This is a genomic window from Pseudomonas sp. GL_135, from assembly GCF_057834665.1.
In genome coordinates this window covers 5226714-5283849 of sequence record NZ_CM174408.1, presented here as the reverse complement: position 1 = coordinate 5283849, position 57136 = coordinate 5226714, and the positions used below count along the sequence as shown (strand labels likewise).

At 60.0% G+C, this 57136-nt stretch carries 51 protein-coding genes and 1 pseudogene (2 of these 52 only partly in view); 33 read left to right on the top strand and 19 right to left on the bottom strand.

Annotated features, from left to right (window positions below; all coding sequences use genetic code 11):
• Nucleotides 1-154 carry the start of a murein hydrolase activator EnvC family protein gene (locus AC3ISG_RS23300; protein ID WP_489298062.1) on the bottom strand. The gene continues 1169 nt to the left of window position 1, outside the view, so the window shows 154 of its 1323 coding nt (coding positions 1-154); the start codon lies at nt 152-154; the stop codon falls past the left edge of the window.
• A 138-nt stretch (nt 155-292) separates the two neighbouring features.
• Nucleotides 293-1828, bottom strand: a complete 1536-nt coding sequence (gene gpmI / locus AC3ISG_RS23295) for a 2,3-bisphosphoglycerate-independent phosphoglycerate mutase (RefSeq protein WP_489298061.1) — start codon at nt 1826-1828, stop codon at nt 293-295.
• 161 nt (nt 1829-1989) lie between these two features.
• Between gpmI and AC3ISG_RS23290 the strand changes: the two genes are divergently transcribed.
• From AC3ISG_RS23290 to secB, 3 genes are all read left to right on the top strand, one after another.
• Entirely contained in the window at nt 1990-2403 is a 414-nt protein-coding gene (locus AC3ISG_RS23290) for a rhodanese-like domain-containing protein (RefSeq protein ID WP_122534010.1), read from the top strand.
• Between the two features lies 1 nt (nt 2404).
• The gene (gene grxC, locus AC3ISG_RS23285) at nt 2405-2659 is read left to right on the top strand and encodes a glutaredoxin 3 (protein WP_122534009.1); all 255 of its coding nucleotides are present in this window, start codon (nt 2405-2407) and stop codon (nt 2657-2659) included.
• 76 nt (nt 2660-2735) lie between these two features.
• The gene (gene secB / locus AC3ISG_RS23280; RefSeq protein WP_065987376.1) at nt 2736-3230 is read left to right on the top strand and encodes a protein-export chaperone SecB; all 495 of its coding nucleotides are present in this window, start codon (nt 2736-2738) and stop codon (nt 3228-3230) included.
• Nucleotides 3231-3307: 77 nt separating this feature from the next.
• On the opposite strand, the gene trmL is transcribed toward secB, so the two are convergent.
• Nucleotides 3308-3763 carry a tRNA (uridine(34)/cytosine(34)/5-carboxymethylaminomethyluridine(34)-2'-O)-methyltransferase TrmL gene (trmL, locus tag AC3ISG_RS23275; RefSeq protein ID WP_122534008.1) on the bottom strand — a complete coding sequence of 152 codons (456 nt, stop codon included), beginning with the start codon at nt 3761-3763 and terminating at the stop codon, nt 3308-3310.
• On the opposite strand from trmL, the gene AC3ISG_RS23270 reads away from it, so the two are divergent.
• Nucleotides 3762-4202, top strand: coding sequence for a hypothetical protein (locus AC3ISG_RS23270; RefSeq protein ID WP_122534007.1), 441 nt, complete (start codon nt 3762-3764; stop codon nt 4200-4202). The genes trmL and AC3ISG_RS23270 overlap by 2 nt on opposite strands.
• A 619-nt stretch (nt 4203-4821) precedes the next feature.
• Here the strand turns inward: AC3ISG_RS23270 and tauD are convergent.
• The 4 genes and pseudogenes from tauD to tauA form a co-directional block, all read right to left on the bottom strand.
• Nucleotides 4822-5655: a taurine dioxygenase gene (gene tauD, locus AC3ISG_RS23265; RefSeq protein WP_489298060.1), complete on the bottom strand. Its 834-nt coding sequence runs from the start codon at nt 5653-5655 to the stop codon at nt 4822-4824.
• Nucleotides 5656-5710: 55 nt separating this feature from the next.
• Nucleotides 5711-6475, bottom strand: a pseudogene (gene tauC, locus AC3ISG_RS23260) (taurine ABC transporter permease TauC); the annotation flags it as partial.
• 77 nt (nt 6476-6552) lie between these two features.
• Nucleotides 6553-7344 carry a taurine ABC transporter ATP-binding subunit gene (gene tauB / locus AC3ISG_RS23255; RefSeq protein ID WP_489298059.1) on the bottom strand — a complete coding sequence of 264 codons (792 nt, stop codon included), beginning with the start codon at nt 7342-7344 and terminating at the stop codon, nt 6553-6555.
• Between the two features lie 81 nt (nt 7345-7425).
• Nucleotides 7426-8403 (bottom strand): taurine ABC transporter substrate-binding protein, encoded by a 978-nt coding sequence (gene tauA, locus AC3ISG_RS23250; protein WP_122622888.1) that lies wholly within the window; start codon nt 8401-8403, stop codon nt 7426-7428.
• Nucleotides 8404-9199: 796 nt separating this feature from the next.
• Between tauA and AC3ISG_RS23245 the strand changes: the two genes are divergently transcribed.
• From AC3ISG_RS23245 to AC3ISG_RS23220, 6 genes are all read left to right on the top strand, one after another.
• A complete protein-coding gene (locus AC3ISG_RS23245; RefSeq protein WP_122534002.1) occupies nt 9200-10576 on the top strand; it encodes an OprD family porin in 1377 nt (458 codons plus the stop codon).
• Nucleotides 10577-10718: 142 nt separating this feature from the next.
• Nucleotides 10719-11357 carry a peroxiredoxin gene (locus AC3ISG_RS23240; RefSeq protein ID WP_172610393.1) on the top strand — a complete coding sequence of 213 codons (639 nt, stop codon included), beginning with the start codon at nt 10719-10721 and terminating at the stop codon, nt 11355-11357.
• 388 nt (nt 11358-11745) lie between these two features.
• The gene (locus AC3ISG_RS23235; RefSeq protein WP_122534000.1) at nt 11746-12711 is read left to right on the top strand and encodes a sulfonate ABC transporter substrate-binding protein; all 966 of its coding nucleotides are present in this window, start codon (nt 11746-11748) and stop codon (nt 12709-12711) included.
• Between the two features lie 26 nt (nt 12712-12737).
• Nucleotides 12738-13526 carry an aliphatic sulfonate ABC transporter permease SsuC gene (gene ssuC, locus AC3ISG_RS23230; protein ID WP_122533999.1) on the top strand — a complete coding sequence of 263 codons (789 nt, stop codon included), beginning with the start codon at nt 12738-12740 and terminating at the stop codon, nt 13524-13526.
• Nucleotides 13523-14332 (top strand): aliphatic sulfonates ABC transporter ATP-binding protein, encoded by an 810-nt coding sequence (gene ssuB, locus AC3ISG_RS23225; RefSeq protein ID WP_489298058.1) that lies wholly within the window; start codon nt 13523-13525, stop codon nt 14330-14332. Before ssuC ends, ssuB begins: the two co-directional genes overlap by 4 nt.
• Nucleotides 14333-14382: 50 nt before the next feature.
• Nucleotides 14383-14598, top strand: coding sequence for a TOBE domain-containing protein (locus tag AC3ISG_RS23220; RefSeq protein WP_037016233.1), 216 nt, complete (start codon nt 14383-14385; stop codon nt 14596-14598).
• Between the two features lie 240 nt (nt 14599-14838).
• On the opposite strand, the gene AC3ISG_RS23215 is transcribed toward AC3ISG_RS23220, so the two are convergent.
• On the bottom strand, nt 14839-15477 hold the full coding sequence (locus AC3ISG_RS23215) for a TetR/AcrR family transcriptional regulator (protein WP_489298057.1): 639 nt from the start codon (nt 15475-15477) through the stop codon (nt 14839-14841).
• 158 nt (nt 15478-15635) lie between these two features.
• Entirely contained in the window at nt 15636-17012 is a 1377-nt protein-coding gene (locus AC3ISG_RS23210; protein WP_065987362.1) for a glutamine synthetase family protein, read from the bottom strand.
• A gap of 655 nt (nt 17013-17667) precedes the next feature.
• Here AC3ISG_RS23210 and AC3ISG_RS23205 point away from each other — a divergent pair.
• The 7 genes from AC3ISG_RS23205 to AC3ISG_RS23175 all read left to right on the top strand — a co-directional run bounded on the left by AC3ISG_RS23205 (nt 17668) and on the right by AC3ISG_RS23175 (nt 26005).
• Complete coding sequence (locus tag AC3ISG_RS23205; RefSeq protein WP_037016227.1) at nt 17668-19026, top strand: glutamine synthetase family protein; 1359 nt, start codon at nt 17668-17670, stop codon at nt 19024-19026.
• Between the two features lie 92 nt (nt 19027-19118).
• Nucleotides 19119-20483: an aspartate aminotransferase family protein gene (locus tag AC3ISG_RS23200; protein ID WP_122533997.1), complete on the top strand. Its 1365-nt coding sequence runs from the start codon at nt 19119-19121 to the stop codon at nt 20481-20483.
• A 72-nt stretch (nt 20484-20555) separates the two neighbouring features.
• Entirely contained in the window at nt 20556-21653 is a 1098-nt protein-coding gene (locus tag AC3ISG_RS23195; protein WP_122533996.1) for a polyamine ABC transporter substrate-binding protein, read from the top strand.
• A 254-nt stretch (nt 21654-21907) separates the two neighbouring features.
• Complete coding sequence (locus tag AC3ISG_RS23190) at nt 21908-23002, top strand: polyamine ABC transporter substrate-binding protein (protein ID WP_122533995.1); 1095 nt, start codon at nt 21908-21910, stop codon at nt 23000-23002.
• 56 nt (nt 23003-23058) lie between these two features.
• Entirely contained in the window at nt 23059-24201 is a 1143-nt protein-coding gene (potA, locus tag AC3ISG_RS23185; RefSeq protein WP_074889771.1) for a polyamine ABC transporter ATP-binding protein, read from the top strand.
• A complete protein-coding gene (locus AC3ISG_RS23180; protein WP_037016213.1) occupies nt 24198-25118 on the top strand; it encodes an ABC transporter permease subunit in 921 nt (306 codons plus the stop codon). Before potA ends, AC3ISG_RS23180 begins: the two co-directional genes overlap by 4 nt.
• Complete coding sequence (locus AC3ISG_RS23175) at nt 25115-26005, top strand: ABC transporter permease subunit (protein ID WP_122533994.1); 891 nt, start codon at nt 25115-25117, stop codon at nt 26003-26005. The genes AC3ISG_RS23180 and AC3ISG_RS23175 overlap by 4 nt, the downstream gene beginning before the upstream one ends.
• 270 nt (nt 26006-26275) lie before the next feature.
• On the opposite strand, the gene AC3ISG_RS23170 is transcribed toward AC3ISG_RS23175, so the two are convergent.
• A complete protein-coding gene (locus AC3ISG_RS23170; RefSeq protein ID WP_489298056.1) occupies nt 26276-28675 on the bottom strand; it encodes a penicillin acylase family protein in 2400 nt (799 codons plus the stop codon).
• A gap of 165 nt (nt 28676-28840) precedes the next feature.
• Between AC3ISG_RS23170 and bipL the strand changes: the two genes are divergently transcribed.
• Nucleotides 28841-29782 carry a phospholipase BipL gene (gene bipL / locus AC3ISG_RS23165; protein WP_122533992.1) on the top strand — a complete coding sequence of 314 codons (942 nt, stop codon included), beginning with the start codon at nt 28841-28843 and terminating at the stop codon, nt 29780-29782.
• A 120-nt stretch (nt 29783-29902) separates the two neighbouring features.
• Here the strand turns inward: bipL and AC3ISG_RS23160 are convergent, their stop codons facing one another.
• A complete protein-coding gene (locus AC3ISG_RS23160; RefSeq protein ID WP_122533991.1) occupies nt 29903-30643 on the bottom strand; it encodes a DUF2059 domain-containing protein in 741 nt (246 codons plus the stop codon).
• Between the two features lie 195 nt (nt 30644-30838).
• Here AC3ISG_RS23160 and AC3ISG_RS23155 point away from each other — a divergent pair, with 195 nt between their 5' ends.
• Entirely contained in the window at nt 30839-31477 is a 639-nt protein-coding gene (locus tag AC3ISG_RS23155) for a 2OG-Fe(II) oxygenase (RefSeq protein WP_272629912.1), read from the top strand.
• 336 nt (nt 31478-31813) lie between these two features.
• Complete coding sequence (locus tag AC3ISG_RS23150; RefSeq protein WP_122622878.1) at nt 31814-32251, top strand: DUF4399 domain-containing protein; 438 nt, start codon at nt 31814-31816, stop codon at nt 32249-32251.
• 112 nt (nt 32252-32363) lie between these two features.
• Here the strand turns inward: AC3ISG_RS23150 and serA are convergent, their stop codons facing one another.
• Nucleotides 32364-33593 carry a phosphoglycerate dehydrogenase gene (gene serA, locus AC3ISG_RS23145; RefSeq protein ID WP_489298055.1) on the bottom strand — a complete coding sequence of 410 codons (1230 nt, stop codon included), beginning with the start codon at nt 33591-33593 and terminating at the stop codon, nt 32364-32366.
• A gap of 170 nt (nt 33594-33763) precedes the next feature.
• Between serA and AC3ISG_RS23140 the strand changes: the two genes are divergently transcribed.
• From AC3ISG_RS23140 to AC3ISG_RS23125, 4 genes are all read left to right on the top strand, one after another.
• Nucleotides 33764-35158 carry an FAD-binding oxidoreductase gene (locus tag AC3ISG_RS23140; protein WP_122533987.1) on the top strand — a complete coding sequence of 465 codons (1395 nt, stop codon included), beginning with the start codon at nt 33764-33766 and terminating at the stop codon, nt 35156-35158.
• 37 nt (nt 35159-35195) lie between these two features.
• Nucleotides 35196-35864 (top strand): fumarylacetoacetate hydrolase family protein, encoded by a 669-nt coding sequence (locus tag AC3ISG_RS23135; protein WP_489298054.1) that lies wholly within the window; start codon nt 35196-35198, stop codon nt 35862-35864.
• A complete protein-coding gene (locus tag AC3ISG_RS23130; protein WP_122533985.1) occupies nt 35861-36760 on the top strand; it encodes an SdiA-regulated domain-containing protein in 900 nt (299 codons plus the stop codon). The genes AC3ISG_RS23135 and AC3ISG_RS23130 overlap by 4 nt, the downstream gene beginning before the upstream one ends.
• A gap of 139 nt (nt 36761-36899) precedes the next feature.
• Nucleotides 36900-37811, top strand: a complete 912-nt coding sequence (locus AC3ISG_RS23125) for an SdiA-regulated domain-containing protein (protein ID WP_172610403.1) — start codon at nt 36900-36902, stop codon at nt 37809-37811.
• A gap of 42 nt (nt 37812-37853) precedes the next feature.
• Here the strand turns inward: AC3ISG_RS23125 and rpiA are convergent, their stop codons facing one another.
• A complete protein-coding gene (gene rpiA, locus AC3ISG_RS23120; RefSeq protein ID WP_122533983.1) occupies nt 37854-38525 on the bottom strand; it encodes a ribose-5-phosphate isomerase RpiA in 672 nt (223 codons plus the stop codon).
• Nucleotides 38526-38679: 154 nt separating this feature from the next.
• Between rpiA and ilvA the strand changes: the two genes are divergently transcribed.
• From ilvA to AC3ISG_RS23105, 3 genes are all read left to right on the top strand, one after another.
• A complete protein-coding gene (gene ilvA, locus AC3ISG_RS23115) occupies nt 38680-40194 on the top strand; it encodes a threonine ammonia-lyase, biosynthetic (RefSeq protein WP_489298053.1) in 1515 nt (504 codons plus the stop codon).
• A gap of 63 nt (nt 40195-40257) precedes the next feature.
• Entirely contained in the window at nt 40258-40686 is a 429-nt protein-coding gene (locus AC3ISG_RS23110; protein ID WP_489298052.1) for a DUF2269 family protein, read from the top strand.
• Between the two features lie 375 nt (nt 40687-41061).
• Nucleotides 41062-42393, top strand: a complete 1332-nt coding sequence (locus AC3ISG_RS23105; RefSeq protein ID WP_489298051.1) for an IS110 family RNA-guided transposase — start codon at nt 41062-41064, stop codon at nt 42391-42393.
• A gap of 64 nt (nt 42394-42457) precedes the next feature.
• On the opposite strand, the gene AC3ISG_RS23100 is transcribed toward AC3ISG_RS23105, so the two are convergent.
• A complete protein-coding gene (locus tag AC3ISG_RS23100; protein ID WP_489298050.1) occupies nt 42458-43114 on the bottom strand; it encodes a histidinol-phosphatase in 657 nt (218 codons plus the stop codon).
• Nucleotides 43115-43280: 166 nt separating this feature from the next.
• Between AC3ISG_RS23100 and AC3ISG_RS23095 the strand changes: the two genes are divergently transcribed.
• The gene (locus AC3ISG_RS23095) at nt 43281-43760 is read left to right on the top strand and encodes an RNA pyrophosphohydrolase (RefSeq protein WP_062379340.1); all 480 of its coding nucleotides are present in this window, start codon (nt 43281-43283) and stop codon (nt 43758-43760) included.
• Nucleotides 43761-43781: 21 nt separating this feature from the next.
• Nucleotides 43782-46061, top strand: a complete 2280-nt coding sequence (ptsP, locus tag AC3ISG_RS23090) for a phosphoenolpyruvate--protein phosphotransferase (protein ID WP_122533979.1) — start codon at nt 43782-43784, stop codon at nt 46059-46061.
• Between the two features lie 133 nt (nt 46062-46194).
• On the opposite strand, the gene AC3ISG_RS23085 is transcribed toward ptsP, so the two are convergent.
• The gene (locus AC3ISG_RS23085; RefSeq protein ID WP_489298049.1) at nt 46195-46941 is read right to left on the bottom strand and encodes an NRDE family protein; all 747 of its coding nucleotides are present in this window, start codon (nt 46939-46941) and stop codon (nt 46195-46197) included.
• A gap of 266 nt (nt 46942-47207) precedes the next feature.
• Between AC3ISG_RS23085 and lgt the strand changes: the two genes are divergently transcribed.
• From lgt to AC3ISG_RS23070, 3 genes are all read left to right on the top strand, one after another.
• A complete protein-coding gene (gene lgt / locus AC3ISG_RS23080; RefSeq protein WP_272633310.1) occupies nt 47208-48020 on the top strand; it encodes a prolipoprotein diacylglyceryl transferase in 813 nt (270 codons plus the stop codon).
• A gap of 73 nt (nt 48021-48093) precedes the next feature.
• Nucleotides 48094-48927 carry a thymidylate synthase gene (locus tag AC3ISG_RS23075; RefSeq protein WP_074889717.1) on the top strand — a complete coding sequence of 278 codons (834 nt, stop codon included), beginning with the start codon at nt 48094-48096 and terminating at the stop codon, nt 48925-48927.
• A gap of 183 nt (nt 48928-49110) precedes the next feature.
• On the top strand, nt 49111-50559 hold the full coding sequence (locus AC3ISG_RS23070) for a catalase (RefSeq protein WP_489298048.1): 1449 nt from the start codon (nt 49111-49113) through the stop codon (nt 50557-50559).
• A gap of 275 nt (nt 50560-50834) precedes the next feature.
• On the opposite strand, the gene cadR is transcribed toward AC3ISG_RS23070, so the two are convergent.
• Nucleotides 50835-51293, bottom strand: coding sequence for a Cd(II)/Pb(II)-responsive transcriptional regulator (gene cadR / locus AC3ISG_RS23065; protein ID WP_489298047.1), 459 nt, complete (start codon nt 51291-51293; stop codon nt 50835-50837).
• Between the two features lie 83 nt (nt 51294-51376).
• Here cadR and AC3ISG_RS23060 point away from each other — a divergent pair, with 83 nt between their 5' ends.
• Nucleotides 51377-53716 (top strand): heavy metal translocating P-type ATPase, encoded by a 2340-nt coding sequence (locus AC3ISG_RS23060; protein ID WP_489298046.1) that lies wholly within the window; start codon nt 51377-51379, stop codon nt 53714-53716.
• A gap of 198 nt (nt 53717-53914) precedes the next feature.
• Here AC3ISG_RS23060 and hutG read toward each other — a convergent pair whose 3' ends face one another.
• The 3 genes from hutG to AC3ISG_RS23045 form a co-directional block, all read right to left on the bottom strand.
• Nucleotides 53915-54718, bottom strand: a complete 804-nt coding sequence (gene hutG, locus AC3ISG_RS23055) for an N-formylglutamate deformylase (protein WP_272633304.1) — start codon at nt 54716-54718, stop codon at nt 53915-53917.
• 13 nt (nt 54719-54731) lie between these two features.
• On the bottom strand, nt 54732-55937 hold the full coding sequence (gene hutI, locus AC3ISG_RS23050; protein ID WP_272633303.1) for an imidazolonepropionase: 1206 nt from the start codon (nt 55935-55937) through the stop codon (nt 54732-54734).
• A gap of 172 nt (nt 55938-56109) precedes the next feature.
• Nucleotides 56110-57136, bottom strand: partial view of an amino acid permease gene (locus tag AC3ISG_RS23045; RefSeq protein ID WP_489298045.1) — the 3' portion only. The gene runs 368 nt beyond the window's last position; only the last 1027 of its 1395 coding nucleotides appear in the window; its start codon lies beyond the right edge, outside the window; it ends in the stop codon at nt 56110-56112.

Genomic DNA, 57136 nt, shown 5'->3' with positions numbered 1-57136 from the left:
ATTTTTCTTCCTGCAACTGGCTTAGCGCTTTTTTCAGTTCGGTGATGTCCTGACGCGTGGCATCCAGCTGTTTCTGCGTTTGTGCGCGATCATCGTCGGCGAAGGCCGGATTGAGCAGACAAATCAAGGCGAGGGTGATCAGGGCGCGAAGCATGAGGTTGGGCGACACCAGGAGTAAAGACCGGCCTAGTATGCCCGGCGGTGGCTGCAAAAAAAACGCTCGGACGACGTGGCCGTCAGACATTTCATACAAAACCGGCCCGTCAGCGACTGGCGGACCGGTTCGAGGGGCTTACTTGGCGACCAGAATCGGCGTACCGGTCATTTCGGTCGGGATTTCCATGCCGAGCAGCATCAGCATGGTCGGTGCCACGTCGGCCAACACGCCGCCTTCGCGCACCTTCAGATCACGCTTGCCGACATAAACGAAAGGCACCGGCTCAGTGGTGTGGGCAGTGTGAGGCTGGTGGGTCTCCTCGTTGGTCATCTGTTCGACGTTGCCGTGGTCGGCCGTGATCAGCGCTTCGCCGCCGACTTTTTCCAGCGCCTGAGTGATGCGGCCGACACAGATGTCCAGGCACTCAACGGCCTTGACCGCTGCTTCCATGATCCCGCTATGGCCGACCATGTCGCCGTTGGCGTAATTGACCACGATCACGTCGTAACGCTGATGCTCGATGGCGTCAACGATTCGGTCGGTGACTTCCGGCGCGCTCATTTCCGGCTGCAGGTCGTAAGTGGCCACTTTTGGTGAAGGGATGAGGATGCGCTCTTCGCCGGGGAAGGGTTCTTCACGGCCGCCGGAGAAGAAGAACGTCACGTGGGCGTACTTTTCGGTTTCGGCGATGCGCAGCTGCGTTTTGCCGTTGTTCGAGAGGTATTCGCCGAGCACGTTGTGCAGGCCGGCCTTTTCGAACGCCGCCGGCGCGTCGATGGTGGCTGCGTACTTGGTCAGCGTGACGAAGCCGGCCAGTCTGGCCTGACGACGACGGGCGAAGTCTGCGAAATCGTCTTCGACGAACACGCGGGTCAGTTCGCGGGCACGGTCGGAGCGGAAGTTCATGAACACCACCGCGTCGCCGTCTTCCACTGTCACCGGCGCACCGATGCTGGTGGCTTTGACAAATTCGTCGTTTTCGCCACGCTCATAAGCGGCGTCCAGCGCGGCCTTGGCGTTGTCGGCGTGGAATTCCGAGGTGCCGTCGACGATCAGGTTGTAGGCGGATTCGACACGGTCCCAGCGATTGTCGCGGTCCATGGCGAAGTAACGGCCGATGATCGTGGCGGTGCGACCTTTGCCCACGCGCGCGTAGGCCGTTTCCATGGTCTGCAGGTATTGATGGGCACTGCGCGGTGGCGTGTCGCGGCCATCGAGGAAGGCGTGCAGGTAAATCTTGTCGGCGCCACGCTTGGCGGCCAGCTCGACCATCGCCACCAGGTGATCTTCATGGCTGTGAACGCCGCCGTCGGACAGCAGGCCAAGGATATGCACGGCCTTGCCAGCGCCTACGGCCTTGTCGACCGCTGTACAGATAGCCGGGTTCTCGAAGAACTCACCGTCGCGGATCGCTTTGGTCACGCGGGTGAAATCCTGATACACCACGCGGCCGGCGCCCAGGTTCATGTGGCCGACTTCGGAGTTGCCCATCTGCCCGTCAGGCAGACCGACATCCATGCCGGACCCGGAGATCAAGCCGTTTGGCATGGTCTGGTACAAGCGATCGAAGACCGGCATCTTCGCTGCGTAGACCGCATTGCCGTGGTGGCTGTCGCTGTGACCGAAGCCGTCAAGGATGATCAGAACCAGAGGTTTAGGCGTGGTAGTCATGAATCCCACTCTTGGCTAATAGGTGAAGTAGAAAAAAGATCGACAGTTTAGGGACAAGTTCAAATCAGCAACAAGCTAAACGACGTCACTGCCGTACGGGCTTTGGCCCACCTTGGGGGCTGTGTATACTGGCCGACATTTTAACGCCCTGGAACCCGATGATGGTTGCTCACCTGATTGAATTTGCCACGAATCACTATTTGCTGACGGGTGCTTTCGTCATCCTGCTGGGCCTTCTGATCGCAACCGAGCTTAGCAAAGGCGGCCGCAGCCTGAGCACCGGCGAATTGACCGCCCTGGTCAACCGCGATGAAGCCGTTGTCATCGACGTCCGCGCCAAGAAAGACTTCACTGCCGGTCACATCGTTGGCGCCGTGAATTTCCCCCAGGACAAAATCCTGACCCGCACGGCGGAACTGGAGAAATTCAAGCCTAAAACCCTGATCATCGTCGACGCCGCTGGCCAGCACGCCGGCCATACCGCCCGCGAACTGCTAAAGGTGGGCTTCAATGCCGCCAAGCTGTCCGGTGGTATTTCGTCGTGGCGCGGTGACAACCTGCCGCTGGTGAAGTGAAATGACCGACGTCGTCGTCTACTCCAGCGATTATTGCCCTTATTGCTCCCGCGCCAAGTCGCTGCTGGCGGGCAAGGGTGTCGGCTTCCAAGAGATCAAGGTCGACGGCAAGCCACAGATTCGCGCTGAAATGACCAAGAAAGCCGGGCGTACCTCGGTTCCGCAGATATGGATCGGCTCGGTCCATGTGGGCGGTTGCGATGACCTGTTCGCGCTGGAGCGCGCCGGCAAGCTGGATAAGCTGCTGAGCGCCTGAATTCGAACCGGAATGTGAAAACGATGGTTTTTTGCACAGCCCGGAAGCCTACAAGACCTCAATGTAAGGATTTGAGATGACTGATCAACCGAATAACGGCGCCATTTCCAACGAAGAAGAAGCACCGCAGTTTTCCCTGCAACGCATCTACGTCCGCGACCTGTCGTTTGAAGCGCCAAAAAGCCCGGCGATCTTCCGTCAGGAATGGACCCCGAGCGTCAGCCTGGACCTGAACACCCGTCAGAAGCAGCTGGAAAATGACTTCTACGAAGTCGTGCTGACCCTGTCGGTCGAAGTGAAGAACGGCGAAGAAATCGCGTTCATCGCTGAAGTGCAGCAAGCCGGTATCTTCCTGATCAAGGGCCTGGATGCCAGCTCGATGAGTCACACCCTGGGCGCGTTCTGCCCGAACATCCTTTTCCCGTACGCTCGCGAAACCATCGACAGCCTGGTTGTCCGTGGTTCGTTCCCTGCGCTGATGCTGGCCCCGGTGAACTTCGACGCCCTGTACGCGCAAGAACTGCAACGCATGCAGGAAAGCGGCGAAACGCCAACGCCTACTGTTCAGTAAGCGTTGTCGCTGTAATAAGAAAAGCGCCTGTGATGGGCGCTTTTTTGTGGGCGGCATTCGACGGTGCTGCGGGTTGGCTACTTGAACCCCAACTGCCGCCAGCCCTCATACACCGCGACTGCGACTGTATTCGACAGATTCAGACTGCGGCAGCCTTCGCGCATCGGCAGGCGCAGGCGTTGGTCGCTCGACAGCGGGTCCAGCACCTCCGGTGGCAGGCCTCGGCTTTCCGGGCCGAAGAGGAAGGCATCACCCTCCTCGAATTGCGCATCGTGGAAAACCCGCGAGCCCTTTGTGGTAAAAGCAAACAGCCGAGGTTGGCCGATGGTTTCAAGACAGCTTGGCAGGTCGGCGTGACGATGCAGCGTGGCGTATTCGTGGTAATCAAGGCCGGCTCGACGCAGGCGCTTGTCATCCAGCTCGAAACCCAGCGGCTCGATCAAATGCAGGCTGCAGCCGCTGTTGGCACAGAGCCTGATGATGTTGCCGGTATTCGGCGGAATTTCTGGTTGAAAAAGGATCACGTGAAACATGCACGGCTCCGAACGAAAGGACGGGATGCATTCTACCCCTGAAGAAGACCCCAGACCGAAGCTGTGGCCCAAGTTTCTGGGCTCGGTGGCGATTGTTGGTGTGATGGTCGGTCTGATGATCGGCCGCGTGACAACCCCGGACCCCATCCAGCTGCAAACCATCGAAGTACTGCCGAACGGCGTTGCCGTGTGGTTCAACCGCGAACCGCAGCTCCATGGCGAACACATCGATGGCGCGGTGGCGTTGCTGTTCAACGCCCAGGGTCAGGCGCAGAAAGGCGAACTGAAGCTCAACGGCAAAGATGTGCGCTGGAGGGTGCAACGAAGTGATAAGGGGTTGTTGCTGAACTTGCTGGCGGCCCGTCCTCTGCACGGCGACTGGCGCGGTGCAACCCAGGACGGGCGCTGGAGACTGGAGGTCAGTCTCCGGGAGGAATAAAAGAGGGGAATCCCCGGCCTGCCTGTACCAAGGTCCCCAAAACTGGTGATGTATAACCTATTGCAGCGTGCGTGCCAGTTTTGGGAAATGTCTGTAGGAATATTCGTAATGTCCTGCAGGAGACGGGTTTAGGGCCTTGCAGACCGCGCCACTCCACTGCTTGCATCGAGCTGAGATTCGAATTGGCTTTCGGACTTGGCCGTTTAGTGAGCGTTTTTGCACGCTATTCGCGCATTTATCCGTGCTAAGTAACCAAAGTGATGCACGCCCTAAAGCGGCGACAAGTCTACGGCACACCTACCGGCTTCTTCCCGGCTGAAGCCGGTCCTACTAAAAGCATTGCGTGCATGCAGTGGGCTTGCTGAGCCCTGAATTGTGGGGCTGGCTTTAGCCGGGAAGGCGTCAGGTGTCACGCCGCAAATTTACAGCGCGCTCAGCGGCCTCCTCCCGGCTGAAGCCGGTCCTACTAAAAGCATTGCGTGCATGCAGTGGGCTCGCTGAGCCCTGAATTGTGGGACTGGCTTTAGCCGGGAAAGCGTCAGGTGTCACGCCGCAAATCTATAACGCGCCTGCCGACCGCTTCCCGGCTGAAAGCATCAGCGCGCTTGCTGGCGTCTTGTTAAAACGGCGCATCACCCAGAATCGTCGCGCGGTGCATCACTCGGCGCTGCGGACGGTAGTCGTCGACCGCGTAATGCTGGGTCACGCGGTTGTCCCACATGGCCACGTCGTTTGCCTGCCAGCGCCAGCGCAGGGTGAACTCCGGTCGCGTGCCGTGGGCGAACAGCAATTTCAAAATGGCCTCACTCTCGGCCGCTTCCAGTTCATTGATCCGCGTGGTGAAACCCTCGTTGACGAACAACGCCTTGCGACCGCTGACCGGGTGCGTGCGAATCACCGGGTGCGACAGCGGCGGGTTCTTGCGGCGGGTCTCCTCCCAGCGCGCGAGGTCTTCAGCCGTATTGCCAAAGCGCTCCAGCGGAAATGACCGGGTGAAGTCATGGGTCGCGGTGAGGCCATCGAGCAGCGCCTGCATCGGCCGGGACAGCGCTTCGAACGCCGCGATCCCGCTTGCCCACAACGTATCGCCACCGTAAGCCGGCACCTGTTTGGCGCTAAGCACCGCGCCCAGCGCAGGGGTCGGTAGAAAGGTGACATCGGTGTGCCAGACGGCGTTGTCGCGCACGTCGGTGACCGCGGTATCGAGAATCAGCACTTCAGGCTGTTCCGGCACGTTGGGGTATATCGGGTGAATGTGCAGGTCACCAAAATGGGCGGCGAATCGCGCCTGTTGCTGCGGCGTGATCGGTTGATCGCGGAAGAACAGCACCTGATGATCAAGCAGCGCCCGTTCAATGACGTTGCGTTGCTCACCGGTCAGGTCGCGGCTGAGGTCAATGCCGCTGATCTGTGCGCCCAATGCCGGGCTGAGCGGGTGGATGTCGATGCTCATGGTGTTCTCGTGTATTAGGCGCCGAGGTGTCGGCGTAGTCAGTAATGTCCGGGATTCAGTGGTTCTGGCCGTGCCATGGCACAAGCTTGCGTTGCAGCGCGCGCAGGCCCATCTCCAGCGCGAAGGCGATCAGCGCGATGACCAGAATTCCCAGCACCACCACATCGGTCACCAGAAACTGCGCAGCGGACTGAACCATGAAACCCAGGCCACTGGTGGCGGCAATCAACTCGGCTGCCACCAGCGTCGACCAACCCACGCCCAGGCCGATACGCACGCCGGTGAGAATGTCGGGCAGGGCGCTGGGCAGGATGACGTGGCGGATGAGCTGCCAGCGGCTGGCGCCAAGGGATTGAGCCGCGCGCAATTTCGTCTTGTCGACCGTGCGCACGCCTGTCGCAGTGGCAATCGCAACGGGCGCGAAGATCGCCAGATAAATCAGCAGGACCTTGGAGAACTCGCCAATGCCGCACCAGATCACGATCAGCGGCAGGTAGGCCAGCGGCGGCACCGGGCGGTAGAACTCAATCAGCGGGTCGAAAATCCCCCGCGCGATTCGGTTATGACCGATGGCAATGCCAACCGGAATGGCCGTCAGCACGGCGAAGAACAGCGCCAGTCCGATGCGTTGCAAACTCGCTTCCAAGTGCTGCCACAGCGTGGAGTCCATGTAGCCTTTGGTCATCAACAACCAGGCTTTTTCCAGCACGGCGGACGGGGGCGGGAGGAACAGCGGTTCGACCCATTCAAAGGCTGTGACGAGCCACCAACTGGCCAGCAGGACAGCGAGGGTCAGCACGCTGATGGTGCGAGTGCTCACATGGAAAGAGGAGGGCTGGCGCGGCGCGGTCTTCAACGGCGCGCGAGTGAGTGTCGGCTCCGGCGATTGATAAAGACTCATGCCCGTTGCTCCCGAACGCTTTGCCGCTGGGAAAAGACTCGAGCCAACACGTGCTCGCGGGTTTCGATGAAGCGAGGGTCGGACTTGACGGCTCTGGCCGATTCACCTGCGCCGTAACGCTGACCGAAGTCGAGCTTCAGGTGCTCGACGATCTGACCAGGGTTCGGCGCAAGCAGAATCAGATCGGTCGACAGGAATACCGCCTCTTCAATGTCGTGGGTGATCAGGAAGACCGGCTTGGCGCTGCGTTGCCACACCTGCAGCAGCAACTCTTGCATCTGTTCACGGGTAAAGGCGTCCAGCGCGCCGAAAGGCTCGTCCATCAGCAGCACCCGCGGATCGGCCGCCAGCGCTCGGGCGAGGCCCACCCGTTGTTTCTGCCCGCCGGACAATTCCCAGATACGGCGCTTTTCGAAACCGGCGAGATCGACCAACGTCAGCATGTCCCGCGCTTTCGTCTCACGTTTGTCCCGGGGCACGCCCGCCAGCTCAAGTCCGAATGCCACATTGGTTAACACGTCCTGCCAGGGCAGCAAAGCGTCATCCTGAAACACCACGCCGCGCTCGGCGCTGGGCCCGTTAACCGGTGCGCCATCAAGGGTGATGCGGCCTGCGCTGGGCGCGACGAACCCGGCAATCAGGTTCAACAACGAAGTCTTGCCGCTGCCGGATGGGCCCAGGGCGACCAGCAGTTGCTGCGGACCGAGGGTCAGGGAAATATCCGACAGCACCGGTTCGGCCGCACCGGGATACTGTGCGCTAATGCGCTCCAGCTGTAACAGGGCCATGGCATGGACTCCGCTTCTAATAGATGTGCATCAACGGCATGGCTGTCGAAGCCGGCTCGGTATCCGGCTGGGCGCCTTCGCTTACTGGGTGACGAACTTCGCGCTCACATAAGGGGTGTAATCGGCCAGCACAGCGTCGACCTTGCCCTGTTCCTTGAGGAACGCGGCGGTCTTGGTGATGGCGTCGGTGGTCGGTGCGCCCAGTTCAGTCACCTGATCGGCCGCCAGCGGGTAGACGTTGCCCTGCAAAAGGCCGGGGATGTCACCAGGCTTGGCGCCGGACAGCTTCACCAGTTTGTCGACGTTGCTGGCATCGGCCAGCCAGGCCGCTGGATCCTTGCGGTACGCGGCGTAGGCGTCGAGGGTGGTTTTGGCGAAGGCTTTGACAACCTCAGGATGTTTGTCGGCGAAATCCTTGCGCACGATCCACGCATCAAAGGTCGGCGCGCCGACTTTCGCCAACTCGCCCGACGTGATCAACACTTTGCCTGTCTCCTTGGCCACGCCGAGCGCCGGGTCCCAGACGTAAGTGGCGTCGATGTCGCCGCGCTTCCACGCCGCCGCAATGGCTGGTGGGGCGAGATTGAGGATGGTCACTTTCGCCGGATCAATCTTCCAGTACTTCAGGGCCGCGAGCAGGCTGTAGTGACCAGTAGACACAAACGGCACGGCGATCTTTTTGCCGATCAGATCCTGTGGGCCATTGATACCGGAGCCATTACGCGCAACCAGCGCCTCGGCAGCACCGATCTGGGTGGCAATCAGAAAAGTTTCCACCGGCACTTTGCGCGTTGCCGCCGCCGTGAGAGGGCTCGAGCCGAGATAGCCGATCTGTACATCACCGGACGCGATCGCCGTGATCACGTCCGCGCCGTTATCGAATTTGCGCCATGAAATCTTCGAGCCCGTCGCCTTTTCATAGGCGCCATCGGCCTGAGCGACTTTTGCCGGGTCCACGGTGGTCTGGTAGGCGACGGTAAAATCGGCGGCTTGGGCGAAGAGCACTGAGCCGGCCAGGGACAAGGCCGCCAGGACGCGTAAAGGGTTGAGCAGTTTCATGGTGAGGCTCCGTGGAAAGGCACACCGCCTTCGAATGCCGCAGAGCGTAAATGATCTAAGAAAATCGAAATAAATAACCTTTTGGAATTTCCTTAGCGCTAATTTTCTTCTGTGCGTGCTCGACAGCCCCAAGAGCCCGGAACAAAAAGCACTGTTCCGCTAGACAGTTCATCTAAACGTCACAATTTGTAAATACGATCGCGACGCCCGTTCAACGATGTCTCCGCAGGGATGGAGCATTTTTAACCGGCTGATGTGGGATGCGTGCACGGTTGAGGCGACGAGTTTAACGGGGGTGTTGTCGCGAATGAGCTTTTCGCCCTGCGTCGTTCGGAAACAGACGAAAGGCAGGGTGACAACTGCAATGAATGCGGCTAGCGGCGAAGAAATACCAGGTATTTCAGCAGGTTGGAGCGGCAATTCTTACCTAGTTTCGCAGGCCGACCGTGACTTGCCGGTCAAGTTCCTGTTGTACGACCCGCCCAAACCTATCGATCTGACGAACGGCACTGAAATATGTTTTGGGAATTAGGGATTAGGGCCGATACACTCCGCAACGGACGGCTGAAACGGCTTGTGACATATAACTGCTTGGCATAAAAGCAGGTCTAACAAGTCTTTTTAGGTTTAAAGGATCTACCTTACCTTGCAGCCAGCTGTAACGCGGTCTAGTCAATTAGTCTTGGGGCCATTGACTCGCCGAGTCAGGTCCGGCGCTAATCGCGCATCCTCGGTTTTGAGCCTTAGGCTCGGGCCCGGGAACTACAAAAATTAGATTCACGAGGAGCGATACACAATGAAGAAGTCCACCCTGGCCTTGGCCGTATACGCAGGTGTCTTGGCTACTCAGGCTGGTGCAGCCGGTTTCCTGGATGACAGCAAAGCGACACTCAGTTCCCGTACGTTGTACTTCGAACAAGATCCGCGTGAGAACCGTAACGCTAGCGGTACTCTCAAAGGTCAGGATCAGCGTCAGACCACCCAGGGTTTCCTGTTCAACTTCATCTCGGGCTACACCCCGGGTACCGTTGGTTTCGGTCTCGACGTTCAAGGCATGTACGGCATCAACTTGAGCGGTGGTATCGACAACCGCCTTCCAACTACCGCCAACAGCGTGTCTCCAACCAGCTCCGACGGTTCGCCAGTTGCTGACTGGGCCCGCGCTGGTGCCAACGCCAAGGTCAAGCTGTCGAAGACCGAGCTGAAAGTAGGTAACGCTTTGCAGCCAAACCTGCCGATCCTCGTATCGAACGATGGTCGTCTGCTGCCTCAGACCTTCGAGGGTGGCATCGTCACTTCCAAAGAAATCGATGGCCTGACTTTGACCGCCGGTAAGCTGACTCAGGCTGCGGGTCGTGCGTCCAGCAACTACGCTGATATGTCCCTGAACGCTGGTACCGAAGGCTCCAACAACTTCCAGTTTGCTGGCGGTGATTACAAAGTCACCAAAGACCTGACCGTTCAGTACTACTACGCCAACTTGGAAGATTATTACAAGCAGCAGTTCCTCGGCCTGGTACACGTCCTGCCAATCGCTGAAGACCAGTCGTTCAAGACCGACCTGCGCTACTTCCACAGCACCTCCGATGGCAAGAACGGCCAAACTGTCAACACCGGTTACAAGTTCAACAACGGCTACAGTGACAACGGCGAAGTCGACAACAACACCTGGACTGCAATGTTCACCTACACCTTGGGTGGCAACGCATTCCTGTTGGGCTACCAGTCTGTCAGTGACAGCGGCGCCATGCCAATCATGAACAACGGTAGCGTCACCCGCAATGGCTCGGCCAGCGGTCGTAACGAAGGTGAGGGTGGTAACAGCGTTTACCTGTTCACTGACAGCATGATCACCAACTTCACCCGCACCGGTGAGAAGACCAAGTTCGGCCAGTACTCGTACGACTTCGCACGTTTGGGCGTGCCTGGTCTGAAAGCTGCGATTGCTTACCTGCATGGCGATCAGATCCGTCTGCAAAGCGCATCGCTGGGTCGTGGTTCGGAGTGGGAACGTGACATGCGTATCGACTACGTGTTCCAGGAAGGCCTCATGAAGGGCTTCGGTGTGACGCTGCGTCGCGCCAACCTGCGTTCTGATTCCGATTTGTACGCTAGCCAGCAAGACACCGACCAGACCCGTCTGGTCCTCAACTACACCTACGCCTTCAAATAAGCGTGATGTGTTGAAAAGAGCCCCGCTTCGGCGGGGCTTTTTTATGCCTGAAACAATGCCATTCAGCACGAATCGTTCCTTTTGCTTTCAGATGCTGGCATGCACAGTAAACCGATGAATCATCACCAAGGAGCACCAACGTATGGGCCTTAAACTCGGCGACATTGCACCCGACTTCGAACAGGACTCCAGCGAAGGACCGATCAGGTTTCACGAATGGCTGGATGGCAAATGGGCGGTGTTGTTCTCGCACCCCGCCGACTTCACGCCTGTCTGCACCACCGAGCTGGGCTTCACCGCAAAACTGAAAGACGAATTCGACAAGCGCAACGTCAAGGCGATTGCCCTCTCCGTGGACTCGGCCGAATCCCACACCAAGTGGATCGGCGACATCAACACCACACAGAACACCCTTGTGAACTTCCCGATCCTGGCGGACGAGGATCGCAAGGTTTCCGAGCTCTATGACCTGATTCACCCCAATGCCAGCGAGACCCTGACGGTCCGCTCGCTGTTCGTGATTGATCCGAACAAGAAGGTCCGCCTGACGATCACCTACCCGGCCAGCACCGGACGCAACTTCCACGAGATCCTGCGGGTGATTGATTCGTTGCAGTTGACCGACAACTATAAAGTCGCGACGCCGGCGAACTGGAAAGATGGCGAAGACGTCGTCATCGTGCCGTCTATCAAGGATGAAGCGGAGATCAAGGAACGCTTCCCTAAAGGCTATACCGCCGTTACGCCGTACCTGCGCCTGACGCCACAGCCGAACCGCTGATACACCCGCTTTGAGCAGCACGTGAGGGCCGATTTGTCGGCCCTTTTTTTGTGCTGTAAGCGCCATCCACGAAGGAATTCCCACCTGTGTGGGAGTGAGCTTGCTCGCGAAGGGGCCGGGGCATGCAGCCACTTTCTCTGGAGAATGAAAGCCAGTCTTCGCGAGCAAGCTCGCTCCCACGGGATCACGTATTACCGAAGAGCTAAGCAATCTTTATATTCTTTTTGGTGCTAACCAAATGAATAAATATGATTTTAGAGAATAACTATCCCCTGTTATGGTCTCTCCGTCCTGGCGAGATCGCCGGCAATGAATCCCCTCCCGCCTTACTGGTCCGCCATCGGACGAGCAGGTGCCACCTGATAGCTACACAGCAAAGGAGCGTGCCATGGGCACCGTTATTTTGCGTCGAGGCCTGGTCGCTCTGTTTGCGGCGGCGGTTTCCTTCGGCGCCCTTACTCAGGCCCAGGCCGATACCTTGCGCATCGGTTACCAGAAATACGGCACGCTGGTGCTGCTCAAGGCAAAAGGCTCGCTCGAGAAAAAGCTCGCCGATCAAGGGGTGCAGGTCCAGTGGACCGAATTTCCCGGTGGCCCACAATTGCTCGAAGGCCTGAACGTGGGCTCGATCGACTTTGGTGTGACGGGCGAAACCCCACCCGTGTTCGCCCAGGCCGCGGGCGCTGATCTCGTGTACGTCGCCTCCGAACCGCCTGCGCCCACCAGCGAAGCGATTCTGGTGCCCAAGGACTCGTCGATCAGCTCGGTCAAAGACCTCAAAGGCAAGAAAGTCGTCCTCAACAAAGGCTCCAATGTCCATTACCTGCTGGTCCGCGCGCTGGAAGACGCCGGTCTTAAGTACACCGACATCCAAACCGTATTCCTGCCGCCCGCCGATGCCCGTGCAGCCTTCGAGCGCGGGAGCGTCGATGCCTGGGTGATCTGGGATCCGTACCAGGCCGCCGCCGAGCAGCAGCTGCAGGCCAAAACCCTGCGCGACGGAACAGGCATCGTCGACAATAACCAGTTCTACCTGGCGACCAAACCCTATGCGCAGCAGCATCCCAAGGTGATCCAGACCCTGGTTGAAGAAGTGCGCGCCGTCGGCGAATGGTCCAAGGCCAACCCGGAGGAAGTGACTAAGCAGGTCGCGCCGCTGCTCGGCCTGCCGGAAGACATTACCCGCACGGCGGTGAAACGTCAGGGCTACGGCGCCTCGTTCATCACGCCCGAAACCGTAGCCGCGCAACAGAAAATCGCCGACACCTTCTACCAGCTCAAGCTGATCCCTAAACCGTTGCGCATCGCTGATGTGATCTGGACGCCACCCGCTGCTGTCGCGAAAGCCCAGTAAGCCCGGCATTGGAAGGAGACAACTCCATGAGCGTGGAAAGAATCACCCACAGACTGGCGCCCTGGTTGCTACCGGTCCTGCTGCTGGCGATATGGCAACTGGCGGTCAGCGCAGGCTGGCTGTCTACCCGCATTCTGCCAGCCCCGAGCGCAGTGATTGAGGCCGGCGTCACGCTGGTGCGCAGCGGCGAAATCTGGACCCATCTGGCAATCAGTGGCTGGCGTGCCGGGATCGGCTTCGCCATCGGCGGAGGGATCGGCCTGGCGCTCGGCTTCATCACCGGGCTGTCGAAATGGGGCGAGCGTCTTCTCGACAGCTCGGTGCAGATGATCCGCAACGTGCCGCACCTGGCGCTGATTCCGCTGGTCATCCTGTGGTTCGGCATCGACGAGACCGCGAAGATTTTTCTGGTCGCGTTGGGCACGCTGTTCCCGATTTACCTGAACACGTACCACGGCATTCGCAACATCGACCCGGCGCTGGTGGAAATGTCCCGCAGCTACGGTTTGAGCGGCTTCGGACTGTTCCGGCACGTGATTCTGCCGGGCGCGATGCCTTCGATTCTGGTCGGCGTGCGGTTTGCGCTGGGCTTCATGTGGTTGACGCTGATCGTTGCGGAAACCATCTCGGCCAGCTCCGGCATCGGGTATCTGGCGATGAATGCCCGAGAGTTTCTGCAGACCGACGTCGTGGTACTGGCGATCGTCCTCTACGCCGTACTCGGTAAATTGGCAGACCTCGCGGCGCGTGGTCTGGAACGGGTCTGCCTGCGTTGGCACCCGGCGTATCAAGTGGCTAAAGGTGGCGCGCAATGAGCAATCTCCAACAACCGGCAAACCTCTTGCGCGGGATCCCCTTGCAGGTCCGCAAGCTGAAGAAGACCTTCGGCTCGCGGGAAGTCTTGAAAGATATCGATCTGCACATCCCGGCCGGCCAGTTCTTGGCGGTCGTGGGCCGAAGCGGCTGCGGCAAGAGCACGTTACTGCGCCTGCTGGCGGGCCTCGATCAGCCGTCGAGCGGCCAACTGCTTGCCGGTAACGGCTCGCTGGCGGATGCGCGAGAAGACACGCGACTGATGTTCCAGGAAGCGCGTTTGCTGCCCTGGAAAAAGATCATCGACAACGTCGGCCTTGGCCTCAGCGGCGACTGGCGTGGCAAAGCGTTGGAAGCGCTGGAATCCGTGGGCCTGGCCGAGCGCGCCAATGAATGGCCGGCGGCATTATCAGGTGGTCAGAAACAACGTGTGGCGCTGGCGCGTGCGCTGATTCATCAGCCGCGCCTGTTGCTGCTCGACGAGCCCCTTGGCGCGCTGGATGCCTTGACCCGAATCGAGATGCAGCAGCTGATCGAGAACCTGTGGAAGAAGCACGGATTCACCGTATTGCTGGTAACCCACGACGTCAGCGAGGCAGTCGCTATTGCCGACCGAGTCTTGCTGATCGAAGAGGGCCGTATCGGGCTTGATTTACAGGTGGATCTGGCCCGTCCGAGGGCGCGGGGCTCCTACCAACTCGCCGCGCTGGAAACCGAAGTGCTCAATCGCGTGTTGTCGCTGCCAGGCAACCCGCCCGAACCCGAACCGACTTCACCGCTGCCCACGCAACTGCGCTGGGCTAACTAACTCCAGAGGCAATTTTGCCCCGGAGCTGATCTCACTAAGGAAGCCTTACCATGACTATCAAAGCCATCAACGTGCGTAACCAGTTCAAAGGCACCATCAAGGAAATCGTCACCGGCGACGTGCTGTCCGAGATCGATGTGCAGACCGCATCGGGTGTCGTCACTTCCGTTATCACCACTCGCTCGGTGAAAGAGCTGGAATTGGTGGTTGGCAGCGAAGTGATCGCCTTCGTGAAATCGACCGAGGTGTCGATCGCCAAGTTGTGATCGATGCTGAATCGCAAGCGATCTCCCACAACTCCAGCGTCTGACTCGGGCTTCGGGCTGATTGAGGACCTGTGGGAGTGAGCTTGCTCACGAATGCGGTGGGTCAGCAACAGTTAGGCTGTCTGACAGAATGCTTTCGCGAGCAAGCTCGCTCCCACAGGTTTAGCGTCTGACTCGGGCTTCGGGCTGGTCGAGGGCTTGTGGGAGTGACCGGGGTGGCGCCCCCACAACTGACCTGCGTTATTGCTCGATTAACCGCTTCGGCAAATACGGCGGCAGGTACAACCCCAGATACGCATCAAACACACGCAACCCTTCCTCGGCCATGCGCGGGGTAATCGCGTGGTGCAATTGCACCGAGCGCGCGTACACCCGATCCGCAAGTTCCAGCGCCAGGGCAAACACCTCAACATCATCGGGCAGCGTCGGCAGTTGGAAATGCCGGGCGAACAGCTCATGCATGAGGTTGCCCAGTTCAATGTCGTGTTGACGATCCGCCTGAGTGACTTCGGTCAAACCGTGTTGGGCGAGGATCAACTGCCGCGCGGCGGCGTCGTCGCTGTAGATCGCGAGCATGCGCGATTCCACTACGTGGGACAGGTCACGCCACTGATTTAACTGATGATGATCGATGGGCTGCTGCAGGCTTTCGCGAAAGGCTTCGTGAACATCGGCCGTGAGCGCTTCGAGCAGCGCGGGAACGCTGGCGAAGAAGTGATAGACCGAAGAAGGCGGGATCTCGGCCCGTTCGGCGACGCTGTAGATGGAGAGGCTAGCCACGCCGTCCGAGGCCAGCAGCGCACGTGCGGCATCAAGAATTGAGTCGATCCGCGCCTGGCTGCGTGCACGAGGTTTGCGGAGTGGGGCAAGGCGGGTCATCAGTGCTCTCTCGGTCGGGGCCGCCGGCATTCTACAGTGGCAGCCGGGAGATTGCCTTCCCGGCTGAAGCCGGTCCCACAGGGTGTCCGCGCAGCTCATGAATGAAAAACGCCACCGGTTCTCTCGAAAAGGTGGCGTTTTCTTAACTCGTGCAGCCATCAAACCGTGTGCAGATACCAGTTGTATTCAAGGTCGGAGATGGAGTGCTCGAACTCCTCCAGCTCACTTTCCTTGCACGCAACGAAAATATCGATGTACTTCGGATCGATGTACTTGGCCATGACTTCGCTGTCGTCCAGCTCGCGCAGTGCATCACGCAGGTTGTTCGGCAGGCTTTGCTCGTTCTGCTCGTAGGAGTTGCCTTCCACGGGCGGACCGGGCTCGATCTGGTTGGTCAGGCCGTGGTGAATGCCTGCCAGTACCGATGCCATCAGCAGATACGGGTTGGCATCCGCACCGGCAACCCGGTGCTCGATACGTACCGAATCGGCGGTACCGGTTGGTACGCGTACGGCCACGGTCCGGTTATCCAGACCCCAGCACGGCGAGTTCGGAACGTAGAACTGAGCACCAAACCGGCGGTACGAATTGACGTTCGGGCAAAGGAACGCCATCTGCGCGGGTAGGGTCTCGAGCACACCGCCGATCGCATGACGCAATGCGGCGTTCTGCTCGGGATCCTCACTGGTGAAGATGTTTTTGCCATCACGATCCAGGATCGAAATGTGCACGTGCAGACCGTTACCTGCCTGGCCCGGATAAGGCTTGGCCATGAAGGTGGTGTCCATCTCATGGTCGTAGGCGATGTTCTTGATCAGGCGTTTGAGCAGCACCGCGTAATCACAGGCTTTCAGCGCGTCGGCGGTGTGGTGCAGGTTCACTTCGAACTGCGCCGGGGCACTTTCCTTGACGATCGCGTCGGCGGGAATGCCTTGCTCTTTTGCGCCTTCCAGAATGTCCTGGAGGCAGTCGACGTACTCGTCCAGATCGTCGATCAGGTAGACCTGTGTCGAATGTGGACGTTTGCCAGAGATCGGCGAGCGCGGCGGTTGCGGACGACCGTTCACGTTTTCCTGATCGATCAGGTAGAACTCAAGCTCGAATGCAGCGCAGATGGTCAGGCCCATCTCGTCGAACTTGCTGACAACCTGGCGCAGCACTTCACGCGGATCCGCGAAGAAAGGCGTGCCTTCCAGCTCGTGCATGGTCATCAGGAGTTGTGCGGTAGGACGCTTCTGCCAGGGCTCATTGCAGAGAGTGTCGGGGATTGGATAGCAGATTCGGTCAGCGTCACCGATGTCCAGACCAAGACCGGTGCTTTCCACCGTCGAGCCGTTGATATCCAGTGCGAATAGGGAAGCTGGGAGGTTGATGCCTTTTTCGTAAACCTTATGAAGGCTGGTGCGTTCGATGCGCTTGCCGCGCACCACTCCATTCATATCTGCAATCAGAAGGTCAACGTATAGAACCTCAGGATGTTCCTTAAGGAACGCGTTCGCTTCGTTGAGCTGAACGGCACGCGGGGGTACCGACATGATGCAACACCTTTGTTGTTGAAAATATCAATCATCGAGCATTACGGGTTTCAGTCAATCCGAAAGCCCAGACGAAGTCAAGGGAGCCCTGTTTTGCCCTAAAAGGGCGCCAAAAAGCCATTTTCGCCGCACTTTAGGGCAAATGTTAGGCACCTAACGTAATGCAAACTGCGGGTTTGAGCAGGGCGTGTTTTATTTTTTACGGGCGTGTTGTGGAAAAAAATGAACAACGCTAAGCTCGATTGCAACCCATAACAGCAATAATACCGGGGGTCTCATGTTTCGCCTTCCGCTGATCGGCCTCACCGCCTGCACTCAGCCATTCGGGCACCTGCTTTTCATACCACACGCGTTCAGTGTAGCGGCCCAGCCAGGGCGCCGTGCACTGCCCATGCCTCTGCGCGGCACCTCGACACCTTACTCTTTTTTATCCACGCAGCGGTTCCAGCGGGCGCGTCTTTTGCTTCGGCTGTCGTACCCGGCCCCGGCTTTCTGCAGCATCTTCCGCCGCGCGCTTCGCACAAGCACGACTATCTTTGAGTCTTCCCGCATTTGGCGATGCCTCGATTCAAAAAATGCGACACCGTAACGCCAGCGCTTCAAAGAACGCCTGACCGCCATGACGGCGACCAGGAATTAAAACCCTGAGGTATTTATGAGTACCAACCTCGACCAGCTCACCGATTGGTTGAAAGAACACAGGATTACCGAAGTCGAATGCATGATCGCCGACCTCACCGGTATCACGCGGGGCAAGATTTCACCGACCAACAAGTTCATCGCTGAAAAGGGCATGCGCTTGCCGGAAAGCGTACTGCTCCAGACCGTGACGGGCGATTACGTCGAAGACGATATCTACTACGAATTGCTGGACCCCGCAGACATCGACATGTTCTGCCGTCCTGACCAGAGCGCGGTGTTTCTGGTGCCCTGGGCTATCGAGCCGACTGCGCAGGTGATTCACGACACCTACGACAAGCAAGGCAACCCCATCGAGCTGTCCCCGCGCAACGTCCTCAAGAAAGTCCTCAAGCTCTATGCCGATCAGGGCTGGCAACCGATTGTTGCGCCGGAGATGGAGTTCTATCTGACCAAGCGCAGCGACGATCCCGATTACCCGCTGCAGCCACCAGTGGGGCGCTCAGGGCGTCCGGAAACCGGTCGTCAGTCGTTCTCCATTGAAGCCGCCAACGAATTCGACCCGCTGTTCGAAGACGTCTACGACTGGTGCGAACTGCAGAACCTCGACCTGGACACGCTGATTCACGAAGACGGCACCGCGCAGATGGAGATCAACTTCCGTCACGGTGACGCGCTTTCGCTGGCGGATCAGATTCTGGTGTTCAAGCGCACCATGCGCGAAGCCGCCCTCAAGCACGATGTGGCCGCGACCTTCATGGCCAAGCCCATGACCGGCGAGCCCGGCAGCGCCATGCACCTGCACCAGAGCATCATCGACATCGAGACCGGCAAGAACATCTTCTCCAATGAAGACGGCACGATGAGCCAGCTGTTCCTGCAACACATCGGCGGCCTGCAAAAGCTGATCCCCGAGCTGTTGCCGCTGTTCGCGCCCAACGTCAACTCGTTCCGCCGCTTCCTTCCGGACACCTCCGCGCCGGTGAACGTGGAGTGGGGCGAAGAAAACCGCACCGTTGGCCTGCGCGTACCGGATGCCGGTCCGCAGAACCGTCGCGTGGAAAACCGCCTGCCTGGCGCCGATGCCAACCCGTATCTGGCCATCGCCGCCAGCCTGTTGTGCGGTTTCATTGGCATGGTCGAGGGCCTGAACCCCAGCGCCCCTGTGGTCGGCCGTGGTTACGAGCGCCGCAACCTGCGCCTGCCGTTGACCATCGAAGACGCGCTGGAACGCATGGAAAACAGCAAGACGGTCGAAAAATACCTCGGCAAGAAATTCATCACCGGCTACGTCGCGGTCAAGCGCGCCGAGCACGAAAACTTCAAGCGTGTGATCAGTTCCTGGGAGCGGGAATTCCTGCTCTTTGCCGTCTGACGTCACGGGGCGTCGCCGAATCCGAGCCAGATCCGAGTGGATCACGAGCGAATCGACGGCGCCCCACACGCGATACCACAATGGAGTGATTCATGAGTTCCAACAACCCGCAAACCCGCGAATGGCAAGCCCTCAGCAGTGATCATCACCTGGCGCCGTTCAGCGATTTCAAGCAGTTGAAAGAGAAAGGCCCGCGCATCATCACCCACGCCAAGGGCGTTTACCTCTGGGACAGCGAAGGCAACAAGATCCTCGACGGCATGGCCGGGCTCTGGTGCGTCGCCATCGGTTATGGTCGTGAAGAGCTGGCCGACGCTGCCAGCAAGCAGATGCGCGAGCTGCCTTACTACAACCTGTTCTTCCAGACCGCTCACCCGCCGGCCTTGCAACTGGCCAAGGCCATTTCCAACATCGCCCCCGAGGGCATGAACCACGTGTTCTTCACCGGCTCAGGCTCCGAAGGTAATGACACGGTGCTGCGCCTGGTTCGCCATTACTGGGCGATCAAAGGCCAGCCAAGCAAGAAAGTCATCATCAGCCGCGTCAACGGTTACCACGGTTCGACCGTCGCTGGCGCGAGCCTGGGCGGCATGACCTACATGCACGAGCAGGGCGATCTGCCAATTCCGGGCATCGTGCACATTCCGCAGCCGTACTGGTTCGGTGAAGGCGGCGACATGACGCCCGACGAGTTCGGCGTCTGGGCGGCCGAACAGCTGGAGAAGAAGATTCTCGAACTGGGCGTAGACAACGTCGGCGCGTTTATTGCCGAGCCGATCCAGGGCGCTGGCGGCGTGATCGTGCCGCCGGATACCTACTGGCCGAAGATCAAGGAGATCCTCGCCAAGTACGACATCCTCTTTGTGGCCGATGAAGTGATCTGTGGCTTTGGCCGTACCGGCGAATGGTTCGGCAGCGACTTCTACGACCTCAAGCCTGACCTCATGACCATCGCCAAGGGCCTGACCTCGGGCTACATCCCCATGGGTGGCGTCATCGTGCGCGATGAAGTGGTCAAGGTGCTGAACGAGGGCGGCGACTTCAACCACGGTTTTACCTACTCCGGTCACCCGGTGGCGGCAGCGGTGGGTCTGGAGAACATCCGCATTCTGAGTGAAGAAAAGATCGTCGAACGGGTGAAGTCCGAAACGGCACCCTATTTGCAAAAGCGTCTGCGCGAGCTGAGCGATCACCCGCTGGTGGGTGAAGTGCGGGGCGTCGGCATGCTGGGCGCAATCGAACTGGTGAAAGACAAGGCCACTCGCGAGCGTTATGTCGGCAAAGGCGCAGGCATGATTTGCCGCACTTTTTGCTTTAACAATGGCCTGATCATGCGGGCCGTGGGCGACACCATGATCATCTCGCCGCCGCTGGTGATTACCTTCGCCGAGATCGACGAGTTGATTGAAAAGGCGCGCAAGTGCCTGGACCTGACGCTTGAGTCATTGCAGGGCTGAATTTTTACCGGGAAATTGCCAGACTGTCCGCCGTCTAGACGCCGCTTACATAAAAACACTGGAGCCGTACGAATGAAGAAATTTGGCAAAACCCTCCTGGCCTTGTCCCTCATGGGCGCAGTGGCCGCCGCTGCACAGGCCGATGACAAAGTCCTGCACGTCTATAACTGGTCCGATTACATCGCACCAAACACCATCGCCGACTTCGAGAAAGAGTCGGGCATCAAAGTGGTCTACGACGTGTTCGACAGCAACGAGACCCTGGAAGCCAAGCTGCTGGCGGGGAAATCGGGTTACGACATCGTCGTTCCGTCGAACAACTTCCTGGCCAAGCAGATCAAGGCCGGCGTCTACCAGGAGCTGGACAAGTCCAAGCTGCCAAATTACAAAAACCTCGACCCTGCGCTGTTGAAAGCCGTGTCGATCAGCGACCCGGACAACAAGCACGCATTCCCGTACATGTGGGGCTCGATCGGCATCGGCTACAACGCTGAAAAAGTCAAAGCCGCTTTGGGCGCTGATGCACCGGTCAACTCGTGGGACCTGCTGTTCAAGCCGGAAAACGCTGCCAAGCTGAAGGGCTGCGGAATCAGCTTCCTCGACTCGCCAACCGAAATGCTGCCAGTGGCGCTGCATTACCTGGGCCTGCCGACCGACACTCAGAAGAAAGAGGACATTCAGAAGGCCGAGGATCTGTTCAAGAAGATTCGTCCTTCGATCACCTACTTCCACTCGTCCAAGTACATCTCGGACCTGGCCAACGGCAACATCTGCGTAGCCGTGGGTTACTCCGGTGACATCTATCAGGCCAAGGCGCGCGCTGAAGAAGCGGGCGGCAAAGTCAAAGTCAGCTACAACATTCCGAAAGAAGGTGCAGGCAGCTTCTACGACATGGTCGCCATCCCGAAAGATGCCGAGAACGTCGAAGGCGCTTACAAGTTCATGAACTTCCTCCTGCAACCGAAGGTGATGGCTGAAATCACCAACTCCGTTCACTTCCCGAACGGCAACAAGGCGGCAACCGAGTTCGTCGACAAGGACATTACCTCTGACCCGGGCGTATACCCGCCAGCAGACGTTCTGGCCAAGTTGTACGCGATCGCCGACTTGCCGGCGGCGACTCAACGCCTGATGACCCGCAGCTGGACCAACATCAAATCGGGTAAATAAGCGTGACCGGGTGCGTCGTCCTGTACGGCGCACCTGTGGCAGTGAGCTTGCTCGCGAATGCGGTTTGCCTCAGCCGGATGCAGGACTGACACACCGCAATCGCGAGCAAGCTCACGCCCACACAATCGCGCGTCACAAAAAGTTTTTTTGCGAGAAGGGTTTATCGAAGGTAAGTTGCGCGCCGGATGGGTCACAGGCAGTCGTTACTGTCATCGGTACGGGCAACAGCCCACCTACTAAAAAGGACGGCACACGTGTCTATTTCTTTATTTTCAAAAGGCTTGCTGCTCGGCGCCGGGCTCACACTCGCTGCCGGTGCCTACGCGGATTCCACCGTTCGCATTTATAACTGGTCCGATTACATCGGCACCACGACGCTGGAGGACTTCACCTCCAGCACCGGGATCAAGACCAAGTACGACGTCTTCGACTCCAACGAAACCCTGGAAGGCAAGCTGCTGGCCGGCCACACCGGGTATGACGTGGTCGTGCCGTCCAACCACTTCCTGGGCAAACAGATCAAGGCCGGGGCGTTTCAGAAGCTCGATAAATCCCAGCTGCCCAATTATTCCAACCTGGACCCCGAACTCCTCAAGCGTCTGGAAAAAAACGATCCGGGCAACCAGTACGCCGTACCGTACCTGTGGGGCACCAACGGCATTGGCTACAACGTCGACAAGATCAAGGAAGTGCTGGGCGTCGACACCATCGACTCCTGGGCCACGCTGTTCGAGCCTGAGAACATCAAGAAGCTGCAGAAGTGCGGCGTCGCTTTCCTCGACTCGGCTGACGAGATGCTGCCCGCGGTCCTCAACTACATGGGTAAGAACCCGAACAGCACCGACGAGAAAGACTACAAAGCCGCTGAAGCCAAGCTGCTCAAAGTCCGTCCGTACGTGACCTATTTCAACTCGTCCAAGTACATCACTGACCTGGCCAACGGCGACATCTGCATCGCGGCCGGTTTCTCCGGTGACGTGTTCCAGGCCAAGGCCCGTGCCGCAGAAGCTGGCAAGGGCGTCAAGATTGCTTACTCGATCCCGAAAGAGGGCGGCAACCTGTGGTTCGACATGCTCGCGATCCCTTCGGATGCGCCCGACGTGAAGGCCGCTCACGCGTTCATCAACTACGTCCTCAAACCCGACGTCATCGCCAAGGTCAGTGACCAGGTGGGGTACGCCAACCCGAACCCGGCTTCGGGCGAGCTGATGGATCAGGAGATTCGCAACGATGAGGCGGTTTACCCCTCGAAGGAAATACAGGAGCGCCTGTACGTCAACTCCGAGCTGCCGCCGAAGATCCAGCGTGTGATGACGCGCAGCTGGACGAAGATCAAAACCGGTAAATAAAGACCTTGGCGCCCGGCCACATTGGCCGGGCGCAAAAACAGTTGGGAGTTTCACCCATGGCAGTTGCCTCCGGCGCCTACAAGAAATCCCTTGAGGGTGGTCAGCAACCGAAACAGGTGCTGGTCAAAATCGATCGGGTCACGAAGAAGTTCGATGAGACGATTGCTGTGGACGACGTGTCTCTGCAGATCAACAAGGGTGAAATCTTTGCCCTGCTCGGCGGCTCCGGCTCGGGGAAATCCACCCTGCTGCGCATGCTCGCCGGCTTTGAACGCCCGACCGAAGGCCGCATTTACCTCGACGGCGTCGACATCACCGACATGCCGCCGTACGAACGTCCGATCAACATGATGTTCCAGTCCTACGCGCTGTTTCCGCACATGACCGTGGCGGACAACATCGCCTTCGGCTTGAAGCAGGACAAACTGCCCAAGGCCGAAGTCGAAGCCCGCGTGGCTGAGATGCTCAAACTGGTGCAGATGACCCAGTACGCCAAGCGCAAGCCGCATCAGTTGTCCGGCGGTCAGCGTCAGCGTGTGGCCCTGGCGCGTTCGCTGGCGAAGAAGCCGAAGCTGCTGCTGCTCGACGAACCCATGGGCGCACTGGATAAAAAGCTGCGCTCGCAGATGCAGCTGGAACTGGTGGAGATCATCGAGCGCGTCGGCGTGACCTGCGTGATGGTGACCCACGACCAGGAAGAGGCCATGACCATGGCCGAGCGCATCGCGATCATGCACCTGGGCTGGATCGCGCAGATTGGCAGCCCGATCGATATCTACGAAACGCCCACCAGCCGCCTGGTCTGTGAGTTCATCGGCAACGTCAACCTGTTCGACGGTGAGGTCATCGAAGACATGGAAGGCCACGCGCTGATCAGCAGCCCTGAGCTCGAACGCAAAATCTATGTCGGCCACGGCGTTACCACGTCGGTGGAAGACAAGCGGATTACCTATGCGCTGCGGCCTGAAAAGCTGCTGGTGACCACTGAGCAACCTTCGTTCGAACACAACTGGTCCCGGGGCAAGGTTCACGACATCGCCTACCTGGGCGGTCACTCGGTGTTCTACGTGAAACTGCCGTCGGGCAAGCTGGTGCAGTCGTTTGTCGCCAACGCCGAACGCCAGGGCACGCGACCGACCTGGGACGACGAAGTCTTCGTCTGGTGGGAAGACGACAGCGGCGTGGTATTGCGCTCATGAAAATCCGAAAAATAAAACGGGCTTTCAATCGAATAAAACCCACCGGGCGTCAGGCCGTTATCGGCGTGCCGTTCCTGTGGCTGTTCCTGTTTTTCGCGCTGCCGTTTCTGATCGTCATCAAGATCAGCTTCGCTGAAGCCGATGTAGCGATTCCGCCGTACACCGAGATCTTCACCTACGTCGAGCAGAAGCTCGACATCGTGCTCAACTTCGCCAACTACGCGCTGCTGACCAGTGACGATCTGTACATCTCGGCATATCTCGGCTCGTTGAAGATGGCGTTCATCAGCACTGTGCTGTGCCTGTTGATCGGCTATCCGATGGCGTATGGCATCTCCATCGCCCGCAAAGAGATGCAGACGGTGCTGTTGCTGCTGATCATGATGCCGACCTGGACCGCGATCCTGATCCGCGTCTACGCGTGGATGGGCATCCTCAGCAACAACGGCCTGCTCAACGCTTTCCTTATGTGGCTGGGCGTGATCAGCGAGCCGTTGCAGATCCTCAACACCAACCTCGCGGTGTACATCGGCGTGGTCTATTCGTATCTGCCGTTCATGATCCTGCCGCTGTACGCGAACCTGGTGAAGCACGATCAAAGTCTGCTGGAAGCCGCATCGGACCTGGGTTCGAGCACCTTCAACAGCTTCTGGAAAATCACCGTGCCGCTGTCCAAGAACGGCATCATCGCCGGCTGCATGCTGGTGTTCATTCCGGTGGTGGGCGAGTTCGTCATCCCGGAACTGCTCGGCGGCCCCGAGACGCTGATGATCGGTAAAGTGCTGTGGCAGGAATTCTTCAACAACCGTGACTGGCCGGTAGCGTCGTCGCTGGCGGTGGTGATGCTGTTGATCCTCATCGTGCCGATCATTCTGTTCAACCGCAGTCAGGCCAAAGAGCTGGAGGGCAAGGCATGAGAGGCTTCCGATTCTCGAACCTGATGTTGGTACTGGGCCTGATCTTCATCTATGCGCCCATGGTCATTCTGGTGATCTACTCGTTCAACGCCTCCAAGCTGGTGACGGTCTGGGGTGGCTGGTCGGTGAAGTGGTACGTCGGCCTGCTCGACAACACCCAACTGATGAGCGCGGTCATGCGCTCGCTGGAAATCGCGCTGTATACGTCCATCGCGGCGGTGGCGCTGGGCACCATGGCGGCGTTCGTGCTGACGCGCATCACCCGGTTCAAGGGCAAGACCTTCTTCGGCGGTCTGGTCACCGCGCCGCTGGTGATGCCGGAAGTGATCACCGGCCTGTCGCTGTTGCTGCTGTTCGTGGCGATGGCGCAGTTGCTCGGCTGGCCCGAGGAGCGCGGCATTGTCACCATCTGGATCGCTCACACGACGTTCTGTGCGGCGTATGTGGCGGTGGTGGTGTCGGCGCGTCTGCGCGAGCTGGACATGTCCATCGAAGAGGCGGCAATGGACCTGGGTGCGCGGCCGTGGAAGGTGTTCTTTTTGATTACCATCCCGATGATCGCGCCCTCGCTGGCGGCGGGGGCCATGATGTCCTTCGCACTGTCGCTGGACGACCTGGTGTTGGCGAGCTTCGTTTCGGGCCCGGGTTCGACGACCCTGCCGATGGAAGTGTTCTCGGCGGTACGCCTGGGCGTGAAGCCTGAGATCAACGCGATTGCCAGTTTGATTCTGCTGGCGGTGTCGATTGCGACCTTCCTGGTCTGGTTCTTCAGCCGCCGCGCGGAAAACAACCGCAAGCGCGCGATCCAGCAAGCCATCGAAGAAGCTGCGGCAGACGGCTGGAAACAGCCGGACCTGCGCCGTGCGAAGGTGATCGAATCGGTTTGACCTCGTAGGAGCGGCTTCAGCCGGGAAGAGGCCGGTGTGTGCGCTATGGATTTGCGGCGTAACGCACTACGCCTTCCCGGCTAAAGCCGGTCCCACAGGTTGGAGCTCTGGCCGATCCCACTGGATGCACGCGATGCTGTCAGCGGGACCGGCTTCAGCCGGGAAGAGGCCGGTATGTACGCTATAGATTTGCGTTGTAACGTCCGACGCCTTCCCGGCTAAAGCCGGTCCCACAAGTTGGGGCTCCAGCTAGACCCACCGTTCATACGGTTATCGCCCCGGCACTAACCTCAACACCTCTTTGCTGTTCCCTGCCACATCCCCTTCGCTGAACCGCTCCGGCACGTACTCGCCGTTAACGTAGCGCTGAGCTTGGTCGGCGTAGTGCTTGTCGAACAGCACGCCGCTCTGGCCCACGGGGTTGATCCCCAGCGCATGGGCCGGGTCGGCGAAGTCGATGAGGCGGCGCGTCGATGGCCCGTAAGTGACCGGCCACGGCGCGGGACCCATATTGGCTGACAGGTTGTTCGGCACCTCATGGGTGCCCGGCGCAGCGAATGGTCCGACATTGAGCAGCATGTCCAGCGGCCGCTGCTTGCCCAGCGGATGTTCGTGGGTCAGCGTGTGCGCTTTGCCCCACGTCCATTCATCCGGGTTCTGCCCGTACAGCGATCTCAAATGCGAGACCGCCGCATGCCAAGCGACCTTCACCGTGTTGTCGCGGCTCTCGGGCTCTCTTGAATGGCGATTGTTCCACCACGGCGAATCCGCGTCGGCAGCCAGTCGCGGCAGCGCCAGGTCAATGAGTCGTGTCGACAGCAGCGTCGTGAACATCCCGTCGCTCAGCTCGTCATGGAACACCTGATCGGTCAGGTTGAACAGGAACTGATTGAACAGCGTCGCGCCCACCGAATCCACGGAGTACTCACCGTTCCATGCCGCCAGGCGCTCAAGCAAGTCGTGCTCCTCCGGTTCGCTCACCACCCGGCGCAGCACCGGAATCAGCGGCGTCAGAATCTGCGCGGCGTAGTCCGTCCGCGTGCCGAGCTGCAGCGCCTTGCTGTTCTCCAGACTCCATTTCACCTTGTCGTCGCTCAACTGGTTATTCAACTGGCGACCGCGTTCGGGGAGGTTGTAGTAGCCCGGAATCTCCATCCCCGTCGGCGACACCGGCTGGAAGTTCGCCGAGACGATATAACCCCGCGCCGGGTTTTCCTCCTGAGGGTTGGCGCTGAAAGGGTAGAAGCCGTTCTTGTCGGCCTGCTCGGAGCTGCCATCGAGAATGAACGTCGGGTTGACCCCCTCAGGCCGCATAGGCAACTGCGCCGCCGCCCACCAGCCGATATCGCCCCGGGCGTTGGCGTAGAGGATGTTCAGACCTGGCGACTGAATCTTCTCGGCGGCGCTGCGCATCTTGTCCAGGGTGTCGGCGCGGTTGGCTTCGTAGAAGCCCTGCAGGATTGGGTTGTCCGACTCCAGGAACGACCACCACATCGCAATCGGCGTATCGCGCGGCTGTTGCGGCCCATTGGCGCCCAGCGCGTCGTTCACGATCGGGCCGTGGGGTGACTGCCGCAGGGTGAGCGTGACGGGAGATTCTCCCTTGACGCTGATCTGCTCGGTGCGGGACGTCATGTCTACCCAGGCGCCGTGGTACCAGACTTGATCGGGATTATCGGGGTTGGTCTTTTCAGCGATCAGGTCCAGATCATCGTTCTGGAACATGGTCAGGCTCCAGCCGAAATCCAGATTGTGGCCGAGCAATGCGAAGGGGTTGAGCGCCTGAAAATGCCCGTAAAGTTCAAAGCCCGGCGCCGTCAGCTGCGCTTCGTACCAGACCGCGGGCACCGAGAAACGAATGTGCGGATCACCCGCCAGCAGCGGTTTACCACTCTGGGTGCGGCTGCCGGACACCGCCCAGGCATTGCTGCCCTCGAACTGCGGCAGACCGGCCTTATCCAGCGCTTGTTGGCTGAGCAGCGCCAGATCATTGAGGCCCTTCCAGTCGTCGCTCGTCAATGCAGGGGACTGGTCAACAGCGCCTTTTGGCTGCCAGTCCATATCGAACACTTTCAGGTATTCCGGGCCCAATTGATCTCGCACGTAGGTCATCAGCGGCTCAGTGCGAAACGCCGCGGCGAAGCTGTACGCCAGGTAACCGCCGACGCTGAGGGTGTCTTGCGCCGTGAACGGCCGCTCGCGAATGCCCAGCACGTCGAACTCGATCGGTTTGGGATGCGTCGCCTGGTATTGATTGATGCCGTCCAGATACGCCTGAAGCGCCTTCCACGCCGGCGTGTTTTTGTCCTGGCGGGCGACATAGGCATCGGCATGCTCGCGGATGCGCAGGCTGCGGAACAGCTTGTCAGTGCTGACCAGCTTGGGACCCAGCACTTCAGCCAGCTCGCCGCGCGCCAGCCTGCGCAGGATTTCCATCTGGAACAGGCGGTCCTGGGCGTGGACGTAGCCCAGTGCGCGGTATAAGTCGTCCTGGTTGTCAGCACGGATATGCGGCACGCCGCGCTCGTCGTAACGCACGGTGACCGGGGCCTGCAGACCTGCGAGGCTTATCTCGCCATCGCGGACCGGCTGTTTGCTGTGGATGTACCACGCGCCTGCGCTCCCGATGAGCACCAACAATGCGACGACGACGTAAAGGCTGCGTTTCATCCGGGGGCTCAAATGAGAATCGGGAAGGTTTTGCAGGCTACAGATTTGTCTCGCGACTGGGTAGACGGCGCGCCGATGGATTTAAGTGGCGTAACTTGCCACGCCGCAGCGGACAGATGACACTTCCGTGCGGTCGCTTCCTACACACTCTCATCTGGAATTCCGATGTCCGACACGTTCGACCCCGACCATCTGCGTGCTGAGCTGTTGCCGCTGAACGCGTCACAGGCGCCATCTGCAGAGGCCCAGGCTTATCAGCGTTTCTACGGTTTGAATGCGCTCGGCCCGAGTGGCGCGACCAGGAGCCGGATAGGACGCGTTGAAGTGGGCGGCTATGAGATCGTCACGCAGTTGTGGATGCCCGATCAACCCGTTGGCACGCTGGTGCTGATGCATGGGTTTTACGATCACGTCGGGCTGTATCGTCACGTTATCGACTGGGCGCTGGGGCTTGGATTGGCGGTGATTGCCTGCGACTTGCCGGGCCATGGATTGTCCAGCGGGGCGCGGGCGAGCATTACCGATTTTTCGGAGTACCAGGCGGTGTTGGACCGGCTTTTTGTTGAGGCCGAAAGCCTCAACCTGCCGCAGCCATGGCACCTGTGCGGGCAAAGCACTGGCGGCGCCATTGTCATCGACCACTTGCTGCACCACGGCGATGCCAGCCCGGCGCAAGGTCAGACGATCCTGCTGGCGCCGCTGGTGCGGCCGCGTGGCTGGGCCTTGTCGAAACTCAGCTATTACCTGCTGCGCGGCTTCGTCAAAGCCATCGACAGACGCTTTAGCGAAAACTCAAACGCTCCGACCTTTCTGCCTTTTCTGCTGGCGGACCCGTTGCAGCCGCGACGCCTGCCGACCGTCTGGGTGGGCGCGCTGGCCAAATGGATCGAACGCATCGAGCGCGCGCCCCGCAGCCGCCGCAGCCCGCTGATCGTGCAGGGCGAGTCGGACATGACCGTGGACTGGAAACATAACCTGCCGGTGCTCAAGGACAAGTTCGCCGAGCCGCAGATCTTCATGCTGCACGAAGCGCGACATCATCTCGTCAATGAGTCACCCGAGCTGCGCACGCGGTTTTTTGAGTTTCTGACGCAGCGTATGGGGTAGGGCTCGAAGGGCGGGTTTCCCGGCAGACATAGCGAGTGTGGGACCGGCTTTAGCCGCAGAGGCTTCAGTGGTCACGCCGAAAGATGGCAGGTGTTCAAACAGTCCCTCTCCCGGCTGACGTCATTTGACAGTCTGGCCGACCGCCAATCCCGCGCGAACAGCTGCCAGCGCTGCCTTGTAATAGGCCTTGCCATCGTTGGACTCGGCGAAGCTGGCGAACTCGTCAAGCTCGCCATCCGACAGGTCGCGGTACACGTAGAGCAGCGTGTTGTTCACGTCCTTGCCGATCTGCCCCATGAGCCGCTGGCGCTGACTGTCTAGCATGGCCTGGGTCGTTCCGCCGCCCATCAGGCCTGGAATCATCGAACTCAGGCTGTCGGCGGCGACGCCAGCAATCGCCATGCTGACCTCTGCGCCGGCTTCTTTGGCGGGGAGGGCGTTGGCCAAGTGGCCGATGATCAGCAGTCGGTTGTCGTCGGCCTGGATGTGCGGCAGGCCTTGGGCGTTTTTGGCCAGCTGGTCCGGGCGCGTGGCAGTGAGCTCGGCGTTGACGATCTTGCGGCCCAGCGGCGACTGGAAAAACTGCAGCGCAGGGTTCGGGTCCTGCAGCGTCTGGCGCAGCATTTGTTCGCCGCGCTGGTCCATCGCCTGCGGCGCGAACCGCTGATTGCTGTTACTTACCAGAGCGTCGAACACGGCGGGCGGAAGGCTGTTGCGGTAACGCTGCTGAGCGGCTTTCAAGGCATCGACAAAATGAGCGCGTTGTTCCGGCCAGCCGGCGAGCTTGTAGAGCTGATCGTGGCCGTCTGCCCAAGCGGGCAAAGTGCAGAACATCAACAGCAGGAAAAACAGACGGCGCATTAGAGACTCCTGTCGGCAGGCCGCCATTCTCGGTGGGGCAGCGGGGATTTGTCGAGTTAACACTTGCCAGACCCCGCTAAAAACCGTGGGTTCGATCAGTGATCGGGCAAAACCGCCGGGCGTATTCGAACCCGCGAAAATATTCCTCATTCGCCGGACTGCAGGCCCTGTCGGATTAATCGGCGTATGGATACTATGCGCGCCATGCGCATATCCCCTGATCACCCGCTGCTGTTGCGAATCGTCGACGACCTGGCCGAGCGTGGCTGGTCGCAGCAGAACATCTTCCTGCCCGATACCCTGACCCGCGAGCTGGCCCTTGAATGCCGCACGCGTGCCGTTCAGGGTGAGCTCGCGCCTGCCGCAGTGGGGCGCGGGCCGGCGCAGGAGGTGCGCGAGGGTATTCGAGGCGATCACATCCAATGGCTCGAAGCCGGGCAGGTCGAGCCGTGCGATCGTTATCTCGACCTGATGGACAGCCTGCGTCAGGCGCTGAACCGGGGGCTGTTTCTAGGCCTTGAGGATTACGAAAGCCACTTCGCGCTGTATCCGCCGGGAGCCTTCTACCTCAAACATTTGGATAGGTTTCGCGATGACGACAAACGCATGGTCTCCGCGGTCGTCTACCTCAACGACGGCTGGTTGCCAGAGCACGGCGGCCAGTTGCGGATGTACCTCAAAGACGGCGTGGAGTATGACGTGCAGCCAACGGGCGGCTGCCTCGTGGTGTTTCTTTCGGGCGACATGCCCCACGAAGTCATGCCCTCGACCCGGGAGCGTCTGTCGCTGACCGGCTGGTTCAGGCGGCGCGGGAACGAGCCGTTCGAGCTGTAGCAAGCTCACCCCCCCAAGTCCTGCGGCAGCCTGAGATTCCAAGCCGACCCGCGATCCCGTGGGAGCGGCCTTGCTCGCGAAGAGGCCCAGACATTCGCTACATCTTTTGCGCCTGAAATGCCGCCTTCGTGAGCAAGCTCACTCCCACATGGACGGCGTTTGCTGCGCGCCTCCGCATCGATCCAACATGAAATCTTCTACATCAAGCCACTCAGCGAAACACTTCGCGGCCAACCGCAGCTAAGGTGAAGGTCGTTTCTGGGCGGTTGTCTGTCGGGATAAAGAAGCTTCGATCCCCGAGCCCGCCAATCGCACATCGATAAAAACGGAGAGATCATGAAGACGTTATTCGCGAGAACTGCCCTGACCGGACTGCTGTTGGGGGCGAGCTTGCTGGCCCAGGCCGCTGACATGCCGCGCACTGCATCGCCTGCAGGCGCCGAGGTTTATATCATCTCGCCCAAAGACGGCGCGACCGTCAACGGTGCATTCAAGGTGCAGTTCGGCCTCAAGGGCATGGGCGTCGCCCCGGCCGGCGTTGATGTGCCAGACACCGGCCATCATCACCTGCTGATCGACGTCAAGGATCAGCCCGACATGACCGCGCCGCTGCCGACCACCGACAATATCCGCCACTTCGGCAAGGGCCAGACGGAAACCGAGCTGAACCTGACGCCGGGCCAGCACACCCTGCAACTGCTGGTTGGCGACAAGAACCATGTCCCGCTGAACCCGCCGGTTGAGTCGCAGAAGATCACCATCACGGTGAAATAACCTGCTGTAGGCTGGGCATTTGGCGCACAGCCGGTGCCGGCGTGTTACGTGATTCGCGCATAAAAAAAGGAGACCCGAGGGTCTCCTTTTTTATCACCCCGAAACCACCGCTTTAGAACAAAACGCGGCTACGGATGGTGCCTTTGATGTGCTGCAATTTCTCTTGCGCCAGATCGGAATACTCGGCGTCGACGTCGATCACCACGTAACCGACTTTCTCGTTGGTCTGCAGGAACTGACCGGAGATGTTGATGCCGTTTTCAGCGAAGACCTTGTTGATCTCCATCAGCACGCCCGGGATGTTCTCGTGGATGTGCAGCAGGCGGTGCTTGCCAGGGTGGGCCGGCAAGGCCACTTCCGGGAAGTTGACGGAAGAAACCGACGTGCCGTTATCGCTGTACTTGACCAGCTTCTCGGCCACTTCCAGACCGATGTTGGCCTGGGCTTCAGCGGTCGAGCCGCCGATGTGCGGGGTCAGGATCACGTTGTCCAGGCCGCGCAGCGGGCTTTCGAACACATCATCGTTGGAACGTGGTTCGACCGGGAACACGTCGATGGCCGCGCCGATCAGGTGCTGATCCTTGATCGCGTCAGCCAGGGCGTCGAGCTTGACCACCGTGCCGCGCGCCGCGTTGATCAGGATGGCGCCCTTCTTCATCGTGCGAATTTCTTTCTCGCCGATCATCCACTGGGTTTCGTTGGTTTCCGGAACGTGCAGGGTGACGATGTCAGCCATGCCCAGCAGCTCGTTCAGGCTGGACACCTGAGTGGCGTTGCCCAGCGGCAGCTTGGTCAGGGTGTCATAGAAGTACACCTGCATGCCCAAGCCTTCAGCCAGGACCGACAACTGCGTGCCGATCGAGCCGTAGCCGATGATGCCGAGCTTCTTGCCACGAATTTCGAACGAGTTGGCCGCGCTCTTGATCCAGCCACCGCGATGGCAGGAAGCGTTCTTCTCCGGGATACCGCGCAGCAGCAGGATGGCTTCCGCCAGCACCAGCTCCGCCACCGAACGGGTGTTGGAGTAAGGGGCGTTGAACACAGCGATGCCGCGTCCGCGGGCTGCGTTAAGGTCAACCTGGTTGGTACCGATGCAGAAGCAGCCGACCGCGACCAGCTTCTTGGCGCTATCAAACAGTTCTTCAGTCAGTTGGGTGCGGGAACGAATACCGATGAAATGAGCGTCGGCAATCTTTTCCTTCAGTTCGGCTTCCGGCAGAGACTTGGTGTGGTACTCAATGCTGGTGTAACCGGCGGCCTTGAGGACGTCGACCGCGGACTGGTGGACGCCTTCGAGAAGAAGGAACTTGATCTTGCTCTTGTCGAGGGAAGTCTTGCTCATCTGCGTAAACCTGTGTCCCGGAGAGAAATGGCAGTAAGTGAAGCGCGCGCCAATGGGTCGAAAGCTCGATTGGCGGGGGGCGTATGCTAGCATATGCCCCCCGCGAAACACCCCATTCCTGGACGTGAGCCGTTCTCAGGATGACCATGAATTGTTCGAGAGTTCTGTTGATGACCCATCCTGCGCTGATAGATGAGCTGAAGAACCTGGTTGAGCCTGGCAAGGTCCTGACCGACGCCGATTCCCTCGAAGCCTACGGCAAGGACTGGACCAAACATTTTGCCCCGGCGCCCACCGCTATCGTCTTCCCCAAGACCACCGAACAGGTGCAGGCCATCGTCCGTTGGGCCAACGAGCGCAACGTCGCGCTGGTCCCTTCGGGCGGCCGCACCGGGTTGTCCGCCGCCGCCGTTGCGGCCAATGGTGAGGTGGTCGTCTCCTTCGATTACATGAATCAGGTGCTCGAACTCAACCTGACAGACCGCACAGCCATCTGTCAGCCGGGCGTGGTCACCAAACAGCTGCAGAATCTCGCCGAAGAAAACGGCTTGTATTACCCGGTGGACTTCGCGTCGTCAGGCTCCAGCAATATCGGCGGCAACATCGGCACCAACGCCGGCGGGATCAAAGTGATTCGCTACGGCATGACCCGCAACTGGGTCGCGGGCCTCAAGGTGGTCACCGGCAAGGGCGACCTGCTCGAACTGAACAAAGACCTTATCAAAAACGCCACCGGCTACGACATGCGTCAGCTGTTCATTGGTGCTGAAGGCACGTTGGGGTTTGTGGTTGAGGCGACCATGCGCCTGGACCGCGCGCCGAAAAACCTCACCGCGATGGTTCTCGGGACCACTGATTTCAACGCCATCATGCCGGTCCTGCACGCGTTCCAGAGCAAGCTGGACCTGACCGCCTTCGAGTTCTTCTCGGACAAGGCGCTGGCCAAGGTCATGGCGCGCGGTGACGTGCCGTCCCCGTTCGAAACCGAGTGCCCGTTCTATGCGCTGCTGGAATTCGAAGCGACCACCGAAGAAGTGGCCAACCACGCGCTGGAAACCTTCGAGCACTGTGTCGAGCAAGGCTGGGTGCTGGATGGCGTGATGAGCCAGAGCGAACAGCAACTGCAGAATTTGTGGAAACTGCGCGAATACATTTCAGAAACCATCTCCCACTTCACGCCGTACAAGAACGACATCTCGGTCACCGTTTCGAAAGTCCCGGCGTTTCTCGCTGAAGTGGATGCGATCGTCGGTGAGCATTACCCGGATTTCGAAATCGTCTGGTTCGGGCATATCGGCGACGGCAACCTGCACCTGAACATCCTCAAGCCGGAGAACCTGAGCAAAGACGAGTTCTTTGCCAAGTGCGCAACGGTGAACAAGTGGGTATTCGAGATCGTCCAGAAGTACAACGGCTCGATCTCCGCCGAGCACGGCGTCGGCATGACCAAGCGTGACTACTTGCATTACAGCCGCTCGCCGGTGGAGATCGAATACATGAAAGCCGTCAAAGCGGTGTTCGACCCGAACGGCATCATGAACCCTGGCAAAATCTTCGCTGTGTAAGCGGTTCCCCATTACAACAAGCTTCTCAGGAGCGCTCATGAGCTATCAGCACAAATACGTCGACGGCACCAAGGTTCACTTTCCACTCGGTAAAGTCGTCTGCATCGGCCGCAACTACGCCGAGCACGCCAAGGAGCTGGATAACCCGGTACCGACCGAGCCCTTGCTGTTCATCAAGCCGGGCAGCTGCGTGGTCGGGATCGAGGGGGGCTTCAGCATTCCTCAGGACCGGGGTTCGGTGCATTACGAAGCCGAGATCGTCGTGCTGATCGGCAAGCCGCTGAGCAAGAACCCGAGTCGTGAAGAAGTCCTCGATGCGATCTCCGGCTTCGCCCCGGGCCTGGACCTGACGTTGCGCGACGTGCAGTCGAAGCTGAAAGAGAAAGGCCTGCCTTGGGAAATCGCCAAGTCCTTCGACGGCGCGGCGGTCATTGCGCCGTTCGTATCCGCTGACGCTTATCCCGATCTGACCGACATCGCCATCCGCCTGACCATCAACGGCGAAGTCCGCCAGGACGGTAACAGCAGTCACATGCTCAACCCGATCGTGCCGATGATCCAGCACATGGCCTCGCAGTTCTCGCTGCAGGCCGGTGACCTGATCATGACCGGCACGCCTGCCGGCGTAGGGCCGTTCACTGTTGGCGATGAGATCGTGCTGGAGCTGACCGGCCACAGCCGTTTTGAAAGCGACGTTCGCGGATGACACAGCGTAGAAGCCGTCTGCGTTTTCGTTGGTGGTGGCTGCTCGCTGCAGCACTGGTGATTTTGGCCGGTCTGTCTTATGCCTGGCACTGGGATGATCGCGGTCTGTTGTGGCTGCGCGAGCGCAACGTCACGCCAGCCGAGCGCGCGGCGGGCATCTGGCTGCCGGATTACAAGGTCGACATCGATGCCAAGCCGCTGGCCGGCATGGAAAAGGATGAGGCCTCGGACTTGTCTTACGACCCGACGACCAAAACGCTGTATTCGGTGATGGGCAAAAACCCGTTCCTTTCCGAGATCACGCTGACCGGCGACGTCATTCGCAAAATTCCGCTTGAGGGCTGGGGCAATCCCGAGGGTGTAGCCGTTCTGGGCGACGGCCTGATTGCTATTGTCGATGAGCGCCAGCACCTGATGACTATTGTTCACGTCACGCCTGACACCAAAACCCTGAACATCGCCGACTTCCCCAAGTACGATCTCGGTCCGTCGAAGGACCAGAACAAAGCCTTTGAAGGCATCGCCTGGGACCCGCGCGACCAGCAGTTTCTGTTCGGGGAAGAACGTCCGCCAGCGCTGTACAGCTGGAAGGCCGATGGCAGCAGCGAGGTAAAAGGCGAGAAGCGCAAGCTGATCAACGACAACCTCATCGTGCGCAATCTGTCGTCCCTGTATGCGGACCAGAAGACCGGGCATTTGCTGGTGTTGTCTGCTGAATCGCACATGCTGCTGGAATTGGACGGCAAGGGTAATCAGGTCAGCTTCATGACGCTGCTGAGCGGTTTCAATGGGCTGAGCCAGACCATTCCACGCGCCGAAGGGGTGGCGATGGACGAGAACGGCACCATTTACATGGTCAGCGAGCCCAACCTGTTTTACACCTTCAAGCGGCAGTGAGCCTCGGCCGGCTTCGCCTGGAACGTCATTCGGGGCTCGTCATGGCCCCGAAAAATCCAAACGAGAGGTCACATCGCTTTCAGTTTGGCTTCAGAATACGGTGCTATTAAAGTCGCCCCACTGAAGTCGAGCCCCCTGCATGCGTCGTGTGTCCCCGTTCCAGAGCGTCGTGCTCACGTTACTTGTCCTGTTGATTTTGACCGCGTCGTTTTTCGTGGCGCGCGAGTACCGGGTCATCGAGCGGCTCTGGTTCAACTGGTACGTGTTCTGGCAATCCAGCGATGCGCAAGCGCTGGGCCTCGACGCCTATGAGGTCGAGATTGAGGCGCGGGCCATCGACGGCCTGGAGGCTAATGTCTCGGCGCTCAGCTTTGATCCGCAGCGCAAGACTCTCTTCACTGTGACGAACAAAAACCCCGAGCTGGTCGAGTTGAGCCTGGAAGGGCGGATTCTCAGACGAATTCCCCTGACTGGGTTCGGGGACGCCGAAGCGGTCGAGTACATCAGCCCCGGGATTTACGTCATCAGCGACGAGCACAGTCAGCGGCTGATCAAGGTTCATGTGGATGACGACACGACATTCCTCGACGCGGCCGATGCCGAGCAGTTGACCCTGGGCATCGACGCCGGCGGCAACAACGGCTTCGAAGGCCTGGCCTACGATAATCAGGGCCGTAGGCTGTTCGTCGCCAAAGAGCGGCGGCCAGTGCAGATCATCGAAGTGCGCGGCTTTCCTGACGCCGGCACCCATTCCCCGAATATTCTGGAAGTGACGTCCAGCAAGCAGCGGGATGCAGGCCTGTTTGTGCGCGACCTTTCCAGCCTGCAATTCGATGAACGCAGCGGGCATCTGCTGGCGCTGTCGGATGAGTCGCGGCAGATTCTCGAACTGGACACTGAAGGGAAACCCGTCGCCAACGTGTCGCTGACCAAAGGCAGCATGGGCCTGAGCAAAAGCGTGCCCCAGGCCGAAGGCATTGCCATGGGGGACGACGGCACGTTGTACGTCGTGAGCGAGCCGAACCTGTTCTATGTGTTCAAGAAGCGCTGAGGGCAAGGCATCCCCGCTAGGATTTGCTTTGCCCCGCAACCATTAGCGCTTGAGGGTTTTCACGCCTTCTTGAGTGCCCAGCAGCAGCAGATCCGCCGGGCGCGCGGCGAACAGGCCGTTGGTGACGACGCCGACGATGTTGTTGATCTGCGCTTCCACTTCCACCGGGTTGGTGATGTTCATGTTGTGCACATCGAGGATGATGTTGCCGTTGTCCGTCAGCACACCGTCGCGGTAAACCGGGTCGCCGCCCAGCTTCACCAGTTCCCGGGCCACGTGGCTGCGGGCCATCGGGATCACTTCGACAGGCAAAGGAAACGCGCCCAGCACCGGCACCAGCTTGCTGGCGTCAGCGATGCAGATGAAGGTTTTGGCGACGGCGGCCACGATTTTCTCGCGGGTCAGGGCAGCACCGCCGCCTTTGATCAGGTTCAGGTGTTCGTCGCTTTCATCGGCGCCGTCGACGTAAAACTCCAGATCGCTGACCGTGTTCAGTTCATACACCGGAATCCCGTGACCCTTGAGGCGTGCGGCCGTCGCGTCAGAGCTTGCGACTGCGCCGTCGAACGCGCCTTTGTGCAGGGCCAGTGCGTCGATGAAGCAATTGGCGGTAGAGCCCGTGCCCACGCCCACAACGCTTTTGTCGTCGAGTTTCGGAAGGATGAAATCGACGGCGGCCTGGGCAACGGCCTGTTTGAGTTGATCCTGGGTCATGCGAGGTGGGCTCCGGTTACAGGGAATAGCGATAGGTCCGAGGGCCGGCAGTATAACGACATGCCGTGGCCAAAGCCTGAGTCTTGATATGGTCGTGCGCCGGGACGAGGGGTAGACTTCCGGGTCTTGCCCCTTCGCCAGCGATTCTTCTCCGATGCTCGAGCACTACGTCAAAAAGATCCTCAACTCCCGCGTGTACGACGTTGCTGTGGAAACCCCGCTGCACGCCGCGCGCCAACTGTCCCAGCGCCTGGGGAATAACGTCCTGCTCAAGCGCGAAGACTTGCAGCCGGTGTACTCCTTCAAGATTCGCGGCGCGTACAACAAGCTGGCGCAGCTGAGTCCGGAAGAACTGGCGCGGGGCGTGGTGACAGCGTCGGCGGGTAATCACGCGCAGGGTCTGGCGCTGGCGGCGAAGACGCTGAACGTCGCGGCAACCATCGTCATGCCGAAGACCACGCCGGAGATCAAGGTCGAGGGCGTTCGCTCCCGTGGCGGAAAAGTCGTACTGCACGGCGACTCGTTTCCTGAAGCGCTGGCGTATTCGCTGAAACTGGTCGAGGAACATGGCTACGTCTATGTCCACCCGTATGACGACCCCGACACCATTGCCGGGCAAGGCACCGTGGCGATGGAAATCCTGCGTCAGCATCAGGGGCCACTGGACGCGATCTTCGTCCCAGTGGGCGGTGGCGGGTTGATTGCCGGCATCGCGGCCTACGTGAAATACCTGCGCCCGGAGATCAAGGTGATCGGCGTCGAGCCGGACGATTCCAACTGCCTGCAACAGGCCATGGCCTACGGCGAGCGCGTGGTGCTTCAGCAGGTCGGGCTGTTTGCCGATGGCGTCGCGGTGGCGCAGATCGGTCAGTACACCTTCGACATCTGCAAGGACTACGTCGACGAAGTCATCACCGTCAGCACCGATGAAATCTGCGCGGCGATCAAGGACATCTACGACGACACCCGCTCGATCACCGAGCCCGCTGGCGCACTGGGCGTGGCCGGGATCAAAAAGTACACCGAACAGTACGAAGTCACCGGGCAGACGTTTGTCGCCATCGACTCCGGCGCCAACGTCAACTTCGACCGCCTGCGCCACGTCGCCGAACGGGCCGAACTGGGCGAAGGCCGCGAAGCGATCATCGCCGTGACCATCCCGGAACAGCCGGGCAGCTTCAAAGCCTTCTGCGCAGCCATCGGCAAGCGGCAGATCACCGAATTCAACTACCGCTACCACACCGACCGCGAGGCGCACATCTTCGTCGGCGTGCAGACCCACCCGGACACCGACCCGCGCAAGGCCCTGATCGCGAGCCTCACGGAACAGGGTTTTCCGGTGCTGGACCTGACCGACAACGAACTGGCCAAGCTGCACCTGCGGCACATGGTGGGCGGGCATTCGGAACGGGTCAGCGATGAGGTGGTGCTGCGCTTTGAATTCCCGGAGCGGCCGGGTGCGCTGTTCAACTTCCTGAACAAGCTGGGCGGGAAGTGGAATATCTCGATGTTCCACTACCGCAACCATGGCGCGGCAGATGGGCGTGTGGTCGCCGGGTTGGTGGTGCCGGAGGACGAACGGCATCTGGTGCCGCAGGCGCTGGCGGAAATCGGTTATCCGTATTGGGACGAGACCAAGAACCCGGCGTACAAGCTGTTTTTGGGATAACGGCAGCGGCATGCGACCGGCTGCTACGCTTCAAACACAGCCATACACAGGGACACGAACACAATGGAACACTTCGCTGCACTGAAAATCCTGCACGTCGCCAGCACGGTGCTGCTGTTCATCTGCGCGCTGGGGCTGGTCGTGTGGATCGTCCGTGGCCGTCGGGCCGGCGATGTGACCGTGCAGAACCGCGCCATGCAACGGCCGTGGGCATTCGTCTGGGTGCTGATGGGCGTATGCCTGCTAGCCCTGCCGATCAGCGGCTGGTGGCTGGTGCACTACGCTGGCTGGCCGCTGGGGCAGATCTGGCTGCTGGCGGCGAGTGTGCTGTATCTCTTCGGCGCCTTGAGCTGGGCCTGGCTGGCGGTGCGAGTCAATCGCCTGCGCCGGCCGGTCATCGTGGGTAACTCCCGCTTCACCCTGGCGCTGGCTATCTTCAGCGTCGTCTGCTTCGTGGCGATTGCCGGTCTGATGGGCGCCAAACCGGTCTAAATTTCAGTCATCCAAACGGACGCCAGCGCAGATGTTCCCGCCGATAAAGAACGGTGGGAGCCGTCCCGCCGCTACGCGCCGCGCTGTCACGCAGCAAACAGGGTGCACGACTCCTCTCCTGTGGTGATGCTAATACCTTGGAAAGCGAAGAGCGGCTGCCCCGTCAGGGGCAGCCGCTTTTTGCTTTGCTAGGATTCAGGTGCGCGGGACAGAGGCCGGTACTCACATTGGTGTGACAGCACCCGCGTGGGAGAGTGGCCCGCACGGTATCGGCGTGGAGTCCTTGTCGGCACGGCTAGCCGTGACCACGTATGAGAGAGTGAACCCTTTCGCCACCGTGTGCCCCGCGCGCCCATCATCCTGCGAGGAAATAGCATGGCGCGCAAGCAATCCAGGCAGCGTTTTGAACTGGTCCATCCGCATTGTGCCGGTATCGATATTGGCAGCCGCGAGCATTGGGTCGCCGTTGATCGTGACCACGAGCAACCGGTACGCAGCTTCTCCACCTTCACCGACGACCTCATCAAGTTGGCCGACTGGCTTGAAGGTCTGAAGATCGAGGTCGTGGCCATGGAAGCCACTGGCGTCTACTGGATTCCACTGTTTGAGCTTCTTGATGCGCGAGGCTTCAAGGTCTATCTGGTCAACTCACGCGCAACGCGGCAGATTTCCGGTCGTAAATCCGATGTCCTCGATTGCCAGTGGATATGGCAACTGATGAGCCATGGCCTGCTGCGCGGAGCTTTTCGCCCTGACGATGCGATCTGTTCAATGCGGGCACTCATTCGCCAACGAGCCAGTAAAGTTCGCAGTCAGTCCCAAACATTGAACCGTATGCAAAAAGCGCTGAGCCAGATGAACATCCAGCTCGCCAACGTCATCAGCGATATTTCGGGCGTGACCGGCATGAAAATCCTTCGTGCAATCATTGCCGGCGAGCGCGATCCGTCTGTTCTGGCCGACCTGACTGATCGGCGGATCAAGGCCAGCAAAGAGACTGTAGCCCGCAGCCTCCACGGCAATTGGCGTCTGGAGCACCTGCATGCGCTCGAACAGGAAGTGCAATGCTATGACTTCTTTGAGCAGCAGATTGGCGCTTGCGACAAGGCCATTATGGGCGCGCTGAGTGAGCTGCCCGAGCGCGAGGAGGCCCCGCAACCCTCACGAAAAATCCTGCGTAGCCCTCACCGCTGCGCAGCAGATCAGGCGGCCCTGCATCAGTCGCTTTGGCGCGTCATGGGCGTTGATCTCACCGCCATACCGACCATCGGCGTCGATACGGCCATGGTCATTGCCGGTGAGATTGGACCGGATCTGTCCCGATTTCCCACGATGGAGCATTTCTGCTCCTGGCTGGGCGTGGCACCACCGACACGGATTTCGGGTGGCCGCCCACTGTCGGGTAAAAGTCAGAAAACCCTCAACAACGCAGCCCAGGCACTCAAGCAAGCGGCGTCCAACGCGCGAAATGACAAAAGCTTTATCGGCGCCAGCCACAGGGCCCGACTGGCGCGGATGGATACCAGTTGCGCCATCAAGGCCACGGCTCACCAACTTGCGCGCTTGATCTACGCCATGCTGACCAAGGGGCAGCCCTATGTTGAGCAGGGGATCGAAGCGTTTGAAGAACGGAGCAAGGAAAAGCAGTACCGGACCTTGCTGCGCAAGGCCCGGAAACTGGGGCTGGACTTGGTAAAGGCTTCTTGAATTGTGTAACGAAATCAGAGACATATTTTTTGTTTGATGAGAGCGAGCTTGCTCGCGAAGGCTTTCAACCGCGCAGTGAAATCACCGGCCAGCCGCGACGGGTGGCCTCGGCGCGCAGCTTTTCATCAGGATCGACCGCCACCGGGTTCACCACCTGCTCCAGCAATGGCAAATCGTTCATCGAGTCACTGTAAAACCAGCTGTCGTCCAGGTTGAAACCGTTCTCCTCGATCCAGCGGTTCAGGCGGGTCACTTTGCCCTCGCGGAAGCACGGTACGTCAGTGGTCCGCCCGGTGTAGCGGCCATCGACGATTTCGCACTCGGTCGCCAGCAGCGTGTCGATGCCCAGTCGGCCCACGATCGGCGCAGTGACGAAACGGTTGGTCGCCGTGATCACTACCAGTTTGTCGCCAGCGTCGCGGTGCTTGGCGATGAGGGCCATGGCCTTTGGCAGGATCAGGGGCTCGACGCAATCGCGCATGAATTCCCGGTGCCATTCGTCGAGCTGCGCCATGTCGGTGCGCCCCAGAATCTCCAGGCTGAAATTCAGGTAGTCGGTCAGGTTCAGCGTGCCGGCCAGGTAGTCCTGATAAAAAGCATCGTTGCGTGCCTTGTAGGCCGCGCCGTCCAGGATGCCGCGTTCGCACAGGTAATCGCCCCAGGCGTGGTCGCTGTCGCCGCCGAGAAGGGTGTTGTCGAGGTCGAAGAGGGCCAGGCGCATGAGCTTTACTCGCTGAAATATCAGAAAAAAGAGCACAAGAATACGAGGTTTGCTCGAGAGATCGCATCTATTAATGCAGTTGTCACGATAAGCTGTCGCAGCCTCGTTGCTGCCTTCACGATCTTTGTGGAACAATGCGGCGACATGCGTTTGCGAGGTTGTAGCCGTGATCGACCCCGATGGTTTTCGCCCTAATGTCGGGATAATTCTGACAAATGATGCTGGTCAGGTCTTATGGGCTCGGCGCATCAATCAAGACGCCTGGCAGTTTCCGCAGGGGGGTATCAACCCTCAAGAGACGCCGGAAGACGCGCTTTACCGTGAATTGAATGAAGAAGTCGGGCTGGAACGGCATGATGTTGAAATTCTTGCCTGCACCCGGGGTTGGTTGCGCTATCGTCTGCCGCAACGATTGGTCCGTACCCACAGCCAGCCGCTGTGCATCGGCCAGAAGCAAAAATGGTTTCTCCTGCGCCTGATCTCCAACGAGCAGCGGGTGCGGATGGATTTGACCGGCAAACCGGAGTTCGATGGCTGGCGTTGGGTCAGTTATTGGTACCCGTTGGGCCAAGTGGTGACATTCAAGCGCGAGGTATATCGCCGCGCACTCAAAGAGCTTGCCCCGCGCCTGTTGGCGCGCGACTGACACGGAGTTCGACCCCGAGCCATGCTCAATACGCTGCGCAAGATCGTCCAGGAAGTTAACTCCGCCAAGGATCTCAAGGCGGCGTTGGGCATTATTGTGTTACGCGTCAAAGAGGCCATGAGCAGCCAGGTCTGTTCGGTCTATCTGCTCGACCCTGAAGCCAACCGCTTTGTACTGATGGCGACCGAAGGCCTGAACAAGCGCTCTATCGGCAAGGTGAGCATGGCCCCGAACGAAGGCCTCGTGGGGCTGGTTGGTACACGTGAAGAACCACTGAACCTCGAAAACGCCGCCGATCACCCTCGCTATCGCTACTTTGCTGAAACCGGTGAAGAGCGTTACGCGTCGTTCCTCGGCGCGCCGATCATCCACCACCGCAGGGTAGTGGGCGTATTGGTTATCCAGCAAAAGGAGCGCCGTCAGTTCGACGAGGGCGAAGAAGCCTTCCTCGTGACGATGAGCGCGCAACTCGCAGGCGTTATCGCCCATGCGGAAGCCACCGGCTCCATTCGCGGGCTGGGTCGGCAGGGCAAGGGCATCCAGGAAGCCCGATTCGTCGGCGTGCCGGGTTCGCCGGGCGCTGCGGTCGGTACTGCACTGGTCATGCTGCCGCCGGCTGACCTGGAAGTTGTGCCGGACAAGACCGTCTCTGATATCACCGCTGAACTCAAGTTGTTCCAGACCGCGCTTGAAGGCGTTCGCAATGACATGCGCACCCTTTCGGCGAAGTTGGCGACACAGTTGCGCCCAGAAGAACGCGCGTTGTTCGATGTATATCTGATGATGCTCGACGATGCGTCGCTGGGCAGTGAAGTCACCAACGTCATCAAGACCGGCCAGTGGGCCCAGGGCGCTTTGCGCTCGGTGGTCAACGAGCACGTCAAACGCTTCGAGCTGATGGACGACGCCTACCTGCGCGAACGTGCATCGGACGTCAAAGACCTCGGTCGCCGCCTGCTTGCCTACCTTCAGGAAGCGCGCCAGCAAACACTGGTCTATCCCGACAACACCATTCTGGTCAGCGAAGAGCTGTCGCCGGCCATGCTCGGCGAGGTGCCGGAAGGCAAGTTGGTGGGCCTGATTTCAGTGCTCGGCTCGGGTAACTCCCACGTCGCCATTCTGGCCCGGGCCATGGGCATTCCCACGGTCATGGGCGTGGTGGACCTGCCGTACTCGAAAGTCGACGGCATCCAGCTGATCGTCGACGGCTACCACGGCGAGGTTTTCACCAACCCCTCCGAGATCCTGATCAAGCAGTACTCCGTCGTCGTCGAGGAGGAGCGTCAGCTCTCTCAAGGCCTCGACGCGCTGCGTGAATTGCCCTGCGTGACCCTCGACGGTCACCGCATGCCGCTGTGGGTCAACACCGGTTTGCTGGCGGACGTGGCCCGCGCGCAACAGCGGGGCGCGGAAGGCGTTGGCCTGTACCGCACCGAAGTGCCGTTCATGATTCAGCAGCGTTTCCCGAGCGAGAAGGAGCAGCTCGCCATCTACCGTGAGCAATTGGCGGCGTTCCACCCATTGCCGGTGACGATGCGAACCCTGGACATCGGCGGCGACAAGTCGCTGTCGTACTTCCCGATCAAGGAAGACAACCCGTTCCTCGGCTGGCGCGGCATCCGCGTGACGCTGGATCATCCTGAAATCTTCCTCGTGCAGACCCGCGCCATGCTCAAGGCCAGCGAAGGCCTGAACAACCTGCGGATTCTGCTGCCGATGATCTCCGGCACCCACGAGACCGAAGAGGCGCTGCACCTCATTCACCGGGCGTGGGGCGAAGTACGTGATGAAGGCACCGATGTGCCGATGCCACCGGTGGGCGTGATGATTGAAGTACCGGCAGCGGTCTACCAGACCCGTGAGCTGGCGCGTCAGGTGGATTTCCTGTCTGTTGGTTCGAACGATCTGACTCAATATCTGCTGGCGGTCGACCGTAACAACCCGCGCGTGGCGGATTTGTACGATTACCTCCATCCGGCGGTGCTTCAGGCTCTGCAGAGCGTTGTGCGTGATGCCCACGCCGAAGGCAAGCCGGTGAGCATCTGCGGCGAGATGGCCGGTGATCCTGCGGCGGCGGTGCTGCTGATGGCGATGGGTTTCGACAGCCTGTCGATGAACGCCACCAACTTGCCGAAAGTGAAATGGATGCTGCGTCAGATCAACCTGAGCATGGCCAAGGATCTGCTGGCCCAGCTGATGAAGAACGACAACCCGCAGGTCATCAGCAGCTCGTTGCAACTGGCGTTGAGAAATCTGGGCCTGTCGCGGATGATCAATCCGGGGTCTGTGAAAGGGCATTGAGGTCTGGCAGCTGCGCTGCTCCTGGTGGGACAGGCTTCAGCGGGGAAGAGCCGGCTTGAACACCCTAAGATGTTGGGCGTGACACAGGACGCTTTCCCGGCTAAAGCCGGTCCTACTAAAACCTTGATGCAGGCTAAACCTGCAGGTCCACTTCTCCCAATCTCCCGCCATACGGCCCAAAGCTGCGCTCGATAAGTCGCCGGCTGCCATCCGCATTAACCAGCAACACCGTGCTCGCTCGCGTGCCGTAATTGGGGCTGGCGATGAACACGCTCGACAGCAGCTTCTCCGTCGCAAGCCCAACGCCGGTGCTTGGCAGTTCAGCGTCTGGCGCAGGCGCGTGATCGATGAGAAAGCCAAACAGCGCTTCGGGATCAGGATTGTCCAAATGATCAGACAGGGCAGCCTTGGCTTTAACCAGCTTGGGCCACGGCGTGTCGAGTCCGGCGTTGGACACTCCGTAGATGCCTGCTTCCAGTCGGCGGGGTGTCGGATCGTTCCCGTTGAGGAAGTGCAACTGCTCACGATCACCTACCAGCACGTTGAATCCGCCGTACTCCGCCGAACGCGCGGCGACACCACGCAAGTACTCGTCAATCGCAACTTCATTGTTTAAAAAACCGGCGACCAATTCCCCCCGCGAACGACGGCCTGGCGGCTTGCCTGGCTCGCGGATGTTGGTGAGCGCTGCGAATCGTCCGTCAGCATTGATCCCCAGCCACGTTCCACCCGCTTCAAGATCGCGTCCGGCATAGATCTGTGGCGCTTCTTCCCACTGCGCGAGCGGCAGAGTAGGGCGCGCGTAGAACTCGTCGCGATTGGCCGCCAGAATCAACGGCTGCGCGTGCGTCGGCCGCCAGGCGAAGACGATAAGGCACATGGATGACTCCTTTTTTCGCCACTTTACCCACCCCGCACGCCGACATCCATCGCACGCTGCTAGAGCGGATCGGCGCGGTCCGGTAACATGCCACACTCTGTTTTGAGAGATGCCCCACCAAGCTGTGGTGACATCATCGGCTCGCGGGTTTCCCTTCGCAGTCGCCTTACACCAGATTTCATGATTATTGGGTGGCATGACCTGCTGCCGCCGCCGCATAGTTCTGCTTCGTCGCTCAATGAGCGCTTCTATTTCAAGGAGTCGCAATGCTGCCTTACCCGCAGATTGACCCGGTAGCCGTGGCCATCGGTCCGCTGCAAATTCACTGGTACGGCCTGATGTATCTGGTCGGTATCGGCAGTGCCTGGTACCTGGCATCCCGTCGCCTGAATCGCTTCGACCCGACGTGGACCAAGGAAAAACTCTCGGACATGATTTTCTGGGTCGCCATGGGCGTCATTGTCGGTGGGCGTCTTGGTTACGTGCTGTTCTACGATCTGCCCAATTACATCGCCAACCCGCTGCTGATCTTCGAAGTGTGGAAGGGCGGCATGGCTTTCCACGGCGGCTTCATCGGCGTGATGATCGCGACGTACTGGTTCGGCAAGCGCAACGGCAAGTCGTTCTTCCAGCTCATGGACTTCATCGCGCCACTGGTGCCGATTGGTCTGGGCGCCGGGCGCATCGGCAACTTCATCAATGCCGAACTGTGGGGTAAACCGACTGATCTGCCCTGGGCCATGGTGTTCCCGCCTTACAGCGATCCTGCGCAGCTGGCGCGCCACCCGTCCCAGCTCTACCAGTTCGCGCTGGAAGGCGTGGCCTTGTTCGTCATTCTCTATTTTTATTCCCGCAAGCCGCGTCCGACCATGGCCGTGTCCGGCATGTTCGCGTTGTTCTACGGCATCTTCCGCTTTGTGGTGGAGTTCGTTCGGGTACCGGACGCGCAACTGGGTTATCTGGCCTGGGGCTGGGTCACCATGGGGCAGATTCTCAGCCTGCCGATGATCATCGGCGGTCTGGTGCTGATCTGGCTTGCCTATCACCGCGCGCCCGCTGCCAACAACGCTGCGGCGTAACGCGCAGGGTACATTTGCTGAACGCCGGGCCTGAAGGGCTCGGCGGATTCACCGAAACAGAGGACCTCTGGTCATGAAGCAATACCTTGAGCTGCTGCAGGACGTCATCAATAACGGAACCCGCAAGGGCGACCGCACCGGGACCGGCACCACTGCCGTGTTCGGTCGGCAGATTCGCCATAACCTGGCCGATGGCTTCCCGCTGCTGACCACCAAGAAGCTGCACTTCAAGAGCATCGCCAATGAGCTGATCTGGATGCTCAGCGGCAACACCAACACCAAGTGGCTCAATGAAAACGGGGTGACCATCTGGGACGAGTGGGCCACCGAAGATGGCGACCTGGGCCCGGTGTACGGCGCGCAGTGGACCGGCTGGCCGACCAAGGACGGCGGCAAGATCAACCAGATCGACTACATGGTCGACTGCCTGAAGAACAACCCCAACAGCCGCCGCATCCTGTTCCATGGCTGGAATACCGAATACCTGCCGGACGAGAAGCTGTCGCCCCAGGAAAACGTCAAGGCCGGGCGCCAGGCCCTTGCGGTGTGCCATTTGCTGTACCAGGCCTTCGTGGCCGACGGCAAGCTGTCGATGCAGTTGTACATCCGCAGTTCCGACGTCTTCCTCGGCCTGCCGTACAACATCGCCGCGCTGGCGCTGCTGACCCACATGCTGGCTCAGCAATGCGACCTGATCCCCCACGAGATCATCGTCAGCCTGGGCGACACCCACGCTTACTCCAACCACGAAGAGCAAATCGCGACGCAGCTGACTCGCACGCCTCGACAGCTGCCGCAGCTGAACATCAAGCGTCGCCCGGAGAGCATCTACGATTACCGATTCGAAGATTTCGAGATCGTGGGTTATGACGCGGATCCGAGCATCAAGGCGCCCGTAGCGGTGTAATCCGGCTGCGCTCATGAGCGGAGGCTATTGATCAATCGGTAATCGATTGAAATCCTCTATCCGCTCAGTGCGCAGTGACAATGAGCTTAAACGCGTCGATTTCCCTATCGTTCTCCCCATCGGACAGACACAGGGCGACCTCAGCAGAAGTCGCCCGCCAGTATCCTTGGTGGAGAAACACGCATGAGCAACAAACTGACGACCGCTTTTGGCGCCCCCGTAGTCGATAACCAGAATATCCAGACCGCCGGCCCCCACGGCCCCGCGCTGCTGCAAGATGTCTGGTTCCTCGAGAAGCTCGCCCATTTCGATCGTGAGGTTATCCCGGAGCGTCGCATGCACGCCAAGGGTTCTGGCGCGTTTGGCACCTTCACCGTCACCCACGACATCACTCGCTACACCCGCGCAAAAATCTTTTCTGAAATCGGCAAGAGCACTGAAATGTTCGCCCGCTTCTCCACCGTCGCCGGCGAGCGCGGTGCGGCTGACGCCGAGCGGGATATTCGCGGTTTTGCGATGAAGTTCTACACCGAGGAAGGCAACTGGGACATGGTCGGCAATAACACGCCTGTGTTCTTCCTGCGTGACCCGATGAAGTTTCCTGACCTGAACCACGCCGTCAAACGCGACCCACGCACCGGCATGCGCAGTGCTGAAAACAACTGGGATTTCTGGACTCAACTGCCGGAAGCGCTGCACCAGGTGACTGTCGTGATGAGCGAGCGCGGCATCCCCCGCAGCTACCGCGAAATGCACGGTTTCGGCAGCCATACTTACAGCTTCCTCAACGCGCAGCACGAGCGGTTCTGGGTCAAATTCCACTTCGTCTCGCAACAAGGCATCGCCAACCTGAGCGACGCCGAAGCGCAGGAACTGGTCGGACGTGACCGTGAGTCCCATCACCGCGACCTGTACGAAAACATCGAGCAGGGCAACTTCCCGCGCTGGAAGCTGTTTGTGCAGATCATGCCGGAGAAAGAGGCGGGCTCGTATCCGATCAACCCGTTCGACCTGACCAAGGTCTGGCCGAAGGGCGATTATCCGCTGATCGAAGTGGGTGTGGTCGAGCTGAACCGCAATCCGGAGAACAACTTTGCGGACGTCGAGCAGGCGGCATTTGCGCCTTCCAACGTGGTGCCCGGCATCAGCTTTTCGCCTGACAAGATGCTTCAGGGTCGACTTTTTTCCTACGGCGATGCGCAGCGCTACCGCCTGACCGTCAACCACCACCAGATCCCGGTGAACTCGCCACGGGCGGCACTGCACGTGAACAGCTACCACCGCGACGGCCTGATGCGCGTCGACGGCAACCGTGGGGGCATGACCTCTTACGAGCCGAACACCAAGGGCGCGTTTCAGGAACAGCCGGATTTCAGAGAACCGCCGTTGTCCATCGAAGGCGCGGCCGCTCACTGGAACCACCGCGTGGATGGCGACTACTACTCACAGCCAGGCAACCTGTTCCGGCTGATGAACGCCCGGGAGAAACAGTCGCTGTTCGACAACACCGCCCGCTCGCTGCGTGGCGTGTCGGCGCCGATTATCCAGCTGCACATCGAACACTGCTCGATGGCTGACCCTGAGTACGGGATTGGTGTGGCGGCGGCGGTTGAGCGTATTCACAACGCCTGATCATCTCTGAACGCAAAGCCCCGGCTGATGAGCCCGGGGCTTTTTTATGGGTGCGGTTTGATGCGGTTGTACGCTGGGTTTGAGCCATGGCACGGATCTGCGTCGTACACATTTCCGTAGGAGCCGGCTTGCTGGCGAACGCAATTGGCCTCAAGCGGGGATGTCGACTGACACAATCGGTTCGCCAGCAAGCCGGCCCCTACAGATTCGCGTTAGCCGTAGCATCCAAAAGCGATCGGGATGGCTATAGGCGTCTGGCCGTCCTTCGCTGCTCATCAATGCCCGTGGCTGCGGCCTACGTGGGAGTGTTCGACGTCCGCTGCCACGACACTCCCGCTGATTTCCAGTCGATCAAGTATGCCGCAGTGATCCGGCGCGCCTTCGCTGCAGCGTTGGCGCAGGTCTACCAATTGCTCCTGCAGCGCTTGCAGGCTCGCGACGCGGGCGTTCACGTGCTGGATGTGTTCGTCGATCAGCGCGTTGACGTTCTCGCACTGGTCCCGGGGACTGTCGCGCAGTGCGAGCAGGCTGCGAATCTCGTCCAGCGTCATGTCCAGGCTGCGGCAATTGCGGATGAAAGTCAGGCGCTCGACGTGCTCTTGGGTGTACAGCCGATAGTTACCGTCGCTGCGCGCAGGCTCGCTCAGCAGGCCCTCGCGCTCGTAATAGCGGATGGTTTCCACCGGGCAGTCCGTTAGTTTTGCCAGTTCGCCGATTTTAAATAAAGGGTTCATGCGCAAGACCTCGATAGGACACTTGACCCTATAGTGGCTACAGGGTGTTCACTTGGCAACACGCACACTTAGAGACTCAACCCATGAGTGACTCTGTACACACACCTTCCCCGCACAAGCCTGGCCACGACTCGCACAACCATGCCGAGCACGAGCACGCTGGCTATGACCATTCCGCCCATGACCACGCCGATCACGATCATGCCGGTCACGACCACGGGCAGTCCAAACTCACGCCCGTGCAGAAACACGACCATGCCGCCCATGCCTGCTGCTCCCATGACAGCGCACCGGCCGTCGTGACCATTGATGGCGCGTCAGACGCTGAGGGTCAGCTCAGCAGCTTCCGTATCGAAGCCATGGACTGCCCCACTGAGCAGACGCTGATCCAGAATAAGCTCGGCAAGATGAAGGGCATTCAGAAGCTTGAATTCAACCTGATCAACCGCGTGCTGGGTGTGTGGCATGAGCTGCCGTCCACCGATCCCATTCGCGACGCCATTGGCTCGCTGGGTATGCAGGCGGACCTGATCGAGGAGGGCGCCGACAAGGAAACCGCGTCGCTGCCGCCTGCGAACAAACCGTGGTGGCCGCTGGCGCTGTCGGGTGTCGCTGCGTTGTCTGCGGAGGTCATCCATTTCACCAACGCCGCGCCAACGTGGGTGGTCGCCATCGTTGCGCTGATCGCCATTTTCAGCGGCGGCCTGACCACGTACAAGAAGGGCTGGATCGCCCTGAAAAACTTCAATCTGAATATCAACGCGCTGATGAGCATTGCGGTCACCGGTGCGGTGCTGATCGGGCAGTGGCCGGAAGCGGCGATGGTGATGTTTCTGTTCACTGTTGCCGAGCTGATTGAAGCCAAGTCCCTGGACCGTGCCCGCAACGCCATCGGCGGCCTGATGCAGCTGACGCCGGAAACCGCCACCGTGCAGCAGAACGGCGAGTGGCTCGAGCTTGAGGTCAAGGATATTGCGTTGGGCAGCGTCGTCCGGGTCAAACCGGGCGAGCGCATCGGGCTGGACGGTGAAGTGGTTGCCGGCCAGTCGAGCATCGATCAGGCGCCGATTACCGGTGAAAGCCTGCCGGTCGAGAAAACCGTCGGCGACAAGGTTTTTGCCGGCACCATCAATCAGGCCGGTTCGCTGGAATACAAAGTGACCGCCGCCGCCAACAACTCGACGCTGGCGCGGATCATCCATGCTGTCGAGGCGGCCCAAGGTGCGCGCGCGCCGACCCAGCGATTCGTTGACAGCTTTTCAAAAATCTACACACCTGCGGTGTTCGCACTGGCGCTGGCGATCGCGATCATTCCGCCCCTGTTCATGGGCGCGGTTTGGTTCGACTGGATCTATCGCGCGCTGGTGCTGCTGGTGGTTGCGTGCCCGTGTGCGCTGGTGATTTCCACGCCGGTGACGATCGTCAGCGGCCTGGCGGCGGCGGCGCGCAAAGGCATCCTGATCAAGGGCGGCGTGTACCTGGAGATGGGGCACAAGCTCGATTACCTTGCCCTCGACAAGACCGGCACCATCACCCACGGCAAGCCGGTGCAGACCGATTACGTGTTGCTCGATACGTCATTGGGCGAGCAAGCGCTGGCGATCTCGGCGAGCCTGGCCGGTCGCTCGGATCACCCGGTGTCTCAAGCCATTGCCAAGGCCGCGCTGGAAGGTACCCGGCTGCCGGTTGAAACATTCGAAGCCCTTGCGGGGCTTGGCGTGAAGGGCGAAGTGCAAGGGCGTTTGTACCACTTGGGCAACCACCGTCTGGTGCATGACGCCGGTTATTGCTCGGCGGAACTGGAAGCGCAACTTGAAGCCCTGGAAAGCCAGGGCAAAACCGTGGTGCTGTTGTTCGACGCCTCCGGGCCGTTGGCGTTGTTTGCGGTGGCCGATACCGTCAAGGACAGCAGCCGTGAGGCCATCGAGCAACTGCATGCGCTGGGCGTGAAGACGATGATGCTGACGGGTGACAACCCGCACACTGCCAAGGCCATTGCCGCTCAGGTGGGCATCGATCAGGCTCAGGGGAATCTGATGCCGACCGACAAGCTGCAAGCCATTGAAGCCCTGTACGCGCAGGGCCACAGGGTGGGCATGGTCGGCGACGGCATCAACGATGCGCCGGCGCTGGCCCGGGCGGAGATCGGTTTTGCCATGGCGGCAGCGGGCACGGACACCGCCATCGAAACCGCCGACGTGGCGCTGATGGACGACGACCTGCGCAAGATCCCGACCTTTATTCGTCTGTCGCGGGACACCGCAGCAGTGCTCAAGCAGAACATCGCGCTGGCGCTGGTGATCAAGCTGATCTTTCTGGCGGTGACCTTCGCCGGTATGGCGACCATGTGGATGGCGGTGTTCGCCGACATGGGCGTGAGTCTGTTGGTGGTGTTTAACGGGTTGCGGTTGTTGAAGAAGTAACGCTGACGATCAGGAAACTGACGGCGCTCAGACGGGCCTCTTCCCGGCTAAAGCCGGTCCTGCTCACGCCGCGTGCGCATTCAGTGGGACCGGCTTTAGCCGGGAAAGCGTCAGGTGCAATGCCGCAAAACTGATGGCGCTCAAACCGGCCTCTTCCCGGCTGAAGCCGGTCCCACCATGAGAATCATAAACCCGAGGTTACTTCCCGTACGTCTCCCGCCCCCATGCGATCATTTCTTCCAACAGCCCTTTCAGCACCACCTGCGTCGGCTCGGCCAGATCGGGGCGATAGTGGAAGGGCACGAACTCGTCCATGTACGTGCTCTGCGCCAGTTCCAGTTGCACGGCGTGGATATGGTTGGCCGGGTCGCCGTAGTGGCGGGTGATGTGGCCGCCCTTGAAACGACCGTTGAGCACATGGCTGTAGTTCTTCGCCGCGGCGCAGGTTGAGTCCAGACGCTGGGCCAGCGCTTCATCACAACTCGCGCCATTGAACGTCCCGAGATTGAAGTCCGGCAGCCGACCGTCAAACAGATGCGGGATGTGTCCACGAATGGAATGCGCATCGAACAGCAACGCATAACCGAACTCGGCGCGCAGGCGTTCGAGCTCGTTGCGCAGCGTGTCGTGGTACGGCGTCCAGATCTTCTCCAGATAAGTCGCGCGTTCTTCCTTGCTCGGCGCCAAACCCTCTTTGAACAACGGATCGCCCTCAAACAGCGTCGACGGGAACAACCCGGTGGTCGCGCCCGCGTACAGCGGCGTGTCGTCGGACGGGCGATTAAGGTCGATGACGAAGCGCGAATATTCCGCCGAGAGCACGCTTGCCCCCAGATCAGACGCAAAGTCATACAGACGCGGAATGTGCCAGTCGGTGTCCGGCAGGCTCACGGCCTCGTCCACCAGACCGTCACGCACGGCGGGCGTCAGGTGCAGTCCCGGGTGCGGCATGCTGATCAGCAGCGGTACGCGACCGCGAGTGAAACTCAAAACCTTGTCCACAGTTTTCCCCTGATTAGAGAGTGCGTTCCACGCCATGACGCACGACGCGTTTGTCCAGATCGCCGCCCAGCCAGTAGGCCAGGTCGGCAGGCCGTTCGATGTGCCAGGCAACGAAATCCGCCGTTTTGCCGACTTCCAGCGAACCATGGGTCTCGGCCATGCCCAGCGCTTGAGCCGCATGAACAGTGGCGCCAGCCAGGGCTTCTTCCGGCGTCATGCGGAACAGCGTGCAGGCCATATTGAGCATCAGCCGCAGCGACAGGCCCGGCGATGTGCCCGGATTGAGATCGGTGGAAATGGCGATCTTCACCCCGTGTTTGCGCAGGGCATCCATCGGCGGCAATTGAGTTTCACGCAGGAAATAGAACGCTCCCGGCAACAAGACGGCGACCGTGCCGGAGGCCGCCATCGCGATGGCATCTTCTTCGGTCATGAATTCCAAATGGTCTGCCGACAGCGCCTGATAGCGCGCCGCCAGACTCGAGCCGTGCAGCGAGGATAACTGCTCGGCGTGCAGCTTCACTGGCAGGCCCAGTTGGCCGGCGGTGATGAACACCTGCTCGACCTGGGCCGGCGAGAACGCCAGGTATTCGCAGAACGCATCGACCGCATCCACCAGATTCTCCGCCGCCAGCGCCGGCAGCATCTCGCTGCAGATATGGGCGATGTAGTCATCGGCGCGGTCTTTGTATTCCGGCGGCAGGGCGTGGGCGGCCAGGCATGTGCTGCGCACGGTGACCGGCAGGTTTTCACCCAGTTGGCGAATCACCCGCAGGATCTTGCGTTCGCTGGCGAGGTCCAGGCCGTAGCCGGATTTCATCTCGATCGTGGTCACGCCATCCCTGAGCAGGTGCAACAAGCGACGCTCGGCGCTGGCGTAGAGTTCTTCTTCACTGGCGGCGCGGGTGGCGCGCACGGTGCTGGCGATGCCGCCGCCGGCTGCGGCGATTTCCGCGTAGCTGACGCCCTGCAAGCGCTGCTCGAACTCACCGCTGCGGTTACCGCCGAACACGGTGTGGGTGTGGCAGTCAATCAGGCCCGGCGTCACCCATGCGCCGTTCAGGTCGACGCGCTTGACGTCGCCCTGATCCGGCAGCTCGTGGAGAGGACCGATCCAGACGATCTGTGCTGCATCGGTCACGATGGCGGCGTCCTCAATGATCGAGTACGTGCCGTTCGCCATGGTTGCTGCGTGACAGTGGTGCCAGAGCGTTTTCATCGATGCCTCCAAGAGTCCGGTTTTACAACCTGTTTCGGGTATCGCAAGCGTTAAGTGTGGGAGTGAGCTTGCTCACGAAGAGGCGAGTGTGTCCGCCAAATCTCCAACACCTGAACTTCAGTCTTCGCGAGCAAGCTCGCTCACACACAGACCATTCATGACAGCCCATTTATCAGCGGTTTGATGTTGCCTTCCTAAGGTTCTGCTTCGGCTTGACCCATACCCAGTACGCAACCACCAGCAACCCGATCCACACCGCCCCCACCACCAGCGCGGCCTGGCTGTCCGGGAAATAACCCAGCACGCCGAATACGAACACCATGAACAACGTGGCAACGATCGGCGCGACGGGCCAGAACGGCACCGGGAATTTCAGCTGGGCGACTTCTTCTGCGCTCATGGAGCGGCGCATGGCGATCTGCGTGACCAGAATCATCAGCCACACCCAGACCGTCGCGAAGGTTGCGATCGAAGCGATCAGCAGGAACACGTTTTCAGGAATCAGGTAATTCAGCACAACGCCGCAGAGCAGCGCGATGCCCATCACCAGCACCGTCATCCACGGCACGCCCTGGGCGGACAACTGAGCAAAACCCTTTGGCGCCTGACCTTGTATCGCCAGGCCGTACATCATGCGTCCGGCACCGAAAATGTCGCTGTTGATCGCCGAAACGGCTGCTGTGATCACCACGATGTTGAGGACGGTGGCCGCGGATGAAATCCCCAGGTGATCGAAGATCTGGACGAACGGGCTGCCCTGGCTGCCGATCTGCTGCCACGGGTACAGCGACATCAGGACGAACAACGTGAGCACGTAAAACAGCAGAATCCGCAGCGGCACCGCATTGATCGCGCGAGGAATCACGCGCTCCGGGTTGCGCGCTTCGCCGGCGGTGATGCCGATGATTTCGATACCGCCGAAGGCAAACATGACGACCGCCAGCGAGGCCACAAGACCACCTATGCCGTTGGGCATGAAGCCGCCGTAAGCCCACAGGTTGCTCACGCTGCTGACGCCGCCGCCCGAGACCGAGCCGATGCCGAACAGCATGATGCCGAAGCCTGCAAGGATCATCGCGATGATCGCGCCGACCTTGAGCAGCGACAGCCAGAACTCCGTTTCACCGAACACTTTGACGCTGCACAGGTTGAGCGCGCCGATCAGAAAGACGATGCCGAGCACCCAGATCCAGCGTGGC

Bases quoted from the DNA above. Each gene is read 5' to 3' on its own strand.
- gpmI (WP_489298061.1), bottom strand. From the start codon at position 1,828: ATGACTACCACGCCTAAACCTCTGGTTCTGATCATCCTTGACGGCTTC.
- AC3ISG_RS23290 (WP_122534010.1), top strand. From the start codon at position 1,990: ATGGTTGCTCACCTGATTGAATTTGCCACGAATCACTATTTGCTGACG.
- grxC (WP_122534009.1), top strand. From the start codon at position 2,405: ATGACCGACGTCGTCGTCTACTCCAGCGATTATTGCCCTTATTGCTCC.
- secB (WP_065987376.1), top strand. From the start codon at position 2,736: ATGACTGATCAACCGAATAACGGCGCCATTTCCAACGAAGAAGAAGCA.
- AC3ISG_RS23270 (WP_122534007.1), top strand. From the start codon at position 3,762: ATGCACGGCTCCGAACGAAAGGACGGGATGCATTCTACCCCTGAAGAA.
- trmL (WP_122534008.1), bottom strand. From the start codon at position 3,763: ATGTTTCACGTGATCCTTTTTCAACCAGAAATTCCGCCGAATACCGGC.
- tauD (WP_489298060.1), bottom strand. From the start codon at position 5,655: ATGAGCATCGACATCCACCCGCTCAGCCCGGCATTGGGCGCACAGATC.
- tauB (WP_489298059.1), bottom strand. From the start codon at position 7,344: ATGGCCCTGTTACAGCTGGAGCGCATTAGCGCACAGTATCCCGGTGCG.
- tauA (WP_122622888.1), bottom strand. From the start codon at position 8,403: ATGAAACTGCTCAACCCTTTACGCGTCCTGGCGGCCTTGTCCCTGGCC.
- AC3ISG_RS23245 (WP_122534002.1), top strand. From the start codon at position 9,200: ATGAAGAAGTCCACCCTGGCCTTGGCCGTATACGCAGGTGTCTTGGCT.
- AC3ISG_RS23240 (WP_172610393.1), top strand. From the start codon at position 10,719: ATGGGCCTTAAACTCGGCGACATTGCACCCGACTTCGAACAGGACTCC.
- AC3ISG_RS23235 (WP_122534000.1), top strand. From the start codon at position 11,746: ATGGGCACCGTTATTTTGCGTCGAGGCCTGGTCGCTCTGTTTGCGGCG.
- ssuC (WP_122533999.1), top strand. From the start codon at position 12,738: ATGAGCGTGGAAAGAATCACCCACAGACTGGCGCCCTGGTTGCTACCG.
- ssuB (WP_489298058.1), top strand. From the start codon at position 13,523: ATGAGCAATCTCCAACAACCGGCAAACCTCTTGCGCGGGATCCCCTTG.
- AC3ISG_RS23220 (WP_037016233.1), top strand. From the start codon at position 14,383: ATGACTATCAAAGCCATCAACGTGCGTAACCAGTTCAAAGGCACCATC.
- AC3ISG_RS23215 (WP_489298057.1), bottom strand. From the start codon at position 15,477: ATGACCCGCCTTGCCCCACTCCGCAAACCTCGTGCACGCAGCCAGGCG.
- AC3ISG_RS23210 (WP_065987362.1), bottom strand. From the start codon at position 17,012: ATGTCGGTACCCCCGCGTGCCGTTCAGCTCAACGAAGCGAACGCGTTC.
- AC3ISG_RS23205 (WP_037016227.1), top strand. From the start codon at position 17,668: ATGAGTACCAACCTCGACCAGCTCACCGATTGGTTGAAAGAACACAGG.
- AC3ISG_RS23200 (WP_122533997.1), top strand. From the start codon at position 19,119: ATGAGTTCCAACAACCCGCAAACCCGCGAATGGCAAGCCCTCAGCAGT.
- AC3ISG_RS23195 (WP_122533996.1), top strand. From the start codon at position 20,556: ATGAAGAAATTTGGCAAAACCCTCCTGGCCTTGTCCCTCATGGGCGCA.
- potA (WP_074889771.1), top strand. From the start codon at position 23,059: ATGGCAGTTGCCTCCGGCGCCTACAAGAAATCCCTTGAGGGTGGTCAG.
- AC3ISG_RS23180 (WP_037016213.1), top strand. From the start codon at position 24,198: ATGAAAATCCGAAAAATAAAACGGGCTTTCAATCGAATAAAACCCACC.
- AC3ISG_RS23175 (WP_122533994.1), top strand. From the start codon at position 25,115: ATGAGAGGCTTCCGATTCTCGAACCTGATGTTGGTACTGGGCCTGATC.
- AC3ISG_RS23170 (WP_489298056.1), bottom strand. From the start codon at position 28,675: ATGAAACGCAGCCTTTACGTCGTCGTCGCATTGTTGGTGCTCATCGGG.
- bipL (WP_122533992.1), top strand. From the start codon at position 28,841: ATGTCCGACACGTTCGACCCCGACCATCTGCGTGCTGAGCTGTTGCCG.
- AC3ISG_RS23160 (WP_122533991.1), bottom strand. From the start codon at position 30,643: ATGCGCCGTCTGTTTTTCCTGCTGTTGATGTTCTGCACTTTGCCCGCT.
- AC3ISG_RS23155 (WP_272629912.1), top strand. From the start codon at position 30,839: ATGCGCGCCATGCGCATATCCCCTGATCACCCGCTGCTGTTGCGAATC.
- AC3ISG_RS23150 (WP_122622878.1), top strand. From the start codon at position 31,814: ATGAAGACGTTATTCGCGAGAACTGCCCTGACCGGACTGCTGTTGGGG.
- serA (WP_489298055.1), bottom strand. From the start codon at position 33,593: ATGAGCAAGACTTCCCTCGACAAGAGCAAGATCAAGTTCCTTCTTCTC.
- AC3ISG_RS23140 (WP_122533987.1), top strand. From the start codon at position 33,764: ATGACCCATCCTGCGCTGATAGATGAGCTGAAGAACCTGGTTGAGCCT.
- AC3ISG_RS23135 (WP_489298054.1), top strand. From the start codon at position 35,196: ATGAGCTATCAGCACAAATACGTCGACGGCACCAAGGTTCACTTTCCA.
- AC3ISG_RS23130 (WP_122533985.1), top strand. From the start codon at position 35,861: ATGACACAGCGTAGAAGCCGTCTGCGTTTTCGTTGGTGGTGGCTGCTC.
- AC3ISG_RS23125 (WP_172610403.1), top strand. From the start codon at position 36,900: ATGCGTCGTGTGTCCCCGTTCCAGAGCGTCGTGCTCACGTTACTTGTC.
- rpiA (WP_122533983.1), bottom strand. From the start codon at position 38,525: ATGACCCAGGATCAACTCAAACAGGCCGTTGCCCAGGCCGCCGTCGAT.
- ilvA (WP_489298053.1), top strand. From the start codon at position 38,680: ATGCTCGAGCACTACGTCAAAAAGATCCTCAACTCCCGCGTGTACGAC.
- AC3ISG_RS23110 (WP_489298052.1), top strand. From the start codon at position 40,258: ATGGAACACTTCGCTGCACTGAAAATCCTGCACGTCGCCAGCACGGTG.
- AC3ISG_RS23105 (WP_489298051.1), top strand. From the start codon at position 41,062: ATGGCGCGCAAGCAATCCAGGCAGCGTTTTGAACTGGTCCATCCGCAT.
- AC3ISG_RS23100 (WP_489298050.1), bottom strand. From the start codon at position 43,114: ATGCGCCTGGCCCTCTTCGACCTCGACAACACCCTTCTCGGCGGCGAC.
- ptsP (WP_122533979.1), top strand. From the start codon at position 43,782: ATGCTCAATACGCTGCGCAAGATCGTCCAGGAAGTTAACTCCGCCAAG.
- AC3ISG_RS23085 (WP_489298049.1), bottom strand. From the start codon at position 46,941: ATGTGCCTTATCGTCTTCGCCTGGCGGCCGACGCACGCGCAGCCGTTG.
- lgt (WP_272633310.1), top strand. From the start codon at position 47,208: ATGCTGCCTTACCCGCAGATTGACCCGGTAGCCGTGGCCATCGGTCCG.
- AC3ISG_RS23075 (WP_074889717.1), top strand. From the start codon at position 48,094: ATGAAGCAATACCTTGAGCTGCTGCAGGACGTCATCAATAACGGAACC.
- AC3ISG_RS23070 (WP_489298048.1), top strand. From the start codon at position 49,111: ATGAGCAACAAACTGACGACCGCTTTTGGCGCCCCCGTAGTCGATAAC.
- cadR (WP_489298047.1), bottom strand. From the start codon at position 51,293: ATGAACCCTTTATTTAAAATCGGCGAACTGGCAAAACTAACGGACTGC.
- AC3ISG_RS23060 (WP_489298046.1), top strand. From the start codon at position 51,377: ATGAGTGACTCTGTACACACACCTTCCCCGCACAAGCCTGGCCACGAC.
- hutI (WP_272633303.1), bottom strand. From the start codon at position 55,937: ATGAAAACGCTCTGGCACCACTGTCACGCAGCAACCATGGCGAACGGC.